The sequence below is a fragment of the SAR324 cluster bacterium genome (assembly GCA_029245725.1).
Taxonomy (GTDB): Bacteria; SAR324; SAR324; order SAR324; family NAC60-12; genus JCVI-SCAAA005.
Genome location: JAQWOT010000096.1, coordinates 1 through 55,967 on the forward strand (window position 1 = coordinate 1; position 55,967 = coordinate 55,967).

General features: G+C 48.1%; 51 protein-coding genes. 19 read left to right on the forward strand and 32 right to left on the reverse strand.

Going from position 1 to position 55,967, the window contains the following annotated elements:
* Positions 1 to 212: 212 nt before the first annotated feature.
* Positions 213 to 995, forward strand: coding sequence for an alpha/beta fold hydrolase (locus P8O70_04200; GenBank protein MDG2196082.1), 783 nt, complete (start codon positions 213 to 215; stop codon positions 993 to 995).
* A 99-nt stretch (positions 996 to 1,094) separates the two neighbouring features.
* Complete coding sequence (locus P8O70_04205; GenBank protein ID MDG2196083.1) at positions 1,095 to 1,967, forward strand: NAD(P)-dependent oxidoreductase; 873 nt, start codon at positions 1,095 to 1,097, stop codon at positions 1,965 to 1,967.
* Between the two features lie 2 nt (positions 1,968 to 1,969).
* On the opposite strand, the gene P8O70_04210 is transcribed toward P8O70_04205, so the two are convergent.
* The 4 genes from P8O70_04210 to P8O70_04225 all read right to left on the reverse strand — a co-directional run bounded on the left by P8O70_04210 (position 1,970) and on the right by P8O70_04225 (position 6,405).
* Complete coding sequence (locus tag P8O70_04210) at positions 1,970 to 3,223, reverse strand: FAD-dependent oxidoreductase (protein MDG2196084.1); 1,254 nt, start codon at positions 3,221 to 3,223, stop codon at positions 1,970 to 1,972.
* A 33-nt stretch (positions 3,224 to 3,256) separates the two neighbouring features.
* Positions 3,257 to 4,294 carry an ABC transporter permease gene (locus tag P8O70_04215; GenBank protein MDG2196085.1) on the reverse strand — a complete coding sequence of 346 codons (1,038 nt, stop codon included), beginning with the start codon at positions 4,292 to 4,294 and terminating at the stop codon, positions 3,257 to 3,259.
* A 29-nt stretch (positions 4,295 to 4,323) separates the two neighbouring features.
* On the reverse strand, positions 4,324 to 5,106 hold the full coding sequence (locus tag P8O70_04220; GenBank protein ID MDG2196086.1) for an ABC transporter ATP-binding protein: 783 nt from the start codon (positions 5,104 to 5,106) through the stop codon (positions 4,324 to 4,326).
* Between the two features lie 255 nt (positions 5,107 to 5,361).
* Complete coding sequence (locus P8O70_04225; GenBank protein MDG2196087.1) at positions 5,362 to 6,405, reverse strand: ABC transporter substrate-binding protein; 1,044 nt, start codon at positions 6,403 to 6,405, stop codon at positions 5,362 to 5,364.
* A 185-nt stretch (positions 6,406 to 6,590) separates the two neighbouring features.
* On the opposite strand from P8O70_04225, the gene P8O70_04230 reads away from it, so the two are divergent.
* Positions 6,591 to 7,742: a DUF3179 domain-containing protein gene (locus P8O70_04230; protein ID MDG2196088.1), complete on the forward strand. Its 1,152-nt coding sequence runs from the start codon at positions 6,591 to 6,593 to the stop codon at positions 7,740 to 7,742.
* 44 nt (positions 7,743 to 7,786) lie between these two features.
* Here the strand turns inward: P8O70_04230 and P8O70_04235 are convergent, their stop codons facing one another.
* The 13 genes from P8O70_04235 to P8O70_04295 all read right to left on the reverse strand — a co-directional run bounded on the left by P8O70_04235 (position 7,787) and on the right by P8O70_04295 (position 23,249).
* The gene (locus P8O70_04235; protein MDG2196089.1) at positions 7,787 to 8,611 is read right to left on the reverse strand and encodes a sugar phosphate isomerase/epimerase; all 825 of its coding nucleotides are present in this window, start codon (positions 8,609 to 8,611) and stop codon (positions 7,787 to 7,789) included.
* Positions 8,611 to 9,771 (reverse strand): dihydrodipicolinate synthase family protein, encoded by a 1,161-nt coding sequence (locus P8O70_04240; protein MDG2196090.1) that lies wholly within the window; start codon positions 9,769 to 9,771, stop codon positions 8,611 to 8,613. Before P8O70_04240 ends, P8O70_04235 begins: the two co-directional genes overlap by 1 nt.
* Positions 9,771 to 10,922: a Gfo/Idh/MocA family oxidoreductase gene (locus tag P8O70_04245; GenBank protein ID MDG2196091.1), complete on the reverse strand. Its 1,152-nt coding sequence runs from the start codon at positions 10,920 to 10,922 to the stop codon at positions 9,771 to 9,773. The genes P8O70_04240 and P8O70_04245 overlap by 1 nt, the downstream gene beginning before the upstream one ends.
* Positions 10,923 to 11,036: 114 nt before the next feature.
* Positions 11,037 to 12,131: a Gfo/Idh/MocA family oxidoreductase gene (locus P8O70_04250; GenBank protein MDG2196092.1), complete on the reverse strand. Its 1,095-nt coding sequence runs from the start codon at positions 12,129 to 12,131 to the stop codon at positions 11,037 to 11,039.
* Between the two features lie 42 nt (positions 12,132 to 12,173).
* Positions 12,174 to 13,292: an SMP-30/gluconolactonase/LRE family protein gene (locus tag P8O70_04255; protein ID MDG2196093.1), complete on the reverse strand. Its 1,119-nt coding sequence runs from the start codon at positions 13,290 to 13,292 to the stop codon at positions 12,174 to 12,176.
* Positions 13,293 to 13,298: 6 nt separating this feature from the next.
* Positions 13,299 to 14,597 carry a Gfo/Idh/MocA family oxidoreductase gene (locus P8O70_04260; protein MDG2196094.1) on the reverse strand — a complete coding sequence of 433 codons (1,299 nt, stop codon included), beginning with the start codon at positions 14,595 to 14,597 and terminating at the stop codon, positions 13,299 to 13,301.
* A complete protein-coding gene (ugpC, locus tag P8O70_04265) occupies positions 14,594 to 15,682 on the reverse strand; it encodes a sn-glycerol-3-phosphate ABC transporter ATP-binding protein UgpC (protein MDG2196095.1) in 1,089 nt (362 codons plus the stop codon). The genes P8O70_04260 and ugpC overlap by 4 nt, the downstream gene beginning before the upstream one ends.
* Before the next feature lie 4 nt (positions 15,683 to 15,686).
* Positions 15,687 to 16,514: a carbohydrate ABC transporter permease gene (locus P8O70_04270; GenBank protein ID MDG2196096.1), complete on the reverse strand. Its 828-nt coding sequence runs from the start codon at positions 16,512 to 16,514 to the stop codon at positions 15,687 to 15,689.
* 2 nt (positions 16,515 to 16,516) lie between these two features.
* Positions 16,517 to 17,398 (reverse strand): sugar ABC transporter permease, encoded by an 882-nt coding sequence (locus tag P8O70_04275; protein MDG2196097.1) that lies wholly within the window; start codon positions 17,396 to 17,398, stop codon positions 16,517 to 16,519.
* 48 nt (positions 17,399 to 17,446) lie between these two features.
* Positions 17,447 to 18,727: an ABC transporter substrate-binding protein gene (locus P8O70_04280; protein ID MDG2196098.1), complete on the reverse strand. Its 1,281-nt coding sequence runs from the start codon at positions 18,725 to 18,727 to the stop codon at positions 17,447 to 17,449.
* A gap of 447 nt (positions 18,728 to 19,174) precedes the next feature.
* On the reverse strand, positions 19,175 to 19,783 hold the full coding sequence (locus P8O70_04285) for a CDP-alcohol phosphatidyltransferase family protein (GenBank protein ID MDG2196099.1): 609 nt from the start codon (positions 19,781 to 19,783) through the stop codon (positions 19,175 to 19,177).
* Positions 19,780 to 21,969: an FAD-dependent oxidoreductase gene (locus P8O70_04290; protein MDG2196100.1), complete on the reverse strand. Its 2,190-nt coding sequence runs from the start codon at positions 21,967 to 21,969 to the stop codon at positions 19,780 to 19,782. The genes P8O70_04285 and P8O70_04290 overlap by 4 nt, the downstream gene beginning before the upstream one ends.
* Before the next feature lie 179 nt (positions 21,970 to 22,148).
* On the reverse strand, positions 22,149 to 23,249 hold the full coding sequence (locus tag P8O70_04295) for a pyridoxal phosphate-dependent aminotransferase (protein MDG2196101.1): 1,101 nt from the start codon (positions 23,247 to 23,249) through the stop codon (positions 22,149 to 22,151).
* Positions 23,250 to 23,365: 116 nt separating this feature from the next.
* Between P8O70_04295 and P8O70_04300 the strand changes: the two genes are divergently transcribed.
* Positions 23,366 to 24,277, forward strand: a complete 912-nt coding sequence (locus P8O70_04300; protein MDG2196102.1) for a DMT family transporter — start codon at positions 23,366 to 23,368, stop codon at positions 24,275 to 24,277.
* A 109-nt stretch (positions 24,278 to 24,386) separates the two neighbouring features.
* Here P8O70_04300 and P8O70_04305 read toward each other — a convergent pair whose 3' ends face one another.
* Both P8O70_04305 and P8O70_04310 read right to left on the reverse strand, forming a co-directional pair.
* A complete protein-coding gene (locus P8O70_04305; protein MDG2196103.1) occupies positions 24,387 to 25,067 on the reverse strand; it encodes a PIG-L family deacetylase in 681 nt (226 codons plus the stop codon).
* A 1-nt stretch (position 25,068) separates the two neighbouring features.
* Positions 25,069 to 26,352 (reverse strand): hypothetical protein, encoded by a 1,284-nt coding sequence (locus tag P8O70_04310; GenBank protein ID MDG2196104.1) that lies wholly within the window; start codon positions 26,350 to 26,352, stop codon positions 25,069 to 25,071.
* A 141-nt stretch (positions 26,353 to 26,493) separates the two neighbouring features.
* Here P8O70_04310 and P8O70_04315 point away from each other — a divergent pair, with 141 nt between their 5' ends.
* Together P8O70_04315 and P8O70_04320 are read left to right on the forward strand one after the other, a co-directional pair.
* Complete coding sequence (locus tag P8O70_04315; protein MDG2196105.1) at positions 26,494 to 27,129, forward strand: nucleoside triphosphate hydrolase; 636 nt, start codon at positions 26,494 to 26,496, stop codon at positions 27,127 to 27,129.
* A 111-nt stretch (positions 27,130 to 27,240) separates the two neighbouring features.
* Entirely contained in the window at positions 27,241 to 28,143 is a 903-nt protein-coding gene (locus tag P8O70_04320) for a DMT family transporter (GenBank protein MDG2196106.1), read from the forward strand.
* On the opposite strand, the gene P8O70_04325 is transcribed toward P8O70_04320, so the two are convergent.
* Entirely contained in the window at positions 28,140 to 29,132 is a 993-nt protein-coding gene (locus tag P8O70_04325; protein ID MDG2196107.1) for a phosphotransferase, read from the reverse strand. The two genes, P8O70_04320 and P8O70_04325, sit on opposite strands and share 4 nt — an antisense overlap.
* Before the next feature lie 48 nt (positions 29,133 to 29,180).
* Positions 29,181 to 30,242 carry an ADP-ribosylglycohydrolase family protein gene (locus P8O70_04330; GenBank protein MDG2196108.1) on the reverse strand — a complete coding sequence of 354 codons (1,062 nt, stop codon included), beginning with the start codon at positions 30,240 to 30,242 and terminating at the stop codon, positions 29,181 to 29,183.
* A 217-nt stretch (positions 30,243 to 30,459) separates the two neighbouring features.
* Here P8O70_04330 and P8O70_04335 point away from each other — a divergent pair, with 217 nt between their 5' ends.
* The 12 genes from P8O70_04335 (at position 30,460) to P8O70_04390 (ending at position 44,279) form a co-directional block, all read left to right on the forward strand.
* Positions 30,460 to 31,311 carry an ABC transporter permease gene (locus P8O70_04335; protein MDG2196109.1) on the forward strand — a complete coding sequence of 284 codons (852 nt, stop codon included), beginning with the start codon at positions 30,460 to 30,462 and terminating at the stop codon, positions 31,309 to 31,311.
* Positions 31,311 to 32,231, forward strand: a complete 921-nt coding sequence (locus P8O70_04340) for an ABC transporter permease (GenBank protein ID MDG2196110.1) — start codon at positions 31,311 to 31,313, stop codon at positions 32,229 to 32,231. Before P8O70_04335 ends, P8O70_04340 begins: the two co-directional genes overlap by 1 nt.
* An 18-nt stretch (positions 32,232 to 32,249) precedes the next feature.
* The gene (locus tag P8O70_04345) at positions 32,250 to 33,875 is read left to right on the forward strand and encodes an ABC transporter substrate-binding protein (protein MDG2196111.1); all 1,626 of its coding nucleotides are present in this window, start codon (positions 32,250 to 32,252) and stop codon (positions 33,873 to 33,875) included.
* A gap of 6 nt (positions 33,876 to 33,881) precedes the next feature.
* A complete protein-coding gene (locus tag P8O70_04350; GenBank protein MDG2196112.1) occupies positions 33,882 to 34,826 on the forward strand; it encodes an acetamidase/formamidase family protein in 945 nt (314 codons plus the stop codon).
* Positions 34,823 to 36,604 carry an ABC transporter ATP-binding protein gene (locus tag P8O70_04355; GenBank protein MDG2196113.1) on the forward strand — a complete coding sequence of 594 codons (1,782 nt, stop codon included), beginning with the start codon at positions 34,823 to 34,825 and terminating at the stop codon, positions 36,602 to 36,604. The genes P8O70_04350 and P8O70_04355 overlap by 4 nt, the downstream gene beginning before the upstream one ends.
* 234 nt (positions 36,605 to 36,838) lie before the next feature.
* Positions 36,839 to 37,903: a sugar ABC transporter substrate-binding protein gene (locus P8O70_04360; protein ID MDG2196114.1), complete on the forward strand. Its 1,065-nt coding sequence runs from the start codon at positions 36,839 to 36,841 to the stop codon at positions 37,901 to 37,903.
* 51 nt (positions 37,904 to 37,954) lie between these two features.
* A complete protein-coding gene (locus P8O70_04365; GenBank protein ID MDG2196115.1) occupies positions 37,955 to 38,977 on the forward strand; it encodes an ABC transporter permease in 1,023 nt (340 codons plus the stop codon).
* A gap of 9 nt (positions 38,978 to 38,986) precedes the next feature.
* Positions 38,987 to 39,952 carry an ABC transporter permease gene (locus P8O70_04370; protein ID MDG2196116.1) on the forward strand — a complete coding sequence of 322 codons (966 nt, stop codon included), beginning with the start codon at positions 38,987 to 38,989 and terminating at the stop codon, positions 39,950 to 39,952.
* A complete protein-coding gene (locus tag P8O70_04375; protein MDG2196117.1) occupies positions 39,952 to 41,460 on the forward strand; it encodes a sugar ABC transporter ATP-binding protein in 1,509 nt (502 codons plus the stop codon). The genes P8O70_04370 and P8O70_04375 overlap by 1 nt, the downstream gene beginning before the upstream one ends.
* A 248-nt stretch (positions 41,461 to 41,708) precedes the next feature.
* Positions 41,709 to 43,091 (forward strand): aldehyde dehydrogenase family protein, encoded by a 1,383-nt coding sequence (locus tag P8O70_04380; GenBank protein ID MDG2196118.1) that lies wholly within the window; start codon positions 41,709 to 41,711, stop codon positions 43,089 to 43,091.
* A gap of 4 nt (positions 43,092 to 43,095) precedes the next feature.
* A complete protein-coding gene (locus P8O70_04385; protein ID MDG2196119.1) occupies positions 43,096 to 43,695 on the forward strand; it encodes an aspartyl/asparaginyl beta-hydroxylase domain-containing protein in 600 nt (199 codons plus the stop codon).
* A 68-nt stretch (positions 43,696 to 43,763) separates the two neighbouring features.
* The gene (locus tag P8O70_04390; GenBank protein ID MDG2196120.1) at positions 43,764 to 44,279 is read left to right on the forward strand and encodes a hypothetical protein; all 516 of its coding nucleotides are present in this window, start codon (positions 43,764 to 43,766) and stop codon (positions 44,277 to 44,279) included.
* A gap of 22 nt (positions 44,280 to 44,301) precedes the next feature.
* On the opposite strand, the gene P8O70_04395 is transcribed toward P8O70_04390, so the two are convergent.
* The 7 genes from P8O70_04395 to P8O70_04425 form a co-directional block, all read right to left on the reverse strand.
* On the reverse strand, positions 44,302 to 45,201 hold the full coding sequence (locus P8O70_04395) for a protein phosphatase 2C domain-containing protein (protein ID MDG2196121.1): 900 nt from the start codon (positions 45,199 to 45,201) through the stop codon (positions 44,302 to 44,304).
* Positions 45,202 to 45,270: 69 nt separating this feature from the next.
* Positions 45,271 to 46,917: an iron ABC transporter permease gene (locus P8O70_04400; GenBank protein ID MDG2196122.1), complete on the reverse strand. Its 1,647-nt coding sequence runs from the start codon at positions 46,915 to 46,917 to the stop codon at positions 45,271 to 45,273.
* Positions 46,917 to 47,993 (reverse strand): ABC transporter ATP-binding protein, encoded by a 1,077-nt coding sequence (locus tag P8O70_04405; protein MDG2196123.1) that lies wholly within the window; start codon positions 47,991 to 47,993, stop codon positions 46,917 to 46,919. The genes P8O70_04400 and P8O70_04405 overlap by 1 nt, the downstream gene beginning before the upstream one ends.
* 22 nt (positions 47,994 to 48,015) lie before the next feature.
* On the reverse strand, positions 48,016 to 49,011 hold the full coding sequence (locus P8O70_04410; protein MDG2196124.1) for an extracellular solute-binding protein: 996 nt from the start codon (positions 49,009 to 49,011) through the stop codon (positions 48,016 to 48,018).
* Between the two features lie 168 nt (positions 49,012 to 49,179).
* Positions 49,180 to 49,785 carry an SOS response-associated peptidase gene (locus P8O70_04415; GenBank protein MDG2196125.1) on the reverse strand — a complete coding sequence of 202 codons (606 nt, stop codon included), beginning with the start codon at positions 49,783 to 49,785 and terminating at the stop codon, positions 49,180 to 49,182.
* Positions 49,786 to 49,796: 11 nt separating this feature from the next.
* Complete coding sequence (locus P8O70_04420; GenBank protein MDG2196126.1) at positions 49,797 to 50,534, reverse strand: HAD family hydrolase; 738 nt, start codon at positions 50,532 to 50,534, stop codon at positions 49,797 to 49,799.
* Positions 50,535 to 50,562: 28 nt separating this feature from the next.
* Positions 50,563 to 51,474, reverse strand: coding sequence for a dihydrodipicolinate synthase family protein (locus P8O70_04425; GenBank protein ID MDG2196127.1), 912 nt, complete (start codon positions 51,472 to 51,474; stop codon positions 50,563 to 50,565).
* 149 nt (positions 51,475 to 51,623) lie between these two features.
* Between P8O70_04425 and P8O70_04430 the strand changes: the two genes are divergently transcribed.
* Entirely contained in the window at positions 51,624 to 51,854 is a 231-nt protein-coding gene (locus P8O70_04430) for a hypothetical protein (protein MDG2196128.1), read from the forward strand.
* A gap of 1 nt (position 51,855) precedes the next feature.
* Here the strand turns inward: P8O70_04430 and P8O70_04435 are convergent, their stop codons facing one another.
* The 4 genes from P8O70_04435 to P8O70_04450 are packed head-to-tail and all read right to left on the reverse strand — an operon-like array spanning position 51,856 to position 55,894.
* On the reverse strand, positions 51,856 to 53,025 hold the full coding sequence (locus P8O70_04435) for an aminotransferase class V-fold PLP-dependent enzyme (GenBank protein ID MDG2196129.1): 1,170 nt from the start codon (positions 53,023 to 53,025) through the stop codon (positions 51,856 to 51,858).
* Positions 53,026 to 53,039: 14 nt separating this feature from the next.
* Positions 53,040 to 54,041: an ATP-binding cassette domain-containing protein gene (locus P8O70_04440; GenBank protein ID MDG2196130.1), complete on the reverse strand. Its 1,002-nt coding sequence runs from the start codon at positions 54,039 to 54,041 to the stop codon at positions 53,040 to 53,042.
* A gap of 3 nt (positions 54,042 to 54,044) precedes the next feature.
* Positions 54,045 to 55,016: an ABC transporter ATP-binding protein gene (locus P8O70_04445; GenBank protein MDG2196131.1), complete on the reverse strand. Its 972-nt coding sequence runs from the start codon at positions 55,014 to 55,016 to the stop codon at positions 54,045 to 54,047.
* 2 nt (positions 55,017 to 55,018) lie between these two features.
* On the reverse strand, positions 55,019 to 55,894 hold the full coding sequence (locus P8O70_04450) for an ABC transporter permease (protein MDG2196132.1): 876 nt from the start codon (positions 55,892 to 55,894) through the stop codon (positions 55,019 to 55,021).
* Positions 55,895 to 55,967 lie beyond the last annotated feature (73 nt).

Here is a 55,967-nt window from a genome sequence, read left to right on the forward strand (position 1 = left end):
AGCAACCAACTGGACAACCGAAGAGTCGAATAAATGAACAACTTCTTCCTGCATGGTATCCCTCTCCCTGGATCGTCAGAGGAATGATTTCCTGAATGTTTTTAATGACTGTCAAAGAAGGACGTTGAAAAAGTAATTAAATCAGCTACCAGCTGTTGCAGAACCATTGATGCTTTTTATAAAAAAAGACTCTAAAAGTGGGAGATAGTCAAATGCTAGACTCAAAAACATACTTTACTGAAAATCGTGATCAACAAATTGCCTATAAAAAATATGGATCGAATGGAAATGAAACAATAGTTTTCCTGCATGGTTTGACAAGCAAGAAGGAGGACTGGAATTCACAGGAAGCTAACAAGGGGACGACTTATATTGAATTCTTTGTCAACAAGGGTTATCGCTGCATATCTGTTGATTGTCTTTCACATGGAGAAAGTTCCAAACCCCAGAAAGCTGCAAACTATGATCGTAGACTACTAGCTCTCGATTTTATTTCTGTGATGGATGCTGAAAAAATCGAAAAAGCTCATTTTATTGGTTATTCCATGGGTGGTTTATTAGGGTGCTGTGTGGCAAGATTTTATCCACATCGACTAAAGAGTTTGATGCTTGGTGGACACTGCCCTGGAGTAGGTTCTGCCGAAGAAATTAATAGGCAGGATGTCGGCAAACTTACTTTTGATAAAGCCCAAGATATATTTGGAGACGATTTCCTGCAGCAGTTTCCCAAGGATCATTTGCCGGCTATCAGAAATATCTTTGATACGATGGAGGAAGCTGAGGGTTTGGAGATGGCGGTCGCAAATCTAAACGTGCCCGTACTTTTGTGGGTAGGCGAGGAGGAACCTGTTCTTTTTGAGAAAGGGAAATCGTTAGCAAGACAACATGGTTGGGAATTTTTTTCAGTTGAAGGTGATCACATCGGTGGTTTTGTCAACGCAGGTTCAGTTCTACCCCAACTCTTTCAGTTTTTGAATAAGATTTCACATGACTAGGACCTGTTCCTTTCTGAGTAGCAACCACTTGGTGTCAGCGATTATCTGGCTCAATTGATTGCGGGCTCTAAAAAATTCCCTTTTTGAATTATAATCTCGATGAAAGACAAACTCTTCGGCTTTATTGGTTTGGGAAACATGGGGCAACCCATGGCGCAACACATTGCTCGTAAAGGGTACCGCCTTCTGGTTCATGATATCGCTGGAACAAGAGAAAGAGCTCCTGAAAACAGCTTGATTGCAGCATCCAATGCTGAGGTGGTGAAGCGAGCCCAAGTGGTAGCTTTATCGCTACCTACGGTGGAGGTCAATCAACTCGTTGTTCAAGAAATTGCGAAATTGCTGACCGATGATTGTGTGATCGTGGATACCTGCACCATTGGTCCTGCCGCTGCTGCCGAGAATGCTCAAGTGCTGACTAAAGCAGGTCTTGGATATATAGACAGCCCTGTTTCGGGTCTACGGTTTAGAGCTGTTGAAGGAACTCTCACGACTATGGTATCTGGACCTGTGAACCAAATTGACCAAGTTCGCCCACTGATCGAGTGCTATTCAGCAAATGTCTTTGTCGTGGGAGAGGAAGCTGGACAGGGGCAGCAGATGAAAATGATCAACAATGCACTTTGCATTTCCTCCTATGTGACGACCAGCGAGGCCCTGGCCTATGGAGAATCTGGTGGATTACAACTGGAAACGATGCTGGCAGTAATCAACGCAAGTTCAGGACAGAGTTTTGCGACAAGTCAGACCTTTCCCAAGTTTGTGGCTTCTGGTAGATTCAACTCTGGCTGTGAGGCACACATCATTGAAAAAGACCTTGGGTTGTTCGTTGAAGATGCCTCGCGAAAGGGAACCAACAACACGGTGATTGCCAAGGCATTAGAGCGGGTTGCCGACTTTGTTGCAGAAGACCGAACCCAGGATCAGTTCCGCATCTATCCCTTCATCAAATCATCCAAACCAGACAGCTGATCTCAGACCAGGGCTTCCTGAGCTACGAGATCTGCAATCACTCGGTGTGATTGAGGAGATTCATCTTGTTGAGCGAAGAGCGCTGCGGCAACACCAGCAGCTTGTCCGGTGGCGAAGGAAGTTCCCATTACCCGGATGGAACCATATGCAGCCGCATCCGCCCCAATGGTACGGCCAGCCAACCAAAGATTGGGAATCTTTGTGGAGAGCGACTCCAGGGGGATCAATCCATATCCCCCTCCACCGATTGGATGATAAGACGGCTTGCCTGGTTTTGAGTGATTTTCCATCGGCCAGGCGGCACGAGCGATTCCAGAGTCAAATTTTCTCCCACCTTCCAAATCTTCTCGCTTGAGTGCGTATTGAGCCTCATGGCGCCAGGCTTCCCGAATGCCGATTTGTGGTCCAGTATTCACGATGTGGCAATTCTCAAATCCAGCTACTTCCGCTCTTAGAACTTCCAAGCAGTCATGGGCGATTTGACGTCCCAGCCACTCTGCCTTTGTCACCAACTCCTCCTGAACATCCTTTAGGCCAAGATCAACGATCATCCAGAGCCAGTCATTGGAATTGGGAACCCTCATGAAGACTCCACCATCCTGACGAGAAATAGGATGAATAGCCTGCCGATTGTATAACTCAACAGCCACTCTGATTGCATCCCGATCAATCATCAGATCCTTGGCGAGACCTCCTAGTCGAATGGGAAGTGACATGGACTGGAGAGGCTGTTCCTGCTGATTAACGCTGCAAGGGAGGCCCACAAATTTGGCAAGCTGGCCATTGCCGGTCGCATCAACAAAGGCCGTTCCAGAGAGTGATCTTTGCTGAAAAAGACCTACCAAGTCAACCGCCTCAAGATGACTCCCCTGCTTTTTCACATCAACTAGCGTGGTGTGTAGAAAGAGTTCCACTCGATGGGAAAGCACGAGTTGATCGAGGACATATTTCAGCTTCTCAGGATCAAGTAAGATGATGCGATTGCCAGTTAATTCTGAGAGGCGTGGTTGTATATCTTCCCCCAGCTTTGCCAGTTCCAACAGCACCCTGTAACCAACACCCCCGATTGCACGGTCTCCACGATCGTCGCATTGATAGAAACCACAGTAAGACAACACCTGCGAATTAGTAGCGGCTCCACCCAAAAAGCCATAGCGTTCCAGCAGGGCCACCCGAGCCCCAGTTTGGGCTGCTCCAACGGCGGCACTGACCCCTGCAGCACCTCCCCCACAGACAATGACGTCAAAGGATTCCATCGAAACCTCTCTGGGGAAGATTGGAGGAACAAGTCATTTGAAGAGAGAGTGGCGTTTCCAGGGAAGAGCCAGATACTGCAGCAGTTTCAGGACCAGGGTAGTCAGGATGCCGATCAGCATGACTGTGATCAAACCAGCATACATCTTCTCTGGCGCCAGGATTTCCCAGTTGTAGTAGATCAGGTAGCCAACTCCTTTCTCGGCTCGGAGAAATTCGACTGCAATGATCACGATCAGGGCCATTCCAAGAGCAACTCGCATTCCTGAAAAGATTGATGGTAAGGAGCCCGGCAGGATAACCTTGAAGAAGAGTTTCAGCCCATGCGCCCCATAATTGCGGCCTGCCAGAATATAAATTCCTTCAACATTCTGGACTGCACCCATAGTGTGAATGGTCATCATGAAAAAGACGGAAAGAGCAACCACGGCAATCCGGGGAGCATCCCCAAAAGGATCGGCAAAGACCAGCATCACGATGGGGAAAATTGCGATTTTTGGAAGTACATAGATTGCTGAAAGGATGCTGTCAAACATCAAACGGATTGTCTTGTTCATCCCCATCAGGAAGCCACAAAAAACCGCTGGGACTAGGCCAATCAAGAAACCCATGACCACTCGATACAAAGTCGCCCAGACATGGCCTTCTTCGATCAATTTCCAGACTCCTTCGAGACCCTGCTCTTGATAACGTTCTAAAATCATCCATGGACGACCCAACAGGGTGGTCTCGCTGAACTTTTCCGGGACCGTGATCAGCTCCCAGAGAGAGGCAAGGATCTTGGTGGGCTCTGGGAACCAAGTTGGGTTGATCTTACCAGTACTAGCGAATATCTCCCAGATTGAGAGCAGTAAAATGGGAAAGAGCAAAGTGATAAAGTGCTCCGAGCTTTTCTTATAGCGAACTGGGACTAATTTCATCACATCATTGACGATCTTGCCAAAAATGATCACATCAATCACCAAGCACATCAGCGCCTGATTCGTCCATAAGTCGAGAAAGTAGAGAACCAGGTTCAGCAAGAGAAATAATGGGATCTGAACGGAGAGCTTAATTGATTTTTCAGGATTCATAAGCAGATCTGGTGTTTATTGGGAAGCAATCATTGCTGGCTAGCCATCGAGCGATCGACCTCTACTGCCAGCTTCTCCCAGATTTCACTCCGAATTCTTGTAAAATCACCACTGTTCATCGTGTTGATGGAGCGCGGCCTCTCAATCGTGATTGGATAACGTTCGATGATGTGACCGGGGTTAGCCGACATCATCAGTACCTCGTCACCCAAAAATATTGCTTCGTCCAGACTGTGTGTGACGTAAAGAACAGTTTTTTTGGTTTCGTCCCAGAGTTTTAGCAATTCTTCCTGGATCAAGAGTCTGGACTGTGCATCAAGAGCCCCCAATGGTTCGTCCATCAATAGAATTTCTGGATCATTGGCCAATGCTCGGATGATGGCAACTCGTTGTTTCATACCACCCGAGATCTGATCCGGGAAGTAGTTGGCAAATTTGCTCAAGCCAACTTTCTGAAGCCATTCTCGGGCGATTTCTGTGCGGATTTTTTTTGAAATACCCCGCATCTCAAGTCCAAAGGCAACGTTCTCCATGACAGTCCGCCAAGGAAAGATAGCGTATTCCTGAAAGATGACGTTATTGATTGGCTGATCCTTGCCCTCCCCATGCTGGACGTCAAACTCTCCGGCAGTGAAGTAGTCCAATCCCGCAATGATCTTGAGCAAGGTGGATTTTCCGCATCCAGAAGGACCGACGATACAGACGAACTGACCTTCCTCAATTTGCAGGGTGGCATCACCAATGGCGGTAAACTCTCCTTCCGCCGTGCTGTAGACTTTCTGACAACCTTGGCAACGGATCTTTACGGACATGCCGATTTGAAGAAAGGTGGAATCATTGGTGATTTTTAGTGGTAGCGAAGTGAGCTGCTAATGAACCGAAATAGCGGATCGCAGGGATTGCTGAATCAGGGCTGGGTCACACGATGAATTGGGAAGCACTTGTTGTACAGAATAAAGACTGAAGGATATTCAGCCTCCTTAGCAACCCAGGCCCTGTGACCAGATTTCTCATGGTTTTTTGTCACTGGGCTGGGTGCAAATCAATTAGAGAGTTCTGCTTTTAGTTTAATAACTCCCCAAGATGCTGAGTGCTTTTTTTGTGAAGCGCTCATCGACTGCATTGTTCAGATCCAACTCTGTGGTGTATTCCGTCCGGCCATTCAAACGATGCACGCTTTCAATGTCCTTAAGACCAGCCACTGGAATGACGATGTTTGGATCATAGATCAGCTTCTTTCCTGTACGTAGGGCTTTTTCTGTGGTGTTAGTGTTCGTCATGTAGGCTTTGATGTTTTCTTCGTCAAGAAAGTCATCACCTTGCATAAGGCGAGCTGCCTCTCCCACAGCAAGAACGAATCGCTCTGCCACATCTGCCCGTTGATTGACAAATTTTCCAGAGCCCACAAACGCCACCGTCATCAAGCCAGGGACTAGATCAGAAGCGAGTACCTTGGCATGACCATCATTGATTGATTGGGTGGTGTAGGGAGGTCCTGTCAGGGCTGCATCAATGGACTGATTTGCTAGGGCCTTGGGCATGTCGGCATTGCCAATCTTTACCTTCTGGATGTCATTGAGCATCATTCCCGCTTGTTGCAAAGCTTTAGTCAGTAAATACTCACCTCCACTGCCAGGGCCACCAGCGACACCAATGCGCATTCCCTTCAAATCCTGCACACTTTTGATTGAGCCATTGGCCATCAGATCTGCTCGAGCAATGAGAGCGGTGGGGCTATTCTCCATTGGCTCCAGACCACCCGGTGCGATAATACGCAGATCCAGGCCTCGGCTCCAGCCATTCCAGAGAGAGGTCACGATCGCAATCCCTCCAACATCAATCTTGCCTTCTGACAAAAAAGCAATCGCTTCTGTACCCGATTTCACACGACGCAGTGTTACATCAAGGCCGTACTTTTCGAATAGCTTCCTGCTGTGAGCGACGTACATGGTCGCAAACTTCATGATGGGTACGTAGGCCACTGTTACTTTTTCTGGTGGATTCAACGGTTTCAGACCGTCGTTAGCCAACCCGTTGGAGCTCCAGAGTAAACCAACCGCCATCACAATGATGCTTACCTTACAGGACAAATTCTTGATGTGCCAATTCATGTCATTCTCCTAAAAGTTATTGAAAACAAAGCCCTTGTTTAGAGAGGCCAGGCTTTTTGGTCAAGATATTTCCTGAACTGAAAAATATTGAATCAATTATGTCTGTTGAGTTGGTTGCATAAAGTGCATTAAGAAAACGATTGTTGAGCAACTGTCTTTCCCATTACTTAGATCAGGAGAACCATATGAAAAAACGTCCTATTCTACTATTTGCCTTGGGGATGCTTTTCATCGCAAATTTGGTATCGGCCAATTCCGAATCAAAAGGAGAAGACACGCTTAGTGAATTGCTACGAAGAGCTACTATAGGCTGGAATACAGATTGGTCAAAGCATTCCATAGAATATCGTGAACTACTCTCTGGAGGACCACCTCGAGATGGCATTCCCCCAATTGATCAGCCCAAATTCATTGATAACCAGCAGGCAGAACAATGGCTTGCACCGAATGATCCTGTGATTGCGCTGGAACTCAATCGAGATGCTCGAGCATACCCTCTGCAAATCCTGACATGGCACGAAATCGTCAATGATACTGTCGGAGGAATACCGATAACCATTACATTTTGTCCACTATGTAACTCTGCTATTGCGTTTGAACGAAATTATCAGGGGATTACTTATGACTTTGGCACCAGTGGTTTACTGAGGCACTCTGATCTGGTGATGTATGACCGGCAGACCGAGAGCTTGTGGCAACAGTTTACAGGCGAAGCAATTGTTGGTGCCATGACGGGTGAGCAATTGAAGATGATCCCTGCAGGATTGATCGGTTTCGAGCAATTTCAAGTAGCTTATCCAGATGGTAAGATTCTCTCCAAAGAAACAGGGTACTCAAGAGACTATGGACGCAATCCCTATCCGGGCTATGACGATATTCACAATAATCCCTTTCTCTTTCGAGATCCGGTTGACAAACGACTTCCCGCAATGGCACGAGTTGTTACCATCAGTGATGGGGAGTATCACAATGCGTATCCTGTGAAATTATTGGAAAAACTTGGGGTTGTTCATCATCAACTAGGGGACCAGTCTTTGGTGGTTTTTCATCAAGCTGGAGTCAGCAGCGCCTTAGATACAACTCGGATTGCTAATGGTGTCGATGTCGGAGCGACTGGTATATTTATACCTGTTGTCGGGAACCAAGAATTAACGTTTGTCAAGCGAGCAGGAGAAATTGTTGATGAGCAAACAGGAAGTCATTGGAATATTGTTGGGCAGGCAGTTGAGGGCCCTCTTGAGGGCAAACAACTGAAGAGGCTGATTCACGCTGATCAGTTTTGGTTTTCCTGGGCGGCTTTTCAACCAGACACATTAATTTATAATTTGGATGAGTAGCGCATTTTTAGGAAGGGTGAATGTGAAAGTTACTGAAGAGTTGATTAGCTGTATATTTGGTGACGATCAATACAGATACGAATGACCTCTTCTGGATCTCGTTTCCACCAGTTTTCCTGCGAGAAAATTTCGACTTCATGAAAGCCTGCATATCCAGTATTTTCGACCCACCCCCGAATTTGAGGCAGATCAATCACCCCATCACCCATCATCCCTCGATCCAAGAGCAGATGTTTGGTATCAGGTAGCCAATCACAGATGTGATAGGCAAAAATTCGGGACTTACCGGCTCGATCTAGTTGAGATCTTAAATCAGGATCCCACCAAAGATGATAGACATCACAGGCGACCCCCACACCCTCTCCAAGCGAATCACAAAGATCCAGAGCCTGTGATAACGTGTTGACCACAGAACGATCCGCGCAATACATCGGGTGAAGCGGTTCGATGGCTAGTCGAACTCCTGCTGGAATAGCTCTTTCCAAAAGCCAAGCGATTCCCTCTTCAACTTGTTGACGAGCCTTCGCCAGATCTCTGGAACCCTTTGGCAAACCACCTGTAACCAAGACCAGACAATCTGCATTCAATTCAACCGCTTCTTCGAGTGCCCGTAGATTGTCTTCCAAGTTTGCTTCCCACTCTTGCTGGGTGTTGGCTGGAAACATCCCACCCCGACAAACTCCAGAGACCCGCAGGCCCAGTTCACGAACTTGTTTTGCAGTCGCCTTCAATCCGATCTGGGCGATTTGATCCCGCCAGGGACTGACAGCAGGGATGCCTAGTCTTGCAACGAGGTCGAATGCTTCTGAAATGGTGCAACGTTCACGAATCGTGGCGAGATTGATCGAGAGTTGAGTAATATTAGGCATCAGTTCAACCCTCGCGTTCGTAACCAGGATTTCATGCGAGAACAGGCCAAATCAGGATCAAGTAACAGTCCTGCTTGATCTGCGAGGCGAAACAGTTCTGCAAGGTGAAGGGTGGAGCGCGCCGATTCCTGCCCACCAACCATTGTGAAGTGAGATTGATGACCGTTTAACCAAGCCAGAAAGACAATGCCTGTTTTGTAAAATCGAGTTGGTGCACAGAAGATATGCCGAGACAACGGCACTGTTGGCGTGAGAATCTGATGAAAGCGATTGAGATTTCCCTGAGCCAAGTGTGCCAGTGCCGCTGATGCAGCGGGAGCGATGGCATCAAAAATTCCCAGCAGAGCATCCGAGTATCCTTGCTCATCTCCAGCGATCAACTCTGCATAGTTGAAATCATCTCCCGTGTACATTCGGACACCCTCAGGGAGTAGCCGACGCATCTTGATTTCTGCATCCTTTGACAACAACGAGATCTTGATGCCATCAATTTTTTCTACGTTCGAACTGATCACACCAAGACACGCATCCATTGCTTCACCGGTTTTTGAAGATCCCCAGTATCCTGAGAGTGCAGGATCAAACATTTCTCCGAGCCAATGGAGAATGACCGGTTGATCTGCCTGTTGGAGTACTCTTGCATAAACTTGAGCGTAGTCTGCAGGATCTTGAGCAATCAACGTCAGGGCACGACTGGCCATCAGGATCACTCGACTTCCTGCCTGCTGAACCGCCTCCAATTGTTCCAAGTAAGCCCGTTCAACCTGCTCAAGCCTCAGGTTTCCGGAGGGTAGAAGATGTTCTGTTCCCACTCCTGAAAAAACCACAGCACCTTGGAAGGACTTTGCTTCAGCGACAGATCGTTGAATCAGTTCCAGGGCTTGAGGCCAATTCAAGCCCATCCCACGTTGCGCGGTGTCCATTGCTTCAGCGACGGCAAGTCCATGTGACCAAAGGTAGCGTCGATAAGCCATGGTGGCGTCCCAATCAATGGCGACCTCGGTCCACGGATCGGCAGAACTAGTTGGATCTGAAACAACATGGACCGCGGCAAAGGTGACGCGATTGAGCGATACTCTCGGTGCCTGGAAATCAATAGGATTGCTCAATTCATAGCGATCGAGTCGGTTCCCCCCCGTTGGTAAATCGATGGTCAACATCAGGCCTCCAGATCTGGGACATCCAACCAGCGTCGCTCTGCCCAGCTTTGCATACCTAGTTCTGCCAACTGAACACCTCGAGCCCCAGCCATCAGATCATATTTCCAGGGAGCATCTTCCGCCACATGACGCAGGAACATCTCCCATTGCACACGGAAACCATTGCCAAAGACCTCAACATCAGGCACCGTTTCCCAGCATGCTTGAAAATCAATCGGGTTAGGCACATCTGGATTCCAGACCGGTTTGGGGGTGTTGACACGATGTTGCGTGACACAGGAAGTTAATCCCGCAACCGCCGAACCATGAGTGCCATCTACATGGAACATAACCAATTCGTCGCGCTTTACCCTTGTGCACCACGAGGAATTGATCTGAGCAACAATTCCTCCAGTAAGTTGGAAGGTGGCATAGGCAGCATCATCAGCATCAGCTTGATAGTGTTGCCCTTGTTCATCCCAACGTTCGGGAATATGCCGAGCTCCCAAACAGGAAACGGACTGAACCGAACCGAAAAGATTATCCATCACGTAGCGCCAATGACAGAGCATGTCCAAAATAATTCCACCTCCATCGGCCTTGCGGTAATTCCAAGAGGGTCGCTGAGCCTTTCGCCAATCACCTTCAAAAACCCAATAGCCAAATTCTCCACGCACAGAGAGAATCCGACCGAAGTAACCGCTATTAATCAATGATTTCAATTTGAGGAGTCCTGGTAGGAAGAGCTTATCCTGCACTACTCCATGTTTAACTCCCTTTTCACGAGCCAAACGAGCTACTGCAAGGGCATTTTCCAGTGTGTCTGCGCTGGGTTTTTCACAATAAATGTGTTTACCAGCCCGGATGGCCTGGCTCAATAGGTCAGAACGCATCTGAGTAGTCCCTGCATCGAAGAATAGCGTATCTTCAGTATTTGCTAGACACTGTTCAATGCTATCAGACCAGCGAGCAATGCCTTGTTCCTTGGCAAGTGCCTCCATTTTCTTAGCGTTGCGGCCTACAAGAATTGGATCAGGAAGCAGTCGGTCCCCATTTGAAAGCACTAACCCACCATCTTGAATAATCGCTTGGATAGAACGGATCAGGTGCTGATTGTACCCCATTCTTCCGGTGACCCCGTGCATGATGATGCCAATTCGCTGAGTAGCCATTCTAAGGTCCTTTATTTTCGAGATTCAGCATAACAAGCAGTCAATGAACTTGGTCAATGACTTGTGAAAACGGTGGAAAATTTCGAGTGAACGGATACCAACCAGATACCTCTTCTAACTCTGAGTTTTACCAAATTCCTGCTTCATCATCTCAATCCAACCTGAATAGAAGGGATGATTACTGGAAAGTGGCAGTTGAACAATCTCTCCTGTCTTAACAGACCAATAAGCTGCTGTGAGTAGTTCGATGGATCGGCGGGCATCTGCCAAGCTGACAGGAGTTTGTCCTTTGCCGGCAAGAGCCTCATAGATGCGGAGAAACTGACCAGGAAATCTTTCAGGTCTGGGGGGGAAGTCTGCAAGTTCATCGTTGATCCGAGCTTGTTGATCTGGATCAACATGCGAGAAAGTCCATGGTTCATGCCCCGGATTGTAGGGATCTCTCCCTCCCTCAGCTGTAAGGCCAGCAAAGCAGAAACGCAGGCGTGACATCTGCTCTGTTGAGCCTAGTGTAACCGATGAACTGGCTATTGCTCCATTGCTGAAGTTCATCAACACCACACCCAAATCTTCTGTTTCATACCCATTCACACAGTTTGAAGCTTGAGCAAACACAGTGGCGGGGTCTCCAAGTACCTGGCAGAGCAGATCATGAATGTGGATCGCATGAGTGGCAAAGCTCCCTCCAGCTGCTCCATCCCATGTGCTACGCCACATTCCTCGACTGTAATATGCCTCTCCTCGCAACCAGTGTGTCTCAGCAGTTGCGATTGAGGGACTGCCTACCAGCCCTTTGGAAATCAAATGATGAAGCTTTTGAATCCCGTGGCCAAATCGGTATTGAAAAATCGGGAAGAGGCGTTTTCCTGATTGCTGCTCTACTCTTTCCAGTTCGTCCATTTCTGAAAGCGAACGAGCAACCGGCTTTTCAAGAACAACGTGGAAACCTGCTTGGAGAGCTGCAGTGGCTTGCGAAAAATGAAGCGCAGAAGGCGTACAAATATCAATTAAATCTAGATCTTGAGAAAAAAGATCCTCCAGTCGGTTTGTTTGATAACCGACTCTGATCTGTTCTACAAATTCATTGCGACGTTGTTCATCAATTTCACAGACCGCTGTCACTTCATAGAGGTCGGGCAACGTTTGATACATCCTGGCGTGTTTTGTTCCCACACCCGTACCCACCAGTGCCACTCGTACACGTCTCAAAATATCAACCTTGTTATGAACAAAGCGGGGAACGCAATGGTTTCATTGGTGAATTTCATAATTGAGAATCTTGCCATCAATCTCACTGAGTCCCTGCTGAGACCAGACTCTTCTTCCAGGAGTCCCTTGTCCTGTTGAAATGTAGAGTTGATGATCAAGGATTGAGAGATTCGTTGGCAAGTCTAGACCTTCGACCAAAACTCGGCTTTCTTTTGATCCATCCAGCAAGACACTCAATCTACCCGAGTTGCGAACATATCCTCCTGGGTCTGGTGGAGAATGTTTATCGTGAAGATCAAAATCACGAGAAATCAGGTTAGTTGGCCAAGCAGTTGTCAGTTCCAGGAAGTAAACGTTGCCATTGTTATGTGTAGCAACATCGATAGCGGTGGTAAGACCTTCAATAAGATACTCGTAAGTTCTGGTTTTTAGGTCTACCCTCGCGATCTTGGCATCTCCAGGCATGAAAGAGATGGTTTCACCAAAGTAAGCCCAGAGCTGACCCGAAAACAAGGCAACCAGTAAATTTCCTTCTGAGTCCAGCGCCAGGCCTGTAGGCACTGCCTGTTGCTGATGTCCTAATACATCGAAAAGCAGGATTTCTTCGTAGCCAGCTCCAAAGTGGTAAGCACCAATTTGGTTGAGCGTACTCTCTGCTAAGTATAGAGATTGCTGATCCGAGGAGAGAGTAATTGAATTGACTACTCCAGGGCGCTCAATCAAAACAACCTCCACGAAATCAACCAGATCCATTTGGACAATCTCTGTCGTTTCTCTGCCGCTATCTCTCGTGTAGATCAATGTATGGTCGTTCCTGAGTAAGCCATCCCCTGGCCCAACAACTTCATCCCTTCCTGGGTTGAACACCTCCATAATGTTGTAAGAATATAGATCCTCACGCAGGCGTGACTCTTCTGAAGCATCGAACTGATCATCCTTGTTCAAGTCTCGCCACCAGCTGATTTTTCCAGAATCTAGCCCATCTAGTGTTTTTCCGGTACCAGCTTCCAAAATAATTAAACTCCCAGTTGCAACAGGAACAATTCCACGCGGATTGTGCAGCCCACGAGCAAGTTCAGCAGTCTTTGAGCTCAGCGGTTTGGTGAAGGTGCAGAAGAAAGGAAGGATAAGTGCCAGAATGGCAAAACAAAGTCTCAGCACAGTTGCTCAGTTCAAACGTAGCTCATTTGGAATAGCTAGATCCTCAATTAGATCTTTGATCAAAACAACCTTCCCTTTCTCCATTGACCGATTGATGGCAAATCCAGTGATAGCAGACCAAGCTGCAGAAAAATGGTTGGATTTGCGCTGAAGTGGGTCTGGGGATCCATCATCAGCAAAGATGTGATTCAGCATCAGGGGATCTGCACCACCATGGCCACCAGCAGAGCTTGGATTCTTAATTCTTTCGGTGGCTTTCCCTGGTATCAGGAGCGATGTCTGCACATTGCTACCTTCTCGAAGCGAACTTTCATCCCCGTTGATTACGCTTCGCTCCAAGTATTTTTGGGAGAGAGTTCCCTCTGTACCAATAAAGGAAATTTCATAACCCTCCCAGGGTGAGAAAGCAACGAGTCCATAGTTGAGTACTGCCCCTCTGGAATAGCGCACCTCTGCACGAATCATGTCTTCAATTTCAATACTACCATCAAAAACACATTGATCCCTGTGATAGCCATCATAATGCTCATTGTCCGAGTAAAGTTTCTGCAAGTTGTCCGTAGCCTCCAGTTTCAGCCGAAAGCTACAATTCTTTGAGAGGCAGCTCTTACAGCGCTCTCCACGGTTTTTAATCCCTAAACGTTTGGCATTGATTGGATTGTAGTAATGATTGTCCCCTGTTGCATAAGCGGAAACGGGAATATCGGCAATCCACCAATTGATTAAATCAAAATGGTGAGTAGCCTTGTGCACAGCCAATCCACCAGAATTGCTTTTGTAGCGATGCCATCTTCGAAAATAATCAGCACCGTGAATTCGATCTAGATGCCAATCAAAGGTGATCGCCTTAATAGTTCCAATAGTACCACTCATCAAAAGCTCTTTTACCTGTGAGCGGTATGGAGAGTAGCGATAATTGTGGGTGATCGTTGCAGTTGTCTGAGCCTTATTCAGTTCTGTGACAATCTTTTTCAGTTTCACCAGGCTGCTGGTGATTGGTTTCTCACTGATGATCTGGCAACCATTTTTTGCTCCTGCAATGATGTATTTGTGGTGAGTATAATCAGGTGAAGTCACAATGAGAATATCTGGTTTTTCGACTCGTAGTAGCTTGTGAAAATCCTTCTCCAGATAACAAGCTACCGAGACATTAGACTTCTTCAGTGATTGTTCTGCATAGCGCAATCTGCCAAGATTAGAATCACATATAGCCACCAGTTGATGATTGACAGCATATTCTTTTACGAGAGCTTCACGAAACAGTTTGTGCCGGCCACCAACCCCGACAATCGCGCACTTTTTCATACTAAATTATTCTTAATAACCAAAGCAGAACCTGATTGATCAAAAAAGTGTGATGAGCCTAAATCGATATGTGCAGCCAACTTGGTTTTGGATTCAAAGTGTTGTTGACCCTGGTTATGCATCACAAAATTGATGTTGTGATCTGTCTCCAGATAGATGTAAGCCTCACTACCAAGCTGCTCCATATGTGAAACTTCTGTGTGAATCAACAAATCACTTGCCGAAACTTTTGTCTCAGCCTTCACCATCTCCGGTCGGAAACCGATTTGCTCAATCCGCTTATCTTCAAAAGTTTTAAGCGTTGCCTCCGGTATAACTGCTTTCCCAGCGTTTTGTAGCTCGACCAGTTCACTCAATTTGATCAGATTGATCCTGGGTGAGCCAATGAAGGAAGCAACGAAAACATTACTCGGCTGGTTATATAGCTCCAGTGGCTTTCCAATCTGCTCCACTCTTCCGCCATTGAGAACAACAATTCGATCAGCCATCGTCATGGCCTCGACCTGATCATGGGTTACGTAAATCGTGGTTGCTCCAAGCCTTTTTTGCAGCCGTGCAATCTCCACCCGCATCTGCACCCTTAGATCTGCATCCAGATTAGAAAGTGGTTCATCAAAGAGGAATGCCTTTGGCTCCCTGACAATCGCTCGACCAATTGCGACACGTTGTTTTTGCCCTCCTGAGAGCTGCTTGGGTTTCCTCTTTAGCAGTTGGTCAATTTGAAGGATCTGGGCGGCCTTCTGAACCCGCTCATCTATCACATTTTTTGGGATTTTCATCGTCTCCAAGCCAAACGATAGATTCTTATAAACGTTCATGTGCGGGTAGAGAGCATAGGACTGAAAAACCATTGCCAGGTCACGCTTTGAAGAATGAGTCTCTGTGACATTCTTATCGTCAATATGAATCTGGCCTCCTGTAATGGTTTCTAGCCCTGCAATTGAGCGTAGTAAGGTTGATTTCCCACAGCCTGAGGGCCCTACCAAAACAAGAAATTCACCCTTTTTGACCTCAAAATTGACCTGATCAATGGCTCTCACACTATCGAAATGCTTACTGACGTTTTTCAATAATATGTTTGCCATGTTGCTAACCCTTGATCCCGCTCATTGCGATACCATGAACAATAAATCTTTGAAAGATTATAAAGAAAATAAACACTGGAATCAGTGATAGAATAGACATCGCAAAAGATTCACCATAAAACGAAAGGTCCTCTGCACTGACAAAGGCCCGCAGGGCAAGCGGCACAGTGTATTTCTCAATATCGTTTAGGTAAATCAGAGGACCAAAAAAATCTTCCCACGTCCAATAGAATGAAAAGATTGCTGCCGTCCCAAAGGCTGGTGTTGAGAGGGGTACAATGATTTTGAAGAAAATTCGGAAGACAGAGCATCCATCCATCATGGCGGATTCATCCAATTCTCGTGGTAATTGCTTAAAGAACTGAACCATCAGAAAAATAAAAAAGGCTTCCTGGGCCAAAAATTTTGGAACTATGAGTGGATAGTAAGTATTTACCCAACCAAGTTTTAAAAACAAAATATACTGTGGGATCAAGACTACATGGTAAGGGAGCATCAACGTCATCATCATCAACGCAAACCAGAATCTCTTAAAGTTGAACTCAAGCCGAGCAAAAGCGTATGCTGTGAAGGCGCAAGCGATTAGATTCCCAATCACTGAGAAAACCGCAACAATGACAGAATTTTTATAAAATATAGAAAAATCGATCCTCAGCGCCTGCCACCCATTGGGATAGTTTTCAAACGTGAATTGGCTTGGCCACAAGCTGAGGTCATTGAAAATAATACTTTCTGGTTTGAAAGAACTGCTCAACATCCATAACAACGGGTAGAGCATGACCAGTGAGGCAATGGCTAAAAAAAGGTGTTTCAGAAGACTGTTCTGCTTCATCTCTACTTCTCACTTTCGTAGTAAACCCAATACTTGGAAGTATAGAAATAAATTGCCGTAAAGATACTGATGATGATTAAGAGAACCCAAGCGAGCGCAGAAGCGTAACCCATTCTGAAGAATTCAAAACCTTGTTGATAGAGGTAGAGCGTGTAGAACAACAAAGAATCAACTGGAGAACCATTTCCACCGCTGATGATGAAGACATTGTTGAATGTCTTGAAGGCATCAATGGTCTGAAGAACAAGGTTGAAAAAGATGACAGGAGCAAGTAGGGGGAGGGTGATTTTCCAGAATTGTCGAAACTTCGAGGCTCCATCAATCGATGATGCTTCATAGAGATCATGAGGGATCTGACGCAATCCTGCCAGGAAGATCAGCATCGGTGAGCCAAATTGCCAAATAGTCAGTAGAATCACCGTGTAAATGGATGTATCGGGATCAGACAGCCAACTTGGTCCGGAAATCCCAAGAAAAGCCAGCAGGTAATTGACAAGGCCATCGGTATGGAAGACCTGCCGCCAAAGGATACCAACCGCTACACTGGACCCCAACAGTGAAGGTAAGTAAAAAACTGCCCGATAAAGACTAAGACCCTGAACACCCTGGTTCAGCCAGAGTGCAATAGCTAGGGCAAAACCTAATTTGAATGGAACGCCAACAGCTACGTAGAAAAAAGTTACCTTGAGAGCTTCCCAGAACCTATAATCGTCAACGAACATGTACTCGTAGTGTTCAAATCCAATGAAATAGGGATCTGAAACCGTATCGTATTCTGTCAGTGACAGGTAAAAGGATGAAACGATTGGTTGTATCGTCAGTAAGAAAAAGCCTACCAACCATGGCAGCAGAAAAATGTAGGCTGCAAAATTCTCTTTTTTCATTTGAATTTCAGCAACTCCCCCTAGCAAAAGGGGAATTGCTTTGATTGATTACCCTTGCTTCCGACGAATTCTTTCTGCTTCCCGATAGAAAGATTTTGCTGCTGACGCGATCTTGGTTTTGCCAAAGGCCACACCTTCCCAATACCTTTCGAAAGCTCTGTCAATCTCTCCCGCACCTTTTGGTGGAACTGGGGGCAGTTTCTTGGTTCTTCCTTCAATTTCCTCAAGGTACTCAACCATAATTGCTTCTTCTCGTGAATAGCCGGGCTTCAAGAAGTCGCGCATTTCCTTAGTACCAGGCACTCCTCGCTCTAGCTTGAGAATTCCAACCGCTCGAGGGTCTCGGATAAAGAAGTTCATGTATTTTGCCGATAGGGACTCGTCCTGGGTATCTCTGGACATACTGATGAATTGCCCGCACTTGTAATACATACCTGGACTATCACCGGGATTGTGTGGAATTGTTGCCATCTCAATCTGATGATCCGTCAGCTTTTGAATGGCTACAATTTGGTTTGTCCAGTAGCTATCAAATGCAGTTTTTTTGGTTGGAATTCCACTTTTTGCCATCGAGGTGGATGCGGCCTCCTCCGTGGCAGGCCAACTCACGCCTGTCTCTTGGCAGTCCACCCAGAAGGACCAATACTCCTCAATGTCTTTCTGGTCAAAGGCCAAGTCCCCATTTTCATCGTATAGTGCCTTATTTTTTTGACGGAGCCAAATATCTAACCAAACCTCCTGCCCACCATTGTTTACAGATCCGTAAATGCCATCTGGTGTATTTTTAGTTACTTCTCTTGAAATCTTGACGAAGTCATCCCAATTCCACTTGTAAGGATCAAAGGTCAAACCTAACTGGTCCAGAAGGGTTTTGTCATAAGGGACAAATTGTGAGTTCGTTCCGATATTTACCCCATAGACCTGGCCATCGACAGTCCCTCCATCGAAAGAGAACTGTGCAAAATCAGACATATCAATCGCCCCCCTGTCAAGATGGGGATTCAGGGATTTAATGGCACCCCGGCGTGCATATTCAGCAATGTAGCGGTAATCCATCTGGATCACATCCGCCATATTCTTGCCTGCCACTTGGGTTGCCATTTTTGGCCAATAGTCTCTCCAACCCAGTGTCTCTCCTACTACAGTTGAATCTGAAAAAGCTGCATTGAAGGCATCAATCGTGGCATAAGTTCGCTTGTCTCTCTCCTTGTTACCCCACCAGAAGTGCCGAATTCTACCTGCAGCCTTCGTGGAATTGGCTCCTGTAAGTGCAAGCACTGATGTAGCCAAAGCCAATTTCCCAAAATTTCGCCTTGTTAGGTTGCTCATGACTTCCTCTTGAAAATATTTGATATCTGGCTGATCTCCAGCAGGATTACCCTGAGGTTACCTCTGGAGGAAACTAATATATCAAGTTGTTTGAATCGAACTTGGCTTCATGACAATCACCAAGTCGGAAAATAGTGGCTACAGCTTTGGCTAGGAAAAAAAGAGAAAAAAAGAATTTTTTCAAATAGATCTGTATTCCTAAGTTTTAGATGCCAATACAAGACAGCCGTGACCAATTCAAATCAATGAACCTCAGTCAACTTAATGGTTCTGAAGATCAATATATCTGAAGGGGCATCCACTAACCCAAGGAAGATCGTTCAGCAAGCTGAAAGTTGACGAACGTAAAGTTTGCCTTAGGAGTTTTTTGATGATTTCGGTCAATCCAGAAGGAGAAAAAGGGATGCTTAGAGTTTTATTATCGGGTGAAGACAAGGTTGAGATCACTCAGTCTTCTGAGAACAATTTCCAACCTTGGTACCAGCGAGATACGGCTGTGATTGCACAGGCGACTGCAAAAAAGTAGGCCAATTGAGGAAAGAACACAGGAAAGAAGCACATGCTGATGAAGAGGATGATCGTCTCAAAACCCTCCGTCAGACCGCCTAGATAGTATAATCCTTTTTGAGGAAAATTCATCGCAGTGTCGCCGCGCTTTGCAGCAATGGCCGCATAGGCCAGGAAAGAAGAGCCAGTGCCCACGAAAGAGGTAATCAACACCGCAGCGGGTAAAGCATTGACAGGATCAGCGAGAGCAAATCCCAAGGGGAACAGAGCATAAAAAAGAAAATCGCAGCTGATATCTAGAAAAGCACCTCGGTCCGTGGGTTTCGTCTGACGAGCTAATGGCCCATCCAGCCCATCTGCAAAACGATTGATCAACAAAAAAAGTAGTGCCAGAAAATAGGCTTTAATAGCCAAGGCAGGCACGACCATAATTCCTACTAAGAAGCCAAGCAGTGTGATCTGGTCAGCCTTCACTCCCCAATGTGCTAGAATTTTCGCAGGTGATTGAAGAAGCCGTTGCTGAAGAGGCTGAAGGGCCACATCAATCATCTTCGCCTCCACGCATGAAAGCGCTCTACAAACGACAAAAGCCTTGGGTTTACATGAGCCCGACGCCATTCACCGGCTGCATACTTGTTGGCTTCTGCCAAGGTGGGGTAGATATGGATGGTTCCAAGGATTTTGTTTAAGCCCAATCCGTGTTTCATTGCCATTACAAACTCACTGATCAGATCTCCAGCATGCTCACCTACCAGAGTAACTCCGAGGATCTTGTCCTTACCGGGAACCGTTAGCACTTTGACCATTCCCTTGGCAGAGCCATCGGCAATTGCTCGATCCAGATCATCAATGCCATAGCGAGTCACTTCGTAGGGGGTGCCTTTTTCCTCAGCCTCCAGTTCATTGAGCCCCACTCGAGCTACTTCTGGATCACAGAATGTTGCCCAAGGGATCACCCGATAATCCACTTTGAATTTCTTGAATTTACCAAACAGTGCATTGACTGCAGCATACCAAGCCTGGTGCCCAGCTGTGTGTGTGAACTGGTACGGTCCCGCCACGTCACCAGCCGCTAGAATGTGAGGATAAATTGTTTCCAAGTACTCGTTGGTTTGAACCACCCGACCCACTGGGATACCTAGCTCTTCCAAACCGAACCCTTTCAGGCGAGGTGCACGCCCCACAGCAACGATCAGTTCATCGAAGCTGATTCGTTTAGTTTCTCGCTGATCTTCCACTTGAATCCACTTCTCACCATTCGTCAACCCACAACCCACTGCCTTGTAGTTTGTTAGAACAGTCACTCCGTCCCGCTCTAATGATTTTTGCACCATCTCAGAAACCTCTGGATCTTCTCGGAGCATGATTCTCTGAGCCATCTCAATTTGTGTTACTGTGGAACCTAATCGGGCAAAAGCTTGGGTCAATTCCGTTCCTATAGGTCCGCCTCCAAGGACTACCAAGCGTTGAGGTGCCTCTTCTCTTCCCTTCAGTTTTTCCCAGAGGGTATCTGAAGTCAGGCAGCCTACTTCTTCCAAGCCAGGCAGGGGTGGTACAAAGGGAGCTGCCCCTGCCGCAATAATGATTGCCGTGCTGCTTAAGCGTTGAGTCGTTCCGTCTGGATTTTGAATCTCAACCGTCCAGGGATCTACTATCTTGGCATATCCTTGAATGACTTCTACCCCCAAGGAAGTGTAGCGCTCCACAGAATCATGAGGCTCGATCTCCGCAATGACTTGATGCACACGTTGCATCACCTTGTCAAAGGAGAAGGGATGATTACTATCCTGCAACCCATAATTGGAAGCATTGCGCATCTGATGCAGCAACTTGGCGCTACGAATCAAGGCCTTGGACGGCACGCAGCCATAGTTCAGGCAGTCACCACCCATCTTATGAGCTTCCACCAGCGTCACCTTGGCTTTCGTTGCTGCCGCGATATAGGCTGACACCAAGCCAGCTGCGCCAGCTCCAATGACGATCAGGTTTCGGTCAAATTGCTTAGGCTTCGGCCACTTGGCAAGCAACTTTCGTTGTTCGATTTGTTTCACGAAGGAACGTGCCAGCCATGGAAAGATTCCAAGCAGGGCAAAAGAAACCAGCAATCCAGGCGAAGCAATCCCTGAGAGGTTCTCCAGTTGAGCGAGTTGAGTGCCAGCATTCACATAAACGATCGTTCCTGCAAACATGCCTACTTGGCTAACCCAATAGAAGGTCCAGACACCAATTGGAGTCAATCCCATTCCAAGATTGATCACAAAAAATGGGACTACTGGCACCAGCCTCAACGTGAATAAATAGAAGGCGCCCTGCTTTTCAACACCCTCATTGATGCGTTGAAGTTGTGAACTAAAGCGGTCTTGCACAGCATCACGCAACACAAACCGACTGGCCATCATCGCTAAGGTTGCTCCCAAGCTGCTGGCAAAGGAAACCAGCACCAGGCCCCAACCCAAGCCGAATAAGGCTCCACCTGCTAGCGTTAAAACAACGGCTCCAGGCACCGAAAGTGCCGTCGAAATCACGTAAATCAGAAAGTAGATTATCGATACAGTGAATGGTGACTCTGCGTAGGTTGTTGCAAAGCTCTCACGTGAAGCCTGAAGATATTCAAGTGTCAGGAATCGCTGCAGGTCGAAGACAAAGAATAGGAGAACTCCCAGAACGATCACTGTGGCTAATAGCCATCGGCGTAGGTCTTTTTTGGAAGTCTTGTTTTGGGAGGGGATGCTCATCTTTTATTAATCTTGGAGGTTATGGATCTGGCTACAAAACTGTAAATTTCAGTAAATTTCAGCAAATTTGTAACAAATTCACAACAAAAATAGGGAAAATGTTGGATGGAAGCCAAGAATTCTCTTTATTAAGGTTCAAAAAGTGCAGTGAATCTGGATCTTAACAGCTCATTTTGAAGTCAAATGGACTTCAAAACCTTGGGAAGGGTTGCTTTTAGGAAATCTAACTCCACTGGCAATCCTGCTGTAATCCGAATACATCGGTTCAAAGGTGCCACTCCGGGCATTCGCACAAAGACCCCGCAGTCAATCAAACCTTTCATCACTGCAATCGCATAATCTCCATCTCGACCACAATCAATGGTCAAAAAATTAGCCGCAGTTGGCAATGGCTTCAATTGATTGTCCAATGCAATTTGCTGGATGCGTTGTAAAGATCCTTGGACTTGGCGCTGAACGTGATTCAGATGTTCTTGATCTTGTACAGCCTCCAGCGCAGCAATCTGAGAGAGACGACTCAAACCAAAATGGTTCCTTACCTTGTTGAACTCGGCGATCATTCCCGCATTGCCAATGGCGTAGCCGACTCTCATGCCTGCCAAACCATATGCTTTCGAAAAGGTCCTCATGCGAATCACTCTGCCGTTATCCACATCAATCGGTGGCAGAGTTCCTTCTGGAGCAAACTCTCCATAGGCTTCATCTAAAACTAGCAGGGATCCTTCAGGCACAGATTTGATCATCGACTCAACATAATCCGCATCCCACCAACTACCCATCGGGTTATCCGGATTGGCAAAGTAGATCAGCTTGGCTTCATTTTTCTGAGCAGCAGTTAGCAAAGCTTCTCCATCCTCACGGTCTTCGTGATAGGGCACGAATTGCAAATCCCCTCCAAATCCTTGGACATGGTAATTAAAGGTGGGATAGGCCCCGGCGGATGTCACTACGACATCTCCAGGTTCGACAAATATCCGCACGATGTAACCAAGCAATCCGTCTATGCCTTCTCCAACCATCACATTTTCAGGAGCCACACCCAGTTGTTGAGCCAAAGCTATTCGTAATTCGTGAAACTCAGGGTCTCCATACATCCAGGCTTCCTTCGCTCTGTGTTGCATGACCTCAATCACTGCTGGGGAAGGACCAAAGACGTTCTCATTTGCCCCAATTCGAGCTCGAAATGCACTGCCCCGTAGGCGCTCCTGTGTTTCTGGTCCAACAAACGGGACGGCTGCTGGCAGTTCCTGAACCAGCGGAGTTACTTGATAATTAGCCATGAGGAAACCTGATCTAAACGATTTAGAAATTCTGGTTAAGAATTTATTAGAGTTGATCTTTAGGGTTAAGAAGATGGAAAAGTTACCTGATAGATATTAACCATGAAAGGATTTTGATGGAACGAAAAGACCATATCGATTTATTTGGCGGCAGTGTCCTCGTCATCTTCGCGATGGTGATGGGCTTGAACCAGGTGGTGATCAAGGTTGTCAACGATGGAATACAACCTGTCTTTCAAGCAGGATTGCGCTCGCTGTTTGCGTTTTTTGTGGTTTGGGGCTGGGCCCTATGGCGAGGGAAGAAGATCAGTGTCACAGACGGCACCTTCAAAGCAGGTATCTTTACAGGCTGCCTCTTCTCGATTGAATTCATTTTTCTCTTCCTGGCCTTGGACATGACGACTGTCGCCCGCAATTCGATCTTCTGGTACTCAATGCCCGTCTGGATGGCAATCGGAGCTCATTTCCTGATTGATGGAGAACGCCTCAATGCCCAGAAAATTCTTGGACTGATCATCTCCATGGTGGGCCTAGTTTGGGCTTTTTCAGATCGGGGATTAGATGGCGAGTCTGGAAATTGGGTTGGAGACCTGATGAGCATTCTCGGCTCAATGTGCTGGGCTGGAATCGGGCTTTCGGTCCGGGTGAGCAAACTCAAAGAAGCAAGCATCGAAATGCAGCTACTTTACAATCTGGCAGTTTCCACGATTGTTTTGCTGCCCTTTTCTCTGCTCTTTGGAGACTGGATCCGAGATCTGCAAACTATGCACGTTTTTATGCTCGGCTTCCAGGTTGTCATAGTCGTCGCTGGTGGTTTTCTTGTTTGGTTCTGGGTACTCACCATCTACCCTGCTTCGGACATGGCCTCCTTTGGCTTTCTGACCCCTGCCTTCGGTGTGATCTTCAGTTGGCTCTTCCTCGATGAAGCGATCAGTTTAACCATTTTGGGTGCGCTGGTGCTGATCTCCGCTGGAATTGTCCTGATCAACTACCGGCCCAAAAAGCCTATCTCCAACGAGAATGCCTAATTCCCAACAACGTTTCATTAACAAGGTGGCTTATAGGCTCGGAGTCCCAACTGCTTTGTATCCAAGGATTCTTTAGAGAAAAGCTCGAGTAAGCTTTTGGGAAGTGCTTTTAGTTAGGGCTTTTGACAACAATTGGCTGAAGTGGAGGGGCAGGGGGAATCAGAGAACGGATATCAGCAAAGGGGTGAATGGAATCATGGCGAAAAGCCTCAGCAAAGCCACCCAGCTGACCACACTGAGCTGAACGGGAACGTCCTTGAACTCGGGACATTTCGACAAAGTGCTCTGGTCCCTGGGTTGTGTGACAGAGAATGGCCTGCTCCTTCAAATCCTGAAAAGGAGTGATATCGACGTAGTAGTTGGGTAGAAACTCATTACCCATCATTGGATCCACCCAAAGCACAGGAGCCCGAAAACTTGCAGCAATCAATGCTCCAGCAGAGACCGCTCGATGATCAGCATGGTAGTCATTTGGAGCATGCGCCACCAACAGATTTGGTTTGAGGCGCACCACCTCAGCCGTCAACCTTGAAGCAAATTCTTCAGACTGTGGAAGTTCACCATCTGGGAAATTCAACTGAATCAGGTTGGCGTCCAAGACTTTGGCAGCAGCGATTGCCTCCTTGGCACGCAACTGTGCAAGCTTTTTGGGATCATAATTTCCTCCCCTTGCACCATCGGTTGCGATCAAGATCGTTACTTCTGCTCCCATGGATCGCCAAGCCGCTATCGAACCCCCACAGTAGATGTCGGCATCATCTGGATGCGCCATGATCAGGGCAATTTGCATCTTACTGATCTTGAAGAAATTCCAGCACCATTGCAGCGGTCCACGTGAACCGTCCCCCTCCACAAGCTTCACCAGTCTTGGGGTCGTAGTACTCAGCAAAACCGCTGGAACTGATCAATTTGAGAGAATCGTCCAAAATTTTCGTACTGGACTCCTCCAAATCGGCGGCCTCCAAACCATCGTTGATCATGTAGTTAATGATCAGCCAGACAGGCCCACGCCAGTAGCGTTTGGCATCAAACCTTGAATCTGCTGGATCGTGGCTAGGGATGCTGAAGCGGCATTCTTCGGAAATTTGCTCGATACGATGAGCAATCGCTTGGGCCCGAGTAAGGCGAATCGGGGCGAAGACCGCCAGGAGACCCCCAATCGAGGTACTCTCAATCAGTTGCCCTGTCGTTCGATCCTGACAGAGATACTGCCTGTGTGGATCACTCCAAAGATTCTCCAAGGCCTCTAACCCTCGACGAGCCCAAGCATAGTTGCGCTGAGCGACATCGTCCATTTCCAGTTCTTCTGCGAGAGCAGCTAGATCAAAGCAGGAACGAATCAAGATCGCATTAAAGCCGGGATCAACCACCCGGAAAGGCGAGGCATCATGCAGTTTGCTGTTGTCCCAGCCGAGTGAGCGAAAGTGTTCCACCAGCCAGAGGTAGCGGTCGTACTGTGCCTTGGTGGGGCGATGTGCTGGATTAGCGTGCTCAGTATCGCGGCGAACGTAGTCAGTGATACCTTCGGTTGGTACTCGCTCAAAAGCTTCGTCCCAGTCAATCGAGTTATCTCGTCCAGCTTCCCAAGGATGGATAATGGAAACAAGTCCTTCCCGCTGTGGGTCTCGATTTTCAAAAAACCAGGCATGCCAGTGATCAACTGCGTCGACCAGGTCTTCGATACGTTCTTCAATTTCTTCTGGGTCGGCACAGCGTTGGTACAAACGCCTCAGGACAAAACCGGCAACAGGCGGTTGGGTGATGCCACTGGTGGGAACTGAAAGGCCAGTAGACCAAACTTCTGGGCCTGGAAAATAGCCATCGTCCGGCTCGTGAAAAACAATGTGTGGAACCATGCCGTCTGACCACTGGTGTTCAAACAGTGTTTCGATTTCACGCCAGGCGCGATCTTCGTCCAGATACGTCCAGCCGAGAGCTGTCAGGCAACTGTCCCAATTCCATTGGAAAGGATACAAGCCTTTGGTGGGGATCGTGTAGCGTCCTTCGCGGTCGTTCTCACTCAGGATCTCTGCTGCGAGTTCACGAAGTTCTGTAGGGTTCAAGGCCTCTTCCATTATTTCCTTTCAAGTGGAGGCAAGTAGCAATTGACGTCAATGATGATTTTTGTGATGGATTAACATCAATTTAGATTCCAAATTACTGGCAAATCCAGCTAAAGTTTCCATCTTTTTCTCAACAAATTCATCAAAAAGGCCATGGCACCCTCGATAGACCTGAAAGAATTACAGGAATTGATTCAGCAACGAAGCTCACAGGGACGGATCCTTGTTGCATTCGCAGGACCTCCCGGATCTGGAAAATCTACCATCGCTGGTGAACTAGAATCAGCCCTGAATCAGGAACAGCCTGAGCAGGCGATGATTTTGCCAATGGATGGATTCCATTATGATGATCTGTACCTGGTGCCAGCAGGTTTAAGGCCACGCAAAGGAGCTCCACAGACCTTTGATGTGTGGGGATTTTATCACATTTTACGACGTTTGCGTGAGAGGCAGGAAGAGTTCGTGGCAGTGCCGGTTTTTGATCGAGATTTGGAGATTGCCCGAGCTGGAGCTCGATTGATTCCTGCAAAAGTACCGGTGATCCTGGTAGAGGGTAATTATCTACTACTTCAGCAGGAACCTTGGTCGCAGTTGAGGTCGCTGTTCGATGTGGCCGTTCTGCTCGAGGTGCCGGAAGCTGTGTTGGAGAAACGACTGACTGCACGCTGGCAGTATTATGAGTTGCCCTCCGAGGAAATTGCTGCGAAGGTGAATAAGAACGACCTACCGAACGGGCGTTACGTGATGGCTGAAAGTGGTGGAGAAGACTATCGCCTGAAGAGCGGATAAACGCTTCCCTCCTGATATTTTCCTCCTGAATTCCGTTTTTCGCAGACCCTCATCCGATTGATCCTCTTGATTGGAATGGTGATCAATTCGTCTGCTTCATTGAGTATCCTGTTGATTCTGATATACTATTGGACCGAGGCGCGCCCTGTCTACAAGGGCATTTTGCTGATGATTCTGGCGAGTTTTGCCTTCAGCTGCATGGACACCATCGCCAAGATGATGAGCGCTCACTATGATCCCTTTCAGGTAGTCTGGGCCCGTTATTGTAGTCAGAGTTTTTGGTCCCTGGTAGTCCTTGCGCCCTTCATAACAAGCTTGCTGAAAACCAGGTATCTCAAGCTACAGATTCTGAGATCGGGGCTGTTGTTTGGTGCAACGTTAGCCTTTTTCTCAGCGCTACCCTATCTGAAGTTGGCTGAACTGTTTGCCATCTTTGAGGTAGCTCCGCTGCTGATCACCTGCCTCTCCTTTCTGATTCTCAAGGAAAAAGTCAGCTGGCCGCGTTGGGTGGGAGTCACCATCGGTCTGCTAGGAGCATTGATCATCATTCGCCCTGGTACGGAGGTCTTTACTCCCTACGCACTGCTACCGATCGTGGCGGCGGGCTGTTTTGCTGGCTACTCGATTATGACACGTTTTCTGGGATCTGAAGAGTCACCCTGGACGAATTTTCTCTACACTGCCCTGATCGGAACAGTGATCGCTTCGATATTGGTAATTCCAAAGTGGCAACCGATTGTGCTGGAGGATCTACCGATTCTGTCAAGTTTTGGGATCATTGGGGGAATCGGGCACCTGATGCTGATCTTTGCCCTGCGGTACACCCAAGCTTCAATCTTGGCACCCTTCTCCTACTTTGGCTTGTTGTACAGCAGTTTCTGGGGATTTTTTATCTTTGATGAGCTACCAGACATCTTCACTTACCTTGGAGCCCTTGTGATCGTCGCTTCGGGCATTTTTGTCTGGTATCGAGAGAATAGCAAAACCGTGGTTGCGGTGATGCGGGAAGGCTAGGTTCTCGAGAGAAAATCATCGGCGAGTGCCAAGGTTCCAGCTGTATAAGTTTCAATCACATCCTGTGCTGCTGGAGTCTCAGCGTGACTACCAATCCAGGCGGTAAGTAACAACCTGCGAAGCAGCACAAAAGTGGGAAACATCTTCGCATCCTCCTCACTGAGTGGAGCAACGCTTCGGTAGCCTCGAATCCAAGAATCTTCCAATTCAGCAACGATGGGTTCATGTTCGAAGAAACTAACGGCAGCCGCGAAATCATAGACAAACCAGCCAAAACCGCAGTCATCAAAATCAATGATCCCCAAACGGTCTCCTTCCACGAGAAGATTGGCGAGTCGCAGGTCGGCGTGGATCAGTCCAAATCGGTCTGCACCCTCTCCAAATTCATTAAGTTGGCGTTTCAATTCTAGGCAGGTTCTTTCCAACAACTGTTCCCCATCCTTTGTCAATTTGGGTGCATCTCGCCAGTCTCCCCAGTGAGGCTTCGGCCCCACTGTAGTGTCAAAATTCCAGATCTTGCGGACAAAGGAAGATGGTTGCTTCCAAGTTCGAACCTGTTGGTGTAGTCGGGCGCTGATGGCCCCTAGTCGCTCAAAGCCACTGTTCAGGTTTTCCGTTGGAGAAGGCTCAACTCCGGTCATAAATGCGAAAGCCGTTACAAAACGTTGCTCTCCCTGCATTTCGAAGCTGGTCAGATGTCTGCCACCTTTGACTATAAGGGGTTCTGGGGTTTCGACAATCCCCTCTTCACGCAAGGCTACGATCCAATCCAGCTCGGACTCGATCTCTTGTTGGGTATGGTAGCCCGGTCGATGAACTCGGAGCACGATCTGTCGTCCGCTATCGGGCTCTTCTGCACGAAATGTTGCATTCTCAGAGATGGTTAGCAATTCGACATTGGTTTGGGGGTCAAGCCCCCATTTGTCAAGTAAACCAATTACTCCTTGCCGTAGTGTTTCGATCAATTGATCGTCATACATCTCTATCACTACAAACACTTTGCATGAAAAAATAGATCAGAGCGAAAGGATTCTGGGTCAGTTGACAGATTCAATGAAATACTCGATTTCTTCAAGAATCGTGGTACGGTCGTAAAGTTGTTCGATCCATCGGCTTGGGAAAACGCTTGTCCCCCCTGCTGCTCCCAGAAGCGCTCCAAGGATGGCACCACGATGACAGTTATCACCACCGGCTTCCGTATTGGCAATCAAGGCCTTCTCAGCATCAGTCTCATACTTGGCCAGCAGATAAAGTAGAGAAGGAACAGAGTGCTCGATGTAGCATGCAGGACTGAAAATTGGGCCGATGACTTCCTGGTCCTGCCAGTCTTTACGATCTGCTTCTTCGAGCAATTTGGATAGGCGAAGTCCCAGTGGTTGAGTGGCTTCAAGCGTCTGCTCCCTAAGATTGGTGGAGTGCTCTTGCTGAAGCAATTTGTGTAACAGCTCCATGACGGGTTCTGCGTAGTGTTCCAGCTTTGGAGATCGATGAGTCAGTCGTAACTGAGTGCGAATTGTCAACCAATCTCCCATCGATTTGACAAGAACCGGAGGAAGCAGAACGAGGCCTCCAACCGATGCTGTGTTGTGATCCTCTGCGCCAGCACAGTTCTCAGCGGGCTTACCCTTGGCCCAGTTGGCAAAGAAATCTCGATGGAAAGACTCAGCATAGCTGTCTTGATGAGAGTCTGTAGTAGTCATGAAATCAATGTAGGGCTCCAAAAATCTATCTGTTGAGTAATCCGGAATAGCACTCCGCAATAAGACCCGCAGACACTGAAGGTTCAGGGTGTTTTCCCCAGCTCGCAGTGCATGGTGGTAGTGGAGCTTGGGTCTGGCCCAGAACTCCTTGCGCCCTTTGAGGATCACATCGCCCACGATGCTACCGTGCTGTTTTCCACGCCCATGACCTCCTGTATTGGAGAGGTGCAGCAGAGAATCTGGATGAAATTCCTTGGGGGTCTCCATATTGCGGATCGGACCGTAGTCCTGCAGAAGGGCTTTGGTATTGTAGTACCAATGAACAGGCATTGCGAGGGCATCTCCGATGAACATACCGAGGAGCATTCCGCGAATTTTCTCTGGTTGGTAAGGGCTCATAAAATGTGTGTGAATTCTAATTGATAGGTATGGAGTTAAATTTGTGAATCAGCTGATTCTGATTTCTTGAAAGATATATCTTGGAATCCAACGAAAGGATTCCCAAGACTTTTTCATTTTTAATTTGTTGGAGAGGAAATATTTCTCTTACAAATCCTGCATACTACGATTGAAGTAACACTATTTTAGTGAGTGTTTTGGTAAGCTGGAGAAAAAAATGCTGATTGTGTTTAGCCAACTTTTCAATCGGCCTAGTGCTGTCTTCGGGATCGCTGTGATCCTGTTGATGCTGTTCGCGGCGGTCTTTGCGCCCTGGCTGATGCCGCACGATCCCTTTGAACAAAGTTTTGATGGATTGACACTCATGGGGGAACCCCTTCCCCCGGGTGGTGAATTCCCATTGGGCACGGATCTACTTGGACGAGACTTGGCCTCACGACTGATTTTAGGCACTAGAACCTCACTCATCATTGGTGTGTTGGCCAATGGGATTGCCGTATTGATGGGCGCCTTTGTCGGGATTCTGGCAGGCTATTTTGGGGGTTGGTTGGGAATGGTCCTGATGCGCTTCACCGATCTGATGATGGCCTTTCCCGCTTTACTGCTGGCCATCGTTCTTGCTGCTATCTTCAAGCCAAGTCTGTTGATTGTGGTCTTGGTGATCGCAATGGTAAATTGGGTCCAGATGGCCCGGGTGGTTTACACGGAAGCTCGTTCCCTTGCAGAGCGAGAATTTATTCAGGTACAGAAAGCGATTGGTTCGAGTCCATTTCGGATCCTCTTTCATCACTTACTCCCACATTTGCTTTCATCGATCATTGTATTTGGCACGCTTGGAATCTCAACAACAGTCTTGTTGGAAGCAACCCTCAGCTTTCTAGGTGTTGGAGTTCAGCCACCCACTCCATCGTGGGGAAACATCATCTTTGAGAATCAAACCTATTTCAACACAGCACCCTGGTTGGTCTTTTTTCCAGGAGTAGCCATCCTCCTGTTGGCCCTGGCCTTCAATCTGGTGGGGGATGCTCTGCGGGATATTCTAGATCCTACCTTGAAGGGCCGTCACTGATGCGAAACTATGTACTCCGTCGGCTGTTGCAGAGTGGCCTAATTCTGCTGGGAATCTCATTGGTCACCTTCATTCTGCTCTACCTAATTCCAGCTGATCCAGCACGACAGATTGCTGGCAGAAGTGCCACTGCCGAAACCGTTGCGAACATTCGAGCCCAACTGGGATTAGATGATCCAGTCATGATTCAGTACTTCAACTATCTTGGGAATTTGGTTCAGGGTGACATGGGGCGCAGTTACTTGCAGAAAGTGGAAGTCAGTGTACTGATTGCCGGTCGCTTACCAGCGAGCCTGCTACTGATGGTTTCTGCAATTGTGACTGAGTTGATCCTTGGATTGACCATTGGAATTGTTGCTGCCTTACGACGCAATAAGTTTGAAGATCAAGCACTGATGATCTTCAGTTTTGTTTCAATCTCAGCACCTCAGTTCGTGATTGGAATTCTTTTGTTATATTTCTTTTCTATTCAGTTGCAGTGGTTGCCGATTGGAGGCTATGGAACCTTTGCACACCTGATTCTTCCATCTCTCACCCTAGGCCTGCTGGGCGCTGGGTGGTACTCGCGCATGATGCGCTCTTCTATGATTGATGTCCTACATCAAGACTTTGTACGAACGGCCCGAGCAAAGGGAATTGCTCAGAGCCAAGTCATTGTGCGACATGTAATTCCCAACGCAATCTTGCCAATCATTGCCATGGTTGGTATAGACATTGGTCTATTCATGTCAGGGATTGTTGTTGTGGAGAGTGTGTTTGGCTGGCCAGGTATAGGGCAACTTGCATGGCAGGCCATCCAGCGAATTGACATCCCAGTCATCATGGGAGTCACGATTGTTTCCGCCACAGCAATTGTGCTGGGTAATTTGTTGGCTGACTTGATCGCACCGTGGATCGATCCACGAATCAAGATCAAGTAACCCCATTCAAGGATAAATATGTTCAAGCTTTTCCTGGCAGGTCTCACTGGACTTGCACTTTTTGGCAACGTGGCATTGGCCCAAGTTAATGAAAATGCCCCTCAGGGTGGTTCTATGACGGTCACGTATAAGGATGATGTTGCGACACTGGATCCGGCAATTGGCTATGACTGGCAAAACTGGTCTATGATTAAGAGTCTTTTTGATGGCTTGATGGGATACGAGCCGGGAAGTACTCAGCTGCGTAATGAGCTGTCCGCAAGCAACACCATTTCAGCAGATGGGATGGTGCACGTCTTTAAATTAAAGAATGGAATCAAATTTCATAACGGTCGTGGAATCACAGCTGCAGACGTCAAGTATTCACTGGAGCGTGTGACAAATCCAAAAACTCAAAGCCCTGGTGCAGGTTTCTTTGGGATGATCGATGGTTTTGATTCCTGGAATGCTGGGCAGGGTTCTGGTCTTTCCGGTGTTAAAGTGATTGATGACAAGACCATAGAAATCCGACTTTCTCGTCCTGATGCGACATTCCTACACGTGATGGCACTCAACTTTGCTTCGATTGTGCCCAAGGAAGCAGTTGATGCCGCAGGGGAAGATTTTGGTCGAAAGCCAGTCGGATCCGGCGCTTTCAAGTTGGCAGAGTGGACTCCCGGACAACGAGTCGTTTTCGAAGCATTTGACGGATACCACAGAGCTGGAGTACCCAAGCTGGAGAGTGTGACCTTTGAGATTGGGCTAGAACCGATGGTGGCTTTGCTCCGCTTGCAGCAAGGAATGGCAGACACATTGGGTGATGGTATTCCTCCAGCGCAGTTCATGCAGGTGATGAACGATCCCAACCAGTCAAAAAACGTAATCGAAGGAGGGCAACTCCATACGGGTTACATCACGATGAACACCCGGATGGCTCCATTTGACAATGTGATGGTTCGCAAGGCCGTCAACATGGCGATCAATAAGGAGCGTATCGTCCGCATCATCAATGGACGTGCCGTTCCGGCAAACCAGCCGTTGCCTCCAACAATGCCAGGCTATGCCAAGGATTATAAAGGCTACCCCTTTGATCCAGACGGTGCCAAGAGGATGCTTGCGGATGCTGGATTGGCAAATGGTTTTTCGACCGAACTGTTTGTATACAACACCGATCCAAACCCACGAATTGCCCAGGCGATTCAACAGGATTTGGCGGCGATAGGGATCAAGGCTGAAATCCGCAACCTGGCCCAAGCCAACGTTATTGCAGCAGGTGGTGAACCCGATCAGGCACCAATGATCTGGTCTGGAGGAATGGCCTGGATTGCTGATTTCCCTGATCCTTCCAACTTTTACGGTCCCATCCTGGGTTGTGCCGGTGCTGTTCAGGGTGGATGGAACTGGTCCTGGTATTGTAATGAAGCGCTGGATGCTCGAGCAGGTGAGGCTGATTCAATGACGGATCCCTCCAAGACCGCGGAACGGGAAGCTGCCTGGAGACAAATCTACGTAGATATCATGGATGATGCCCCATGGGTCCCAGTCTTCAATGAACAACGCTTCACCTTCCGCTCTGACAAGATCGATGGTGATGGGACACTCTTTGTAGATCCGGTTCACATCCCAGTCAACTACGACTACATCTTCTCAACGCAAGCCAAGTAAGCTCTCATGTGCCAGAATCGTGATCACACCATTCATGGCGCCAACCATCACTTTGGGTGGGACAACTCGTTTTCACCCGCTGTTGTGGTGGCTCCCGGGGATCGGCTGCACTTGGAATGTTTGGACAGCTCGGCAGGGCAGTTCACTCCCCAAAGTACGACATCTGATGTCCCCAATCTTGATTTTGGGAAGGTGAATCCTGTTACCGGACCAATTTTTATTGATGGCGCAGAACCTGGGGATGTGCTCAAAGTTGAGATTGAAGGCTTCCATCCTTCAGGCTTCGGTTGGACAGCTAATATTCCAGGTTTTGGCTTGTTAGCTGATCAGTTCAAGGAACCTTTCCTCAAGGTCTGGAAGTATGATCCCAAGGAAATGGCTCCTGCTGTCTATTCTGATATTGCCAGCATCCCTCTCAAGCCCTTTGCAGGTACCTTAGGGTTGGCCCCAGCCGAGGATGGACTGCATTCGGTAGTTCCTCCCCGAAGGATGGGTGGCAACATGGATATTCGTGACTTGACCAGCGGTACAACACTCTACCTGCCGGTGGAAGTCAAAGGTGCACTGCTGTCTATCGGGGATACTCATGCTGCTCAAGGCGATGGTGAGGTCTGCGGAACGGCCATTGAGAGTCCAATGAATGTGGATGTTCGTGTGGACCTAATAAAGCAGACCCCGTTGGTGAACCCACGTTTCACTACACCAGGGCCTGTCACTCGACATCTTGATTCCAAGGGTTATGAAGTAACAACAGGGATCGGTCCAGACTTGATGTCTAGTGCTGGGAACGCAGTCTCCAGTATGATTGACTTGCTTTCTACCGCCCATGGAATTAGTGCAGTGGAGGCATATCTACTGTGCTCAGTTTGTGGCGATCTGCGGATTTCTGAGATCGTAGACATGCCCAACTGGGTAGTCTCCTTCTACTTCCCCAGGGTGGTCTTCGAGTGACTTCCCCTCAATCTCCCAACTCTTCTCAAGTCCAGCATCCTGGAGGGAGTCTTCTATCCGTCCAGGATCTGCATGTTCAGGTCGCTACCCCTACTGGAGCAAAAACAGTCCTTGACGGGCTCTCTTTTGAATTGGGCCGTGGGGAAACACTCTGCCTGGCTGGTGAAAGTGGGTCTGGCAAATCCATGACGGCTCTAGCGATCATGGGATTGTTGCCAAAACCGATGGCCCGGATCTCCAAGGGATCCATTCAACTTGGTGATATTGAACTAACTCGCCTCTCTGAACGTCAGTATCGGAAAATCAGGGCTGCGCAGATCTCGATGATTTTCCAAGAGCCGATGACCTCCCTCAATCCAATCAGCACGGTTCAAAAACAACTTTGTGAAACCTTGCTGGAGCATGGACAGTGCAGCCGGCAGGAAGCCCCAGATCGAGCCCTAACCCTGCTCAAAGATGTATGCCTAACAGAACCGGAACAGCGTCTTCAGCAATATCCTCATGAGCTATCCGGGGGTATGCGACAGCGAGTGATGATCGCCATGGCCTTAGCCTGTGATCCAGAGATTCTGATAGCCGATGAACCAACTACGGCGCTTGACGTGACAGTACAGGCTGAAATTCTTGAGTTGATGCGCATCCTCCAAAAAGAACATAACACCGGGCTGCTGATGATCACTCATGATATGGGAGTTGTTGCTGAGATGGCAGATCGTGTGTTGGTTATGAAGGAAGGTCAAGAGGTGGAGACTGCTGCGGTCCGGCAACTGTTTAGCAAGCCAACCCATCCCTACTCACAAGCTTTGTTGAAGGCTGTTCCTCGTCTCGGTTCCTCTGAGCCCAAGGAGCCACTTCCGACCACCCTTGAGAGTGTTGTGCAAATCAAGGATCTCAAAGTTCATTTCTTTATTCGAGGAGGGGTGTTTAATCGTCTGGTGGCTCGAATTCATGCTGTCGAAAACGTCTCACTTTCCATCCGGGCTGGTTCAACCCTTGCGCTTGTGGGGGAATCTGGTTGTGGTAAGTCTACTATTGGCAAGGCGATTATGGGACTTGTTCCTTGGTCTGGACAGATTCAACTGAATGGTGACTCGATTGCTGGCCTCAGTCGTCCGCAGATGCAAGGAGTGCTGCGGAACATTCAGATGATCTTTCAAGACCCAGGGGCCTCGCTAGATCCAAGAATGAAAGTCGGGGAGCAGGTGGAAGAACCAATGTTGGTACATGGGATTTCCCGTGGAACAGAGTTGAAAGATCGAGTGGCTTATCTTTTTCAAAGGGTTGGACTCTCCAAGGATGCTATCGAACGTTATCCGCATGAATTTTCAGGTGGCCAACGTCAACGTATCTGTATCGCCAGAGCCTTGTCTCTCTCTCCCAAAGTGATCATTGCAGATGAGTGTGTTTCTGCCCTAGATGTTTCTATTCAGGCTCAAGTTCTGGAATTGCTCAAGGAACTTCAGCAGGAGGATGACCTCGCTTATCTATTTATCAGCCATGACATGGCTGTGATCGAGCAAATGGCCGATGAGGTTGCCGTGATGCGTCTTGGGCAAATCGTGGAGCATGGATACCGCGATGCAGTACTTCGCGATCCACGTCATTACTATACACAAAGGCTGCTATCAGCAGTGCCCATTCCTGATCCGGAGATTGAACGAGCCCAACCTCTCAGAGAAGCTTCAGCAGAACCGGAATCCCCGATTTTCAAACTTCACGAACATCCCACCCCACTTCATCTCCAAGAAATTGCGCCAGGGCATCTTGTCGCATCTTGATGACTGTCTAGTAACTTCCAGCCTGTAAGCTGTTTTATAACTGTCATACCAAGAAATTGTTTGACAGAAGCCAAAAAATCAATAAGTTCCCCACAGACCAATTCGCTTATTCGAATCATATCTCAGGATGAGTGGTTACAGAGAGCGTGATTCCCAATGGACTGTTGAATCATGGCTAATGTCGGGCTTTCACATGCCCATATCTTTCGATTCATCTCGAACAGAGGAATGAAAATGACCAAAGAGAATGTTTTTCAGGAATTTGGACGAAAAAGTTTTCGGACTTTAAAAAATTGCGTGTTAGGGACCACTCTGGCCTGTCTGACCGCTTCCCCCGTTTTGGCCTCCGACACTCGTGTGGCACTGGTACCCGGTGGACCACATCCTTACTTTGCAGCGTGGGAAAAAGCTGGGCAGGACGCCAAGCGGGACTTCGGTCTCTCGGGTGCAGACTATCGTGTTCCACAGAAATGGGAACTCAGCCAACAGAATCAGTTGCTAGAAAGCCTGCTCACTCAGGGCTACAATGGCTTCCTGATCTTCCCTGGAGATCCAGTTGGTACGAACTCAATTGCTAGCGAATTGACCGCGGAAGGAACACCTGTCATTGCCTTGGCTGGTTGTCTGAAGCAACCTACCCCTGCGGTGTTCTGCTTGGGAACAGACACGGGTAATTCAGCCTACCTAGGCACCAAGGAATTGATTAAGACCCTCGGTGGAAAAGGCAAGATCGCTCACTTTACGGGGTTTTTGGTAGATCCCAATACTCAACTGCGAATCGATGCGGTGCAGAAGGCTGCTAATGAAACCGGTGGAGCGGTGGAAGTCATTCAAGTGATTGCGGATATTGACGCTCCAGAGCCAGCCGAAGAGAAAATCAATGCCTTCCTCGCGGCACAAGCTGACAAGGTTGATGGAATCGTAACGACTGCCTGGGTTCCTGCAGTCGTGGCTGCCAATTCATTGCGGAAGATTGGGGACAAGCGCATCAAGATGGTGGGTATTGACCATGATGAGGTTGTACTAAAGGCAATCAAGGACGGCTACGTACACGGCACCATGTTGCAGAACCCATATGGTCAGGGCTACATCGGTTCCTTTGCAATGGACAAGCTACGAAGTGGCTGTAAGGTCAACCAGAATGCTCCCTTCAAGTCCACGGCTTTGACCAATCAGTTCATTGACAGTGGAACGGCTTTCGTGGGTCGTGACAAGGTCGATACCTACATCGGCGCGATGGAAGCGGTCACTGAGGACTTGATGGCTTCCTTTGAATCGACCTACCTAGTCTGTAACTGAGTTTTCCTTGGAGGTGATGAGCCTCCTTGGAACTCTCTGAAGAGAATCCTGATGGCCTCAGCGCAAGAATCTTCACTCTCAACGAAAATCAATGACCAATCGTCGATGAGGAAATTTTTCTTTTCCAATGAGTTTGGCCTGTTGTTCCTGATTGTTGTATTTGCCACGGTCTTTGCGCTGTTGACCGCCGGCTTTACCTCACGCTTCAACCTGTATGCACTGGGTCGGAACATCTCCATTGACGTAGTGATTGGCTTTTCGATGATGGTGGTGATTGTCACAGGAGGGCTGAATCTCTCAGTAGGCTCGATCGGTGTGTCGGCAGTGATGTTTGGTGGCTGGCTGATTGAAGGGATGGGTAGTACTCTCCCCGTTGCTTTGATTCTACTGCTTTTGGGTGGTGCACTGCTTGGAGCCATCAACGGAGTGATGGTCGTACGGACAGGGGTGCATAGCTTCATCATCACCTTAGCCACGATGAGTGTTTTCTTTGGTTTGATGATCTGGCTGACGCAGGCAGAAGCCTTCCGGAATCTTCCACCAGAAGTTGCCACCTTTGGCCGTACTAAAATTTATGGCTATCTCTCTCCGCTGCTGTTGATCAGCTCCGGGGTCGCGATTATGTTGGCTGTTCTCTACCGCTACACCAGCTTGGGACGCAACATGCTGGCAGCCGGTGCTAACCCGACTGCTGCTGAACTCTCCGGAGTCAACGTCAAACGCACCTTCATCTTGTGCCATGCTCTCTCTGGGCTACTGGCTGCGTTGGCGGCTACGATGTTGACCTGTCGTACGGGAGCTGCGATTCCTTCAATGACAGGACATATTGGTCAGGACTGGCTACTACCTGCGTTTCTGGCACCAGTTCTCGGAGGCACCTTGTTAAGTGGGGGAAAGGTCTCTGTATTGGGTACCTTCTTCGGAGCCGTACTAGTCAGTTTGCTCACAAACGGTTTGTTGTTGCTGCAAGTCAGTGAGTTCTGGGTGCAAGCCGTATTGGGAGCTTTATTGCTCAGCGCTGTTCTTCTGGAAAAACTGCGAAATGTGGTTCTGCTTCAAAACCGCTTCATTTAGGGCATTCTGATGCCACTCCAAAAACTTCTGAAGGCTGAGTGGTCGGGACTGTTGTTGGTTGTGATCCTGGCTATCATGCTGATTGGTTACCTCAAGCCAAGTTTTCTGACTCCCTTTAACATTCAAATTTTGCTCGCTGCGATCTCGGTCAACATGGTAATTGCCTTGGCGCAAATGCTGATTGTAGGGATCGGCCAGATGAACCTCTCGGTGGGAGCAATCGGTGGACTCGTAGCCATCTCTTTTGCTGGATTGATGGACATCTTCCAGTTGCCTATTCCACTTGCAGTGCTTGTAGGTTTGCTAATTGGCTTGGCAGCAGGTTTGTTTAATGGAGTGATCATCGCCTTCACTGGTATCTCTGCATTTATCATCACCTTGGCGAGCCTCTCTGTCTTTAAGGGAATCAACCTCGGTATTACGGAAGCACAACCATTTTACGGAGTAGCAGAGTCAGTAAAATCTTTTGGAAATAGTAGCTTTATTGGAACTTTACCCCTGTTGATTTTGCCTGCTTTGCTAGCTCTAATTGGTGTTTGGTTTCTGTTAAACAGGATGCGGTTTGGGCGCCATGTTTTGGCGGTTGGCGCAAGCCCAACAGCAGCCGGTTTGGTGGGGATTTCTGTACGAAACATCGTAATTGGCACCCATGCCTTGTCAGGCCTGCTGGCTGCCGTTGCTGGAATGATGGTCGTAGCTCGGTTACAGATTGGACAACCAACGATTGGCGATGACTGGTTGATCCTCTCCTTTGCCGCACCGGTGATTGGAGGAGCTGTTTTAGCTGGTGGGCATGTCAACGTGATTGGCACTTTACTGGGGGTAACCACCATTGCCATCATCACCCAGGCGTTAGTCCTTTTTGAAATCGACCCCTTCATCGTACAGATCTTCCTGGGCCTCTTGATCCTTTGGGCGGTTGGTATCAATCGACTGCGTGATCTGCGCCTCACTTTCTTTTCAAAGCCAGCCTGATGTCTCAGCAGATTACCCTGAAGGCCTCTGGTATTTCCAAGAGTTTCCCTGGTGTAAAGGCCCTACAGAATGTAGAAATTGAGCTGCATGCTGGTTCGATTCACGCCCTGCTTGGAGAAAATGGGGCTGGCAAGTCCACGCTGATCAAGATCTTAACGGGTGTGTATCAACCTGATGAAGGGAGCGTAAATCTCCTTGGACAGCATGTGCACTTCTCGGATACCAATGAAGCTCGCCAACAAGGAATTGCAGTGGTCCACCAGGAGCGCCATTTGATCCCTCGTTTCTCTGTTGGAGAAAATCTCTTTCTTGATCGCCTTGGAGAAAATGCTTGGAGCTGGGTCGATTATCCAAAATTGCATGAAGAAGCCAAACCCTGGCTTGCCGCTGTGGGATTGGATCTAGATCCCCAAACTCCAGTAAAGCAGCTCTCTGTTGCCAAAATGCAGCTCGTGGAAATTGCTCAGGCGATCTCACAGAAATCACGTGTCCTGCTCATGGATGAGCCGACGGCTTCCTTGACCCCTCATGAGACAGAGAAGCTCTTCTCCCTCTTGCAGAAGCTCCAGGACGATGGGGTCACGATCGTTTTTGTGAGCCATAAGCTTGAAGAGGTACTGCAAATTTGTGATTACCTGACTGTGTTGCGAGATGGTCAGAACACTTGTACCAGTGAACCAATTGCGCAGTACGACCGACAGGATCTGGTCCAACTGATGATTGGGCGGAAGGAACAGATTCCCGCCTGGCAAACTCGTGAAGTCAACCGACAAAGTCCAAAATTGGAGCTACGTCAAGTCAGCACAGAAGTGGGACACCAAGAACTGAATCTTCAACTGTATCCGGGAGAAATTCTTGGATTTTATGGATTGATTGGGGCGGGACGTAGTGAGTTGGCGAAGTCACTGATTGGCTATTTCCGAATGACAAAGGGAGAGTACTTGCTGGACGGTAAGGCAATTCACGTCTCTGGGGTGTCCATGGCGCGGGATCGCTATGCAATTGGCTATCTGAGCGAGGATCGAAAGTCAGAAGGTTTGATCCTACAGCATGACGTATTGCAGAATTCAGGCATCACCGTCTGGAGAAAGATTTGCTCCAAGTTAGGTTGGCTCTCCGATCAGCAGGTGACCCAACGTGTCTCACCTTCAATTGACAAGTTGGAGGTCAAGACACCTTCGTTGTCACAGATGGTGGGTAATTTGTCCGGAGGCAATCAGCAGAAGATCTCGGTAGCCAAGTGGCTGGCGGCTCAGGTGGAGATCCTGATCGTCGATGAACCGTCTGTTGGAATCGATATCAAAACCAAGGCCTACCTACATGAGTTGATTCGGGAACTGGCCGATCAGGGTACTTCAATTCTCCTCATCACCTCCGATATGCCAGAAATCATTACCTTGGCGGATCGTATCATCGTAATGGATGAATTTTTGATCAAGGGAGACCTACCGAACACCCGCAACTATGAAGAGATGAGCACCGGAATCATGAATTTGATTCATAGCTGAAATTTCTGAAGGGCTAGCCAGCACAAAGAATCATTGGATTTTAATTTCCTTAAACCGCAATCCTCCCAAAAAATTATTCCCTTCCTTCCTTCCTTCCTTCCTTCCTTCCTTTTATTGACTGTCTTGCTTTCTCCTCAATAGCTGCTAGAGAATTCCAATATTCATCAATTACCTAAAATGAAGGTCTCCCTGTTCAGTGAATTTGTAAAAGTTCAGCTCTACTCCGAGGCCCAAAAAAAATCTAGCTCATGAATTCCATCACTAAATCCAATTACGACCAGATTCTAGATAAAGCAGCAGCCATTCAGCGCAAGTGGAGAAAAATTCCAGCTCCGAGAAGAGGTGAATTGCTACGGGTCTTTGGCAATCAATTGCGCGAATCTCAAGAAGGCATTGCCCATTGCATCATGACCGATGCCAAGAAAATCCAGGCAGAAGCCCTGGGAGAGGTGCAGGAGGCGATCGACATGTGTGACTTCGCCGTAGGGCTTTCGCGGCAACTCTATGGGCTGACGATTGCCAGTGAGCGTCCAGAACACAAGCTACAAGAAGCCTATCATCCGTTGGGAGTCATTGGAGTAATCACTGCGTTCAACTTCCCCTGTGCCGTCTGGTCCTGGAACCATTGTCTCGCAATAGTTTGTGGGAACAGCGTGGTCTGGAAAGCTTCTCCCAAGGCGTTGCATGTTACTGCCGCTTGTAAGCAGGCCTGGGATCAGACTGTGCAAAATTGTATGCCTGGGGAGGGATTTGAGGATCTGTTGCAGTTGGTCGAAGGGCATAAAGAGCAAGCGGAGTGGATGGCTGATGATGCGCGCATCAGCCTGCTGAGTGCGACGGGTTCAACGGGGATGGGCAAGGCGTTGGCTCCACGAGTTGCCACCCGTTTGGGTAAGGCGCTCTACGAGCTCGGGGGGAATAACGGGATGGTTGTCAGCCAACATGGCAACCTCGATCTGGCGGTTCGGGCAATTGTCTTTGGGGCGGTTGGTACAGCAGGGCAGCGCTGCACCACCTTGCGTCGCTTGATCGTACACGAGTCGGTTTATAATGAACTGCTGTCCAAGTTGAAGCCAGCCTATGCGAGCTTAGCTGTTGGAGATCAATTCAATGCAGAAACCCTGGTTGGGCCATTGATCGATGGGGCAGCCGTTGAAAGGATGCAGAATGCCTTGTCTTCTGCAAGAGCAAAAGAATATATCGTTCATGGTGGAGAGCACCTCGGAGATTGCCTGGTGCGTCCGGCCATCGTTGAAGTGACAGAACAGTGTGAGTTGGTACGGACCGAAACCTTTGCACCGATCCTCTATATGCTGAAGTATTCAGAGTTGACGGAGGCAATTCAGCTACACAATGGTGTTCCCCAGGGTCTGAGTTCCTGTATCTTTACAGACAACCTGCAGGAAGCTGAGACCTTCACCTCGGCAGTTGGTTCAGACTGTGGGATTGTCAACGTGAATATCGGCCCCAGTGGTGCAGAAATTGGTGGCGCTTTTGGAGGAGAAAAGGAGACAGGGGGAGGCCGCGAATCTGGTTCCGATGCTTGGAAGCAATACATGTGTCGTAGCACGATTACTATCAATTATGGAAAGTCACTTCCCTTGGCTCAAGGGATCAAGTTCGGAGATTGATGGTATGCCCAAAGGTTTCTATCGAGTGCCAGATGTGCAGTTCGATCTTCAGAAGATGCAGGAGGCCCTACAAGAGGTGGATTCCGGGGTGGCTCGGCAGTCTCCTCTTGGTGAACGAGACATCAACGCCATTTGCCTAACCCAGATTCCTGGTGATCCAAACTCAATCACGGGTGGGAATGTTCGCGGTTTGTTCTGGACCAAGCCTGATCATACTGGGGTTGAGGTGCAACGTGATGATCCGATTGATGAAGAGAAGTATTCGGAGTTCGTCAAATTGTTTGAGGATACCTACTTCAAGGAGATCTACGACACTTTGATCTCCCGCTACAAGTTGGGTCGAATCCGCCTGCTTTGGAAGCTCCCCCGCACCACTCTGAGTTGGCATCGTGATCCGGAGCCCAGACTTCATATCCCGATCATTACCAATCCTGGAGCCCACATGGTGATTGAAAAGGTCAACCATCACATGCCAGCAGACGGTTCCGTTTGGATCACGAACAATACTCGCTATCACAATGCCTTCAATGGTGGTGAAGAAGACCGAGTTCATTTGGTAGCGACTGTGCTGGATTGTGATCTGAGCATCTTCGATCAAAGTTGACGATCTCAGTGTTGTTGATGAGAGTGGGTGTAGATGAATTGGTTGACAGTTTCAAAGAAGTGAACGCTATGAAAGTTTTTCGAAGTGTTTCGCTGTGTATTGGGCTGGGACTCTTATCTTGGGCAAACTCTCTTTCAGCTCATGAGGCCTCGAAGATCAATGCGGAGAGCCTGTTGAGAAAATACTTTCGTAGCGAAATGTTGTCCTACACCAGTCGGGTGGAAAACCGCTGCAGACGAATTGGGCTCAATGTTGGAAATGTTGATCAAATCCTGGTGGAAGAAATTAAGAAGGCTGAGCTACAACCCTTGGCTGAGAAAATAGAAGTTTCTCTTCCAAGAATCTTGCTAGTGAGTGAGGTAAGCTGCCTTTCACAGTATCTTGGCAATACAGTCTTCTACCGTACAAGCGTTTCCTTCCAGTGGGAGGATGGTAAAGGTGCAAGTGGTCGGTTAACTTTGGGTCCTCCAGTGAGTGCGATGGGTTTGGGTGATGAGGTGCGCAAGCCCCTCAATTCTATCCGAAAGGCTGTTCGTGAAAAGATTCGTGATCTGCTGAATGCCCAGCGTCGTCAAGCTGAATGAAGCTTGGTTTTGTTGATCCAACTTAGGCGTACTGGACGATCAAGACCGAGCGATCGTCAGAAAACTCCGTACTAGTGGAACCCTTGATTGCGGGACAGCTGTCAATCTTACTTGGATCAATGGATTCGATTCGGGCAAACTCTCCCTCCCACGCTGCCACCGTCACTTCATCCGGTAAACTGAAATAGCCGTCTGTAAAGAGTTCAAGGCTCTTGATGGAAGCCTTTGAACGAGAAAAGCAAAGCATCCCCTCGCCAGCTAGGCTCTTTCCATTCAATGCAGCATAACCCATGGGAAGTTTCCCTTGATTGGCAAAGCGGTGCTGCGAAACCACTCCCTGTTTGAGAAAGCTCATTGCTTCTGCTGCTGTAGCGGGAAAATTGAGTTTGATGTGCTCTAACAGGTCTTGCTGTTGGGTAGCCGTCAATACTCCCTGCTCGAGAGCCCTGTCCAGTCCGTAGTACACCACCTGACGGGTTTGATATTCCAGTTCATCACCTTCCAAGCCCTGTTCACTCAAGAGTAGGAAGAGCGTCTGGCGCGTGAGAGTGGAGACGTGGTCAATTTGTTTGTGCAAGACTATCTCTTCCTGGCCATTCAGACGCACACCGCTATCCCCCAGCAGGAAAAAGAACAACTCTTCGCCAACATCCCAGGCAAGCACCATTGTGGTTGAGGGCGGTTTGCCTTCCGCTTGAAGTTGGCCTTCCGCAATTTTCTGTAACAAGACTACTTCCAGTTGCTCATTGACTTGATGAAGCAACTCTTCGTCTTGCACCAATTGTTGAGTTGCCCAAAGTCGACCGACAGCTTCGGCACAAGTCAATGCCGCAAAGCGTCCGCTGGTAATTCCGTCGAGCATTGTTTTGGTCGGATCAGTTGCCCCGTCAAACAAGGCATAGAGGCCCGGCAGGGTGAGCAATACATCCTCCCCTGGGGCTTCAAAAGATCGATACTTAGAACGGTTGAAACAGGAGATTTGCATGAATAATTAAAGAAAAGAGGCACCATCAGAACGGGAAACCTTCATCACCGTGAAGACACAGACTGCTGTGCTGACCAATAAAATTGTTGAGAGGGCAGCTGCAATACCAAATTCACCATCCAATACAGAGAGATAGACTCTTACCGGCATAGTCATAGTGGATGATGTGTAAAGGATCAAAGTTGACGATAGTTCATTAATTGCTGTGATAAAACTCATCATCCCACCAGCGATCAAGCCCGGTAGCATTAGGGGAAGTGTGATTTTGAGGAAGACCCTGGAGGGAGCCACACCAAGGCTGATAGCAGCCTCTTCAACTGATGGTTTAACCGTACGTAGGGTTGCTGAAGTGGAACGAACACCGTAGGGCAGACGGCGTATGAAAACGATCAGGACGATGATCAAAGCTGTTCCAACCAAATCTAAAGGCCAGGTATTGAAAGTGACGACAAAGCCAATTGCCATAACCACTCCTGGCACGATGTAGGGAACCATCAATAGGCTATCGAGTGATCCAGACCATACATTGCTTTTACGTACGATTACATAGGAAATGAATCCGCTGACCCCAACGATCAATACAACGGCCAAGGATGCAAAGATAAAGCTGTTTGCGACTGAATCATCAATCTCTCGCCAGACCCGTTCATAGCTACCCATCGCATAGCCACCGCTGAAGACAGGGCCCTTGGTGGCCAGGAAGGAAGTATGAATTACGATCAGGTTTGGAAGCATGCTGATCAGCACTACTAGATAGCAGAAACCTTGAATCAGGAGACCTTGTGTCCCTACTGGTTTCTGTTGCTCAATCTTTCGTGAAATCCCACTGACATAGCGCCGCTTTTTCATGAAATTACGCTGAGCGGTCACTACCAAAATAGAAATTATGGTTAGGATGATAGAGATTGTCACAGCTAATGAGGGAGTTCCTCCCATTTCAGTTGTGTATTGGTTATAAGCAATTGTGGAGAGAGTCCTAAAGTTTTTACCAATGATGGAAGGAGTCCCAAAATCCGCGATGCTCAAGACGAAGCAAAGAATTGCGCTAGTGCTAACTGCTGGAAATGCCAGGGGTAGAGTAATCCTAAGAAATCGTTCCCAGGTCTTATAGCCCAGGTTCTCCGCAGCCTCTTCATAGGATCGATTGATCGCACTTAGCGCCCCCTCCGTCATGATAAAAACAAAAGGGTAGTACTTGAAACTGAAGACAAGAACAATTCCTGGCAGGCCATAAATCAGAGGTGGATCAAGCCCTAGACTGCGAAGAAAATTAGTAATGGATCCATTCGCACCCAGCAGCATTATCCAAGCATAAGCCCCGATGAAAGGAGGGGAAACCAAAGCTAAGATTGCAAGTGTAGAGATAAAGGGTCGCCAGCGTACTCGATAACGTGACATGAAATACGCTAGAGGAATTCCCAACAAGCAGGCGCCAAGCATTCCAAGCATGCCAACTAACAGGGTGTTAGTTACTGCCGTAAGGTAGTAACGGTGGGAAAGAATCTTCAGGTAATGTTTGAGCGTCCATTCTCCTGTATCTGCATCAAGGAAACTAAGATGCAATACTTGAGATAGGGGCCAGAGGAGAAATATCGCAATTAGTGCTACGACACCGAGAAGGATCAGGTTCCAGAAGTCAAATAGACGCTTCATCAATTAACCAACATGCGTCTCCCCTCAGCATCGGGGTCAAAAAACTTTATTGCTCTCCAATCAAAGCTAATCCTGTGTTGTTGCTTGGTTTGTAAGAGAGAGGATTGTTCTCCTGCAGGGATAATAATCTTAAGTAAAAAATTACCAGAAACGTTTACACTGAGGTGATATTCACGTCCAAGAAAGTTGACTTCATCAAGTTCAACATCTAGCAGGAGATCGGTCTCAGAAACCTTTATTGGATCTAACTGAATTTGTTCAGGTCTGATGGAAGCTAGCCAGCCAGCGGCCCCTGTGTTTTGAAATGCTTCTGGTGGATTTTGACCAGAACAATTTTGGCTGAGCTTGCCTACTTCAATGAAGTTGTTTCCACCCACAAAAGAAGCTACAAAAAAATTTGCAGGGTTTTGGTACATCTCAATTGGTGAACCAGTTTGTTGAACCTGCCCTTCATTCAGCACGCAAATCAGGTCAGAAACTGCAAGAGCCTCTTCCTGATCGTGAGTAACATAAATTGTGGTGATACCGAGTTGTTTTTGGATTCTACGAATTTCGGACCGAAGTTCCTCACGAAGCTGGGCATCCAGATTCGATAGAGGTTCGTCCATTAGAATTACTCTCGGGCTCATAATCAACGACCGAGCCAAGCCAACTCTTTGCTGCTGACCTCCACTCAGTTCATGTGGCATTCTTTTACACAGTGACTCCAATTGAACAACCTGCAGGATGTCCATCATTCGCTTCTGATATTCCCTGTTGGGGAGCTTAAGACGCTTCAATCCGAAGCCAACATTGTCTTCCACATTCAAGTGAGGAAAGATGGCATAGTCCTGAAAAACCATGCCAATGTTTCGTTGATGTGGGGAGAGTGAGCGAATAGAAGCCCTGTCGATTTTTAAATCTCCAGAGTCAATATCATGGAAGCCTGCCAAAGCCCTCAGGAGTGTTGTTTTACCACATCCGCTTGGACCTAGCAGTGTAAAGAAGGCCCCACTGGGAATATCCAGTGAGACCTGATTTAGGGCTTGGAAGCTACCATATTTTTTTACAGCAGCTTCAACTGTAACTTGTGACAAGAAAAAGACTCGTAGGAAGTTCTCACTGAACGTCAAGCAAGGTGTCGCTCCAACGGCCCACCAGCTGTTTCTTGTTTTCTACTGCCCAAAGCAAGTCATATTCGATGGTCTTGATTTGGTTCAGCGGTGTGAGTTCCTTCACAGATTCGACATCAATCCGCACAGGTCGACGGCCAATTGCTGCAACAGAGCTTTGGGCGTCTTTGGAAATCATGTAATCCAAAAATTGTTTGCCGGCACTAGGGTTTGGCCCGTTGGCAACCAGAGCCATTGCGTCAGGAACCAGGGAAGTTCCATCAGAGGGGTAAACAATTTCTACTGGTCCGCCCCCTAGTTTGTAGCGTAAGGCTGCATCTTCTAGAGTGATCCCAACTGCAGCTTCTCCATCATTGACAAATCGTGGAACTGCACCAGAACTGTTCGAGAGAACCATATTGGCCATTATATTTTTGTAGGTATCCCAACCCTTATCGTTGTTCCCATAAATTTGTAGGACAGTAGCCAACTGGATGTAGGAAGAACCAGACTTATCTGCACGAGCGGAAGAAATTTTTCCTTTATAGGCAGACTTGGTTAGGTCAGACCAAGACTTAGGGACATCAGCTCCCTTCATCTGTTGATTGTTGACCAAGAAGACAGAGACGATCGCTGTAAAGGGTAACCAAGTTTGGCTTGGCCGAAGCTGTGGATTGATTTTATCATCATCCTTGGGTGTGTAGTTGACAAACAGTTCCTTGTTGAAATCCACTAACTCACCACCAACGCTCCAAATAACGTCTGCTGTTTGACGCCCTTTTTCAGCTCTCAAACGATTAAGCAATTCACCTGAACCAGCTTTAACAATTTCGACTTTAATGCCGGATTGTTTTTCAAAAGCTGGAACTAAGGTGTCAATCAGTTTCTGGGGAGCAGCAGTGTAAACCGCTACTGTCTCTGCTGCTATGGTATTGGCAGAGATGAGTGCTGTGAAAGCTGAGGCGTAGAAGAATATTTTTGAAAAGAACGAAGTGATCTTCATCGGAACTCCCTAATGAAAGAATAAACAAGGTCTTCAACTATATTTGCTGAAATAAGACCTATGATAGGACCGCATTACACTGGAGGAGCAGTAATCCAATTTCAAGGGAATTGTGACTTCTATTGATCACAAAAATCTGAAATTTGCCTTTATGAATTAAGCCCCATTTCAAAAAAGAGAGGGCTGTTGAACAGGAGCCAGCTCTTCTGGTTGCAAAGCCAAGGACAACAATGGAGCTCTGAGTAGTGGTTCCAGCGTTGGGAATGGTCTGTTCAACCAGTTTGAGACTTCAACAGGAGGAAGGAGCAGTGGCATGCGATGGTGAATCGGAGCGCATTGAGGAGTGGGCTGGGTGGTCAGAGTCACCAGACGATTGGTTGAATCCTTCTCTGCAAACCAGATAGCTGCCATGAATAGAGTAGATTCATCAGAGGCATGAAGGCGAAATTTCTGCTTCTGACCGCTCTCCAAGATCTTCCATTCATACCAGCCACTGCAGGGGATCACGCAACGTCGTGATCGAAACGCTTCACGAAATGTCATTTTAGTAGCAACAGTCTCGGCCTGGGCGTTGATCAGCAGTTGCTTGCTCCAGGAGGGTTGGATGCCCCACTGAAGACGGACCTGGGTGAAGCCTCGGGGCTCAGCCTGTAGAGTATCTACCTGTTGTGTGGGTCGTAGATCACGATTCTCTCTACTCTCCCATTCTACGCCAAAGCCTACCTTGACGGCATCAATGATTTTGTTCGGGAGAATATCAATCCGTCCACACATGGTCAGATACTTTAGAATGTGTTCAGTCTTAGTCGTTGCTGCCAGAGTTCCTCGTAGTACGGCAACGCCTGTTGCTCCAACTCAAGATACCGACCTGTCAACGTCTCTCCAAGGGGGCTGGGTGGACCGAATCCCTGGCTTGCCTGAACATTGTTGTACCAATAGGGGGCCCAGGGACCGTCATAGGGCTTTTCACCGGACTCCCAACTCAACATGGCATCGTAGTAAAGTAATCCAAGAGCAGTACAGATTTGAGGAAACACTAATTCAGGATTTGCCAGCATTTCATCACTGTCTACGATCAGTTTTGGTCCCTGAAAATGATTCAGTTGCTGCCATTGTTTGGCCTGTTCCACGATACCAATATCAGCCAACTGTGCTTGGGGCCAGACCTTGGCAAAAGATCGAATGACCTTGCGTGGATGACGAACCCAAAAAATATGGACTGCATCCTTGGCCCACTCCCAGGGCATCTCCACCATGTGGTGTGCCATGTTCTTCAGATACAGTTCACTGAAGCCTTGTTGACAAAATTGCTCAATTTTACAGATGCAATCTGTTGGAGTGTTAGGAAGTTGTGCAAGAATATCGACTCGGCCAGGGTGGTCAAGTCCTGTCCGTTGGAGATATGGTCCGTAGAAGGGTTCATCAATCACCGCACACCCTGGTCGCCGAGCAAAGCTGTACATCAGTGCTGTGCTGATATTGCGAGGACCGGAAATAGCGTGGATCAAACGGGTCTGTGTCATCTGATGGGAGTCAATAATTGGTCAGATCTCACTTCCCCCAATTCAAGGCCACTGGATTCAGAGGTCTCAAGATCTCTAACAAGCCAGCCTTAGTTTGTGGATGCAATGCCGGGATTGGATGTCGGCAGAAAGCAGATTGAATGACTCCGCCTTCCTCCATCAATACCTTGGTTGCCCGAAAGCCGCACTGACGATTCTCGAAGTTGATGGCAGGCAGCACTCTGGCGTAGGCTGAGGCAGCCTGATCTGCTTTCCCTGCAAGGAAGTGCTCAATCACAGGCTTGATTTGATCAGGGATCATGGCGGAGGTCATTGAGCCAGTAGCCCCAGCTTGGAGATCCGCCATCAGGGTAATGGCCTCTTCTCCATCAAAGGGCCCTTCAATCGCGACTCCTCCTTGTTCAATCAGTGCGCGCAACTTGTTGGCTGCCTGGGGGCACTCAATCTTGAAGAGCTTGACCATCTCAATCTCTCGAGCCATCCGAACCAGGAGGGGAACAGAAAGTTCAACCCCAGACAGTGGAGCGTCCTGAATCATAATTGGGATTCCCACTTCACCAACTTGAGCAAACTGCTCAAAGGTTTGATCTGGGGTTCCCTTGAGGAGTGCTCCGTGATAGGGAGGCATCATCATCACCATCGCTGCACCCAATTCCTTACTGAATTGAGCCCGTTGCAGCACAATGTGGGTGGCGTAATGGCTAATGGTAACAATGACGGGAACTCTCCCTGCGACATGTTCCAGGCTGAGTCGGCTCAATGCTTCTCTTTCTGCATCTGTGATCAGAAACTGTTCTGAGAAGTTTGCCAGGATACAGATGCCATCGACACCTTGATCGATCGTACAGTCCAGCACACGCTTCATTCCTTCGTAATCTACTTCCCCATTGGGATGAAAAGGAGTGGGGGCAACAGGCCAGATACCAGAATACTTGCTCATTTATGAACCTCAGTAGAGTAGTGTTGAAGGGAAACAGTTAATTTTGAAATGACTTATAATGGAAAAAAACCAGGAGGCTAGTCTAGTCTTTTATTAGCTGGAAGAACTTCCTGCATTCACCAGTTAACAGAATCAATCTCTAGAGGAGAATGGCGCAACTCAAAGTGGTTTATCAAGGGAAAGGGGCCAACCTTGTTGGCAAGGCTTGGCGTTATGGAGCAATGGGCGGAACCTGGGAAGAGGGACCTGTGGAGGGCCAAGTGATCGTCTCACTGCAGGTACAAGATCGCAATTACCAACTTTTGATATCTTTTCTGCAGGATGATCCCAATGTAGTTGAGATTCTGGACGGTCCACCAAAGTCTGCAGAGTCTTCATGAGCTAGTACAATAACTTCTTCAAGGCTTCAATTAAGCACTGTCCATCGGCTGGAGTGTTGTAGCCCTGGATCGAGATTCGGGCAATACAATGTTCCTTCCAGCGGAAGACAGGGATCTCGATTCGAAATTCATCGTAGAGATGGTTCTTGATGTTTACCACGTCACATTCTGGCAAAGGTAGGGAAACCATCTGCATGCCAGCCCTCAGTCCGGGCTCTACCAGTGGATTTAAGCCAGTGATGCCAGACCACTCCTCAGCAATCTGCCAAACCAATTGGTGACAGGCTTGTTTGACCTCGGCCCATTGATGCTTTTCCAAAAAGTCGATTGCTGCTGGAATTGCTAACAGTGGGGCCAAGTCCCGAGTTCCTTGGAATTCAAGTGAATCAATGAAACGAGAATTTCCTAGAGCACCCTCCTCTTCAGCATCTGGGTTCCAACCGTGGCTAACGACCAATGGTTCAATCAGATGTTGTACGCGAGGTTGGACATGCAGAAAAGCAGACCCTTTCGGAGTAAGCATCCACTTGTGACAGTTGCCGGAGTAAAAGTCAGCATCCAGTGCATCTAACTTTAGAGGGATGTGACCCGGAGCATGAGCACCATCGATGACCGTCCAGATGCCTCGCTCCTTAGCTCGCTGAATCAACTCTTCAATCGGAAAGGCAAGGGCTGTGGCGGAGGTCAAATGGCTGAGAAAGAGAACCTTGGTTCGAGGTGTGACCTTTGACCAGATAGCTTCCGTAAATTCGGTGGCAGAAGCCAGCGGGAGAGGAACTTCGACATGAATATACTTGGCGCCTGTCTTGCGAGCAATGAAGGTCCAAGTTTTTTCAAGCGCACCATATTCGTGGTCTGTCGTCAGGACTTCATCCCCTTCCTTCAGAGGTAGTGAGCGAGCGACGATGTTTAGCCCCGTAGTGGCATTGGTCACTCCTACAAGATTGTTCGGATGTGAACCGACAAAATTCCCAAGGTGTTCCCGCACATTCCGAATTAACTTTAAGCTTCTTCTGTTCTGATCCAAGAACTCGACTGGTTGCTTTTCGAGCTCCAGTTGCCAATACTGATAGTTTTCAAAAATAGCACGTGGACAGGCCCCAAAAGATCCGTGGTTCAGAAAGACGACATCGTCTCTCAACAGGAAGTGCTTGCGTAGTCCAAGAGCCATAAAGTTTTTAGTGATCAGGTGTAAAGGTGGCAGGCAGTCCAATGACCGGGCTTCGCTTCTGCAAACAGTGGGGCCTTGGTGGAGCAATCAATTTTTTTGTTTCCCAAAACCTCATTTCTACGGGGGCAACGAGTGCAGAAGGCACATCCTTTGGGAGGATTTTCTGGGCTGGGCACTTCTCCTTCGAGCAGTACTCGGTTGGCTTCACGTTCACGTTCTTTTTCAGGATCAGGAATGGGAATTGCGGCAAGCAGAGACTGCGTATAAGGGTGCAGCGGATCTTCATAGATCGTGTTGCTGTCTGTCAATTCCATTACCTTGCCCAGGTACATTACGGCCATCCGATCACTGATGTGCCGAACCACTGCCAGATCATGCGCAATGAAGAGGTAAGTCAGTTTCAGTTGTTGCTGGAGGTTGCGCATCAGGTTGATGATCTGGGCCTGTATCGAAACGTCCAAGGCGGAGATAGGTTCATCGGCCACAATGAAATCAGGTTGTGCCGCAAGAGCTCGAGCGATTCCAATCCGTTGCCGCTGTCCACCAGAGAACTCATGTGGATAACGGTCGGCAAACTCCCTGGCCAGACCCACCATCTCCAGTATTTTCTCAACTTCAGAACGGATCGCAGAGCGGGGATGCAATTGATGGATGTACATTGGTTCGCCAATGATGTCGGCGATTTTCATCCTCGGATTCAGCGAGGCATAAGGATCTTGATAGATCATCTGAAAGCGATTGCGCATCTTGCGCAAGGCCTTTCCCTCCAACTGCACCAAATCTGTTCCGCGATATTGAACAGTGCCTGCTGTGGGCTTGTAGAGTTGCAAAATACTGCGACCTAAGGTGCTTTTACCGCACCCGCTCTCGCCGACAAGTCCGAGTGTCTCCCCTTCAAAAACGTCCAGACTCACATTGTCGACCGCTTTGACCACTCGTTGAGGCCCCTTGAGGAATCCCGAAGCTTGACCAAAGTGCATTGACAAATTTTTCACTTGGACGAGTGGTTCAGTCATGGTTCACAATTTCCCTGCATGATGACACCAAACCTTGTGAGTGGTCGAGATAGATTGCTTCTTAGGAGGAGTCTGGCATTGCTCTGTTTGGTATAAACAGCGCTCGAGAAAAGGACAGGAAGTGGGGTAGTGAATCAGATTGGGTGGAAGTCCTTCAATTGCTTCGAGAGGTTTTTCAGAACGAGTGTCTAGCCTTGGCAAAGAATTCAGGAGTCCTTTGCTGTAAGGATGCTGCGGCGTTTTGAAGAGTTGATCAACAGGGGCAAACTCCACAATTTTTCCTGCATACATTACGGCGACTCGATCTGCCAGACCGGCAACGATCCCCAGATCATGTGTGATCCAGATCACGGACATCCCAATCTCTCGACACAGTCTCTTGACCAGATCAATAATCTGGGCCTGAATGGTCACATCTAACGCGGTTGTTGGTTCATCGGCAATCAAAACAGATGGCTCACAAGCGAGTCCAGCAGCAATCATGATTCGTTGTCGCATACCCCCAGAAAATTGATGGGGGTAATGGCGATAACGTTTCTCTGCTTCAGGGATGCCTACCAGTTCTAACAGTTCAATCGCCCTACCTTTAGCGACCTTTTCTGAAATTCCCTGATGTTCAATGATCGATTCCTGGATTTGATCGCCGATTCGCAAGACAGGATTCAGGGAAGTCATTGGATCCTGAAAAACCATAGCAATTCGATTTCCCCGCATCTCTCGCATCTCTGCATCACTCAACTGGAGGAGATCTCGACCTTCAAAGTGAACACTCCCTTGGACTTCGCAATCACGATCTGGAATCAGACGCAGCAGCGAGAGTACGCCAACACTCTTGCCCGAACCACTTTCGCCAACGATCGCCAGAATCTCCTGTTTCCCCAGGCTGTAACTGATTCCATTGACAGCCTGCACAACACCATCTGGTGTGGGGAAGTGAACGTAGAGATCTTCGACTTCTAACAGGGCCTCATCCATATTCACACCCGAATCTTTTGTTTGGGGTCCAGTGCATCTCGTAAGCCGTCTCCCAGAAAGGAAAAGCCCAGCATGGTTAGAGCAATGGCTAACGTGGGCAATAATGCGAGATGCCAATAGACCCGAACATAGGCATTGCTGGCCCCAACCATTTTCCCCCAGCTCGCAATTGGATCGTTGACACCCAATCCTAAAAAACTCAGTCCAGCTTCCGCAAAAATCGCCGTTGGGATCCCTAAGCTAATGGCAATCAGTATTGGACTCATGGCGTTAGGTATTAGATGTCGGAAGAGGATGCGCCATTCCGATGCACCGATGCCTCGAGCAGCAGTACAGTATTCCTGTTCGCGTAGCGTCAAGACCTGGGCCCGGGTGATGCGGGCAATGACAATCCAACTGCTGATGCTCAGAGCAACGATGATAGTCAGCATCCCTCCACCTAGGACGGAAATGATCAGGATGGTGAAGAGCAAGGCAGGAAAGGCAGTCATGATGTCAATGATTCTTGAAATCACAAAGTCGAAGGCTCCCCCAAAATAGCCTGCTAATGCTCCAATCGGTAGCCCGATCAACAGTGCGATCATCTGCACAGAGAGGCTGACCATCATTGAAGTGCGTGCTCCGTAAATCAGACGACTCAGATAGTCACGACCGACTTCATCAGTACCTAGTGGATGCTCTGGGTGATCAAAAGGCATCAGCAACACCCGATCAAAGTAGACTCGGTCGTAAGCAAAGGGTGAGAGCAGATCCGCAAAGAGTGCTAAGAACAGAATAAATCCCACAAGAAACAAGCCGATCAAAGCTAATCTGTTCTGGGAAAAACGCCGAATGGCATCTTTCAGAAAGCTACGTCTGGTTGTTGTAGAGTTACTCAAGGGTGGATTTAGGAAAGCGATTTTGCGCCTAGACGAACCCGTGGGTCAATCATGGTGTAGGCGATGTCTGTCA

Bases quoted from the DNA above. Each gene is read 5' to 3' on its own strand.
- P8O70_04360 (MDG2196114.1), top strand. From the start codon at position 36,839: ATGACCAAAGAGAATGTTTTTCAGGAATTTGGACGAAAAAGTTTTCGG.
- P8O70_04415 (MDG2196125.1), bottom strand. From the start codon at position 49,785: ATGTGTGGACGGATTGATATTCTCCCGAACAAAATCATTGATGCCGTC.
- P8O70_04205 (MDG2196083.1), top strand. From the start codon at position 1,095: ATGAAAGACAAACTCTTCGGCTTTATTGGTTTGGGAAACATGGGGCAA.
- P8O70_04280 (MDG2196098.1), bottom strand. From the start codon at position 18,727: ATGAGCAACCTAACAAGGCGAAATTTTGGGAAATTGGCTTTGGCTACA.
- P8O70_04235 (MDG2196089.1), bottom strand. From the start codon at position 8,611: ATGCCTAATATTACTCAACTCTCGATCAATCTCGCCACGATTCGTGAA.
- P8O70_04200 (MDG2196082.1), top strand. From the start codon at position 213: ATGCTAGACTCAAAAACATACTTTACTGAAAATCGTGATCAACAAATT.
- P8O70_04430 (MDG2196128.1), top strand. From the start codon at position 51,624: ATGGCGCAACTCAAAGTGGTTTATCAAGGGAAAGGGGCCAACCTTGTT.
- P8O70_04440 (MDG2196130.1), bottom strand. From the start codon at position 54,041: ATGACTGAACCACTCGTCCAAGTGAAAAATTTGTCAATGCACTTTGGT.
- P8O70_04340 (MDG2196110.1), top strand. From the start codon at position 31,311: ATGCGAAACTATGTACTCCGTCGGCTGTTGCAGAGTGGCCTAATTCTG.
- P8O70_04365 (MDG2196115.1), top strand. From the start codon at position 37,955: ATGGCCTCAGCGCAAGAATCTTCACTCTCAACGAAAATCAATGACCAA.
- P8O70_04435 (MDG2196129.1), bottom strand. From the start codon at position 53,025: ATGGCTCTTGGACTACGCAAGCACTTCCTGTTGAGAGACGATGTCGTC.
- P8O70_04240 (MDG2196090.1), bottom strand. From the start codon at position 9,771: ATGTTGACCATCGATTTACCAACGGGGGGGAACCGACTCGATCGCTAT.
- P8O70_04350 (MDG2196112.1), top strand. From the start codon at position 33,882: ATGTGCCAGAATCGTGATCACACCATTCATGGCGCCAACCATCACTTT.
- P8O70_04425 (MDG2196127.1), bottom strand. From the start codon at position 51,474: ATGAGCAAGTATTCTGGTATCTGGCCTGTTGCCCCCACTCCTTTTCAT.
- P8O70_04210 (MDG2196084.1), bottom strand. From the start codon at position 3,223: ATGGAATCCTTTGACGTCATTGTCTGTGGGGGAGGTGCTGCAGGGGTC.
- P8O70_04295 (MDG2196101.1), bottom strand. From the start codon at position 23,249: ATGGCTAATTATCAAGTAACTCCGCTGGTTCAGGAACTGCCAGCAGCC.
- P8O70_04225 (MDG2196087.1), bottom strand. From the start codon at position 6,405: ATGAATTGGCACATCAAGAATTTGTCCTGTAAGGTAAGCATCATTGTG.
- P8O70_04275 (MDG2196097.1), bottom strand. From the start codon at position 17,398: ATGAAAAAAGAGAATTTTGCAGCCTACATTTTTCTGCTGCCATGGTTG.
- P8O70_04215 (MDG2196085.1), bottom strand. From the start codon at position 4,294: ATGAATCCTGAAAAATCAATTAAGCTCTCCGTTCAGATCCCATTATTT.
- P8O70_04390 (MDG2196120.1), top strand. From the start codon at position 43,764: ATGAAAGTTTTTCGAAGTGTTTCGCTGTGTATTGGGCTGGGACTCTTA.
- P8O70_04445 (MDG2196131.1), bottom strand. From the start codon at position 55,016: ATGGATGAGGCCCTGTTAGAAGTCGAAGATCTCTACGTTCACTTCCCC.
- P8O70_04385 (MDG2196119.1), top strand. From the start codon at position 43,096: ATGCCCAAAGGTTTCTATCGAGTGCCAGATGTGCAGTTCGATCTTCAG.
- P8O70_04375 (MDG2196117.1), top strand. From the start codon at position 39,952: ATGTCTCAGCAGATTACCCTGAAGGCCTCTGGTATTTCCAAGAGTTTC.
- ugpC (MDG2196095.1), bottom strand. From the start codon at position 15,682: ATGGCAAACATATTATTGAAAAACGTCAGTAAGCATTTCGATAGTGTG.
- P8O70_04410 (MDG2196124.1), bottom strand. From the start codon at position 49,011: ATGAAGATCACTTCGTTCTTTTCAAAAATATTCTTCTACGCCTCAGCT.
- P8O70_04260 (MDG2196094.1), bottom strand. From the start codon at position 14,597: ATGAAAAAGTGCGCGATTGTCGGGGTTGGTGGCCGGCACAAACTGTTT.
- P8O70_04300 (MDG2196102.1), top strand. From the start codon at position 23,366: ATGGAACGAAAAGACCATATCGATTTATTTGGCGGCAGTGTCCTCGTC.
- P8O70_04380 (MDG2196118.1), top strand. From the start codon at position 41,709: ATGAATTCCATCACTAAATCCAATTACGACCAGATTCTAGATAAAGCA.
- P8O70_04220 (MDG2196086.1), bottom strand. From the start codon at position 5,106: ATGTCCGTAAAGATCCGTTGCCAAGGTTGTCAGAAAGTCTACAGCACG.
- P8O70_04285 (MDG2196099.1), bottom strand. From the start codon at position 19,783: ATGATTGATGTGGCCCTTCAGCCTCTTCAGCAACGGCTTCTTCAATCA.
- P8O70_04420 (MDG2196126.1), bottom strand. From the start codon at position 50,534: ATGACACAGACCCGTTTGATCCACGCTATTTCCGGTCCTCGCAATATC.
- P8O70_04245 (MDG2196091.1), bottom strand. From the start codon at position 10,922: ATGGCTACTCAGCGAATTGGCATCATCATGCACGGGGTCACCGGAAGA.
- P8O70_04345 (MDG2196111.1), top strand. From the start codon at position 32,250: ATGTTCAAGCTTTTCCTGGCAGGTCTCACTGGACTTGCACTTTTTGGC.
- P8O70_04315 (MDG2196105.1), top strand. From the start codon at position 26,494: ATGGCACCCTCGATAGACCTGAAAGAATTACAGGAATTGATTCAGCAA.
- P8O70_04400 (MDG2196122.1), bottom strand. From the start codon at position 46,917: ATGAAGCGTCTATTTGACTTCTGGAACCTGATCCTTCTCGGTGTCGTA.
- P8O70_04230 (MDG2196088.1), top strand. From the start codon at position 6,591: ATGAAAAAACGTCCTATTCTACTATTTGCCTTGGGGATGCTTTTCATC.
- P8O70_04370 (MDG2196116.1), top strand. From the start codon at position 38,987: ATGCCACTCCAAAAACTTCTGAAGGCTGAGTGGTCGGGACTGTTGTTG.
- P8O70_04335 (MDG2196109.1), top strand. From the start codon at position 30,460: ATGCTGATTGTGTTTAGCCAACTTTTCAATCGGCCTAGTGCTGTCTTC.
- P8O70_04330 (MDG2196108.1), bottom strand. From the start codon at position 30,242: ATGAGCCCTTACCAACCAGAGAAAATTCGCGGAATGCTCCTCGGTATG.
- P8O70_04310 (MDG2196104.1), bottom strand. From the start codon at position 26,352: ATGGAAGAGGCCTTGAACCCTACAGAACTTCGTGAACTCGCAGCAGAG.
- P8O70_04305 (MDG2196103.1), bottom strand. From the start codon at position 25,067: ATGCAAATTGCCCTGATCATGGCGCATCCAGATGATGCCGACATCTAC.
- P8O70_04270 (MDG2196096.1), bottom strand. From the start codon at position 16,514: ATGAAGCAGAACAGTCTTCTGAAACACCTTTTTTTAGCCATTGCCTCA.
- P8O70_04290 (MDG2196100.1), bottom strand. From the start codon at position 21,969: ATGAGCATCCCCTCCCAAAACAAGACTTCCAAAAAAGACCTACGCCGA.